Origin of the sequence: Rhodococcus sp. RCBS9 (genome assembly GCF_029457415.1) — a bacterium.
Lineage (GTDB): Bacteria > Actinomycetota > Actinomycetes > Mycobacteriales > Mycobacteriaceae > Rhodococcus_F > Rhodococcus_F qingshengii.
The window spans coordinates 3,202,672-3,260,342 of record NZ_CP120422.1 but is presented as its reverse complement, the minus strand read 5'-3'; the positions used below and the strand labels follow the sequence as shown (position 1 = coordinate 3,260,342).

The window sequence follows — 57,671 nt, the reverse complement described above, 5'->3', positions numbered from 1 at the left end:
ACCATCACCACCCTCTGGTCGAAGGACGGCGCATAAGTACACGAAGAGACGACAACCGGCAGCCACACCCTCGACGCACTCTCCAACACCACAGCCGAATCGGCTGCACACAGCTCATACGAACACCGCCCCACCCCCAAGAACGCGAAAGCACCGAACGCCCCCACCACCAACACCAACCCCACACCAAACAACACCCACCGACACCACCGCGCCCATCCCCCGAATGCCATCACCCGCGCACCATAAGCCGAGCAGCCACGCGATACGGCTCTGGACTCGCCGGCGAAATTCAGGTGTCGCTATTCAGCACGATTTGTGTGCGCCCACCGTCTCTGTTTGGGCGACGAATACCGATTCGAGTATGTTGCACCCGAGCCGACCCACACACGGTCTACCGATGAATTTTGTCGAGTTGACACTATCGAAGGATGACCCTTGGTTTTCGAATCCGGCCACCCGATGATGATTGCCCTCGACATTGACGGCACCCTGCACGTCGCGGAGGACACGAATCCACTCGCGCACGAAACGATCAGCATCGCAGTGAGATCGGCTGTGCGGGCCGCTGTTCGATCCGGAGCCCACGTCGTGCTGTGCACCGGCAGACTCGCCCCCGCGACGCGACCGTTCCTACTCGAGCTCGACATCATGACGGGGTTCGCGATCTGTTCCAACGGGGCCGTGCTGATCGATGCCGCAACCGGGAAAATCGCGGAGCAAGTGGTCTTCGATTTACGCACTCCCATCGCGGCACTACGCGAACAACTACCCGGCGCGATCTTCGTAGCCGAGAACCCGGGCATCGGGGTCAGAGCAACCGGCCCTGTCGACGACGCGGATATGCACCACGGCGAGGTCGAGCTGGTCGATATCGACGAACTTGCGACCACGCCGACCACCCGACTAGCGATCCACTGGCCTGGACGCAGTGGGCAGGAGCTGACCGAAATCTTGTCTACTCTCGACCTCCCCGGCATTCGAAGCCTGTGCTACGAAGACGAACCACTGGCCGACTTGACCGCAGCCGGCGTAAGCAAGGCTGCGATGCTGGAAAGGCTGCGCATCGAGCTGGGCGTCGCCGCAACACGGACCCTAGCCGTCGGTGACGGCATCAACGATCTGGAAATGCTGGACTGGGCAGCTCACGGCGTGGCCATGGGTCACGCACCCGCTTCCGTGCTTGCCGCAGCCGACCAGATCTGCCCACCAGGCACCGAGGACGGTCTTGCCACCGCATTGTCGACATGGTTCCGATAGAACATCTGGGCTGTGCGCGGCGCGTCGTGGACGCCTTGGATCTCGGTCATCAGATCGTCGAAACGGAACATCGGCGCTGGGCGGTCGTCCCAGACCCGCTTGAGTGCGCCGGGTTTCATCTGCTCGAAGCCGACAGCCAATGCGCATTCGACGGTGCCGCTGACGACGGCTTGGCGTGCGAGGAAAAGGGCCGAAGATCCTGTGGCGCCCTGACATCCAGCGGTGGAACATGCCTTGGACGTAATGGGTGAAGCACTCATTCTCGTACCCGTCGCGTTCTTCAGTGCGGGATATCACGAAAATGCGTGTGGGAGAGCCTGTTTCGGGCATGGTGACGCTTTCCCTCGAATCGGTAGAGTCGCCCCCCTGTCGCCATGTCGAGTACATCTGTCAACTTCGCAATGCCAAACAACCGTCCCGGGCTCAGCACCATATCGGGCGTGCTCGACTACAGTTCCCTTCATGGGACGGACCTGCGGAGTCGGACATGTGGCGGCATCGTGAGTAGAAGCGATGAGTGAGGTTTCTCCGGCCGTCAATCGTTCATCATTTCGCCGCTTCCTCACGGCCGCGGTGATCAGTTCGGCCGGCTCGTCGGTGACAGCGGTGGCGATGCCCATTTTGGTAGTGCAGCTTCTAGACGCGACGCCCTTCGAAGTCGGTATGGTGAACGCGGCTCAGTTGATTCCTTATGCGGTGCTCGGGTTGTTCGCGGGGGTTTACGTCGATCGGTGGCGGCGCAAGCCAATCCTAGTGTGGGCCAGCGTCGGTCGAGCGGTAGCACTCGGCACTGTTCCGCTTCTGTGGCTCGCCGGCCTTCTGCACATCTGGGTCCTGGTCATCGCGTTGCTGTTGTTCGGCTCCTTCTCGGTGTTCGGCTTCGCTGCGATGCAGTCCTTGTTACCCCGGCTGGTTCCACGCAGCCAACTGGTGAAAGCAAACGCTCGACTCGACCAAGCCGACGCAGCAGCAACGACATTGGGGCCAACGGTCGGGGGCGCACTCGTAGGCCTGCTCGGCGCTCCCGTGGTGATTGCCGTCGACGCAATCAGCTATCTCGCTGATGCCGCACTCAATTACGGTCTCGACGTAGACGAGCCGCGACCCGCTTCTCGCTCCCGCAACCTGATGAACGAAGTGCGTGAGGGTCTGAGATTCACCTACCGCCACCGCACTCTCAACCCGCTCGCAATATCGACACACGTGTGGTTCCTCGCCAACGGAGCCGCGTTGACTGTGCTGTCTGTCTTCGCCCTCCGCTCACTCGGGTTCAGCGCCTACACATACGGCCTGCTTCTGACGACGTTCGGTGTCGCAAGCCTCCTCGGAGCGTCCAGTGCACATGCGATCGGCACGCGAATCGGACCAGGACGAACGGTCATCCTCGCCCGCTCGCTGTATCCCCTCACCTGGCTTCTCGTTACCTTCGCGACCGACACACTTGTTGGCCATCTCCTTCTCTTCGCAGCTCTTGGCCTGCAGGGCTTGGCAGCAGGCGCGGAGAACGCGAACGAGATGGGCTATTGGCAAGCGCTCACTCCGGATGAGCTTCTCGGGCGCGTGAATGCCGCCCGGCGTTCCGTCAACCGCACCATGGCCGCCCTCGGTGCCGTGACAGCAGGCCTGTTGGTCGGCGCGATCGGCGAACGCCCCACCCTGATCGGCGTCACCATCGTGTTCGCCATCGCAGCAGGCACACTGGCGTTCTCGCCGCTGCGACACTCGGCGCGGGATCTCTGACCTCGGCGTTCAGCGCAGGTCTACCTCCGCGGCGGCCAAGTTCTCTGACAGCGTGTAATTCCTAGGAGCGTCCGTTCCAGGTGCAGGTCATGTTGACACTCGCAGACAGCATCCACGCATGCACGTCGACATCGAGGGTGCCACCCGGATCGCCCGCCTCGCCGCAGAATTCGACTGGACCTGGGCCGGCGACGACCTGGAACCATTCTGCGCACAGGCTGGATGGGACTCGTCGAACTCAGGCATGCTGGCGGCTCGATTCGGACGAACTTTCATGTCAGCCGGCCGACGGCGAACATGTTCGGGCGGCAACACAGAATGGATTCGATCTCGATCTTAGTCACGGACGTGGCAGATGATGCTACGCCCATGACCGTGGTGCGTCCGTTGCTGGTCGAAGGATTCACGAACCTCGATGTGGCACTAACTGCACTCCTGGGGACAGCCACGAGCGCCGAACCTGAGGCAACTATCCGGTGGGATCTGCCGAAAGCGGTCATCACACTGAACCTGGGTGTCAGTGCGATCCACCTGCATCTGAAGAGTCCGGGATATCAGGCATGGGCGGATGAGCCCGAACCGGAGTACGAGGACGAGGACTAGCGATCGAGGTCATCTCCTGACCAGCTTCAGTCGAATTTTGTTGCCAGGAAGAATATTTCAGCAGAACGGCCAAAGTCGGTTCGCCTGGTCGCATCGCACTGTGGCCCCAAGCGATCCGTAACGTCGAAGTCGATCGCCTGGACGCTGTACGTGTCTAGATCCGCGGCCCCCAGGACATGCGATGTTGAGGTCTATGGTTATTGACGCGCCTCGCTCCCGATGTTCGGTGAGGGTCCAACCTGCGGCGGGGACAAGAGCCTCGACGCCATAGCTGCAACGCTCGGCTTCGGCAGATCCTCGGTCAGCCGCGCACTCCTGACGGTGCTGAGAAGATGAAAACTGGGTCGGACAGGCTCTCACGAAACGCATGATTCACCTACGGCTGGAAGAGATTCCGGACGAAGGAGAGGCTTTCGGGGAGCGCTGCCCGCATCGTCTCGATATGACCGTTCGGATATGTGCGGAATGTAACTGGCTGGCGGTTGGCGGCGAGTTCGGCCGCGAGTTTCAAAGCCAGCGGTGCCGGCACCATCTCGTCCGTCAGCCCCTGTCCGAGGAACACTGGCCGGTCGTACCCGGTCGTCGGGATCTCCAGCATGCCGCGAGCAGCAGCCAGCACCGCGGGATCGTCGAGGGGCCGGTTCACCAGATCGCCGATCGTGACGTCGCCGAGGCCCGATGCCATGTCCTGGTAGCAGTCGGTTTCGGCTCGGGCCAGGGCATCCGTGCCGCGTGGTGTCAGGTAGCGATCGATGTCGAGATCGGGTCGCGCCGCCCGGAGTCCGGCCAAGAGGTACGAGACGAACACGGTGCTGCCGGTCAGTGGCAAGCGGGGAAAGTCCGGCCCCACGAGTGGTGCAAGGTTCTCCAGATTGGACGGCGCCCCGGTCGCGACCGCGCCCCGATAGTCCAATTCGGGTGCGTACCGTGTGGCGATCGCTGCCGTGACCATAGCGGCCTGCCCGCCCTGAGACTGTCCGAGTGCCAACCACCGCGGTGAGAGCAACGGTTCGACCGCACGCGCGGCACGCACCATGTCGATCACGCTGTGCGCCGCCGACGGTCCGTCCAGGTACGCGTGGATTCCCGGCGTGCCGAGCCCCACGTAGTCGGTCGCGACGATCGCGTAGCCCTGCGAGAGCCAGTTCGTGAGGTATGGACTGCCGACGGTCCCGGTCACGGTGGGAGCGCACTGGTCGGAAATACCTACAGTGCCGTGAGCCCACGAGATGACCGGCCAACCGCCTTCGGGTGGATCGCCGGGGGGCAGGAAGAGCGCGCCCGTACTCAAAGCGGGCCGGTTCAGCGGTCCCGTGGACCAGTACGTGAGCTTTGATGCGTTGGCGGCGCCGGGAATCCAGAAGGAGTGCGGCAGGGAAGTTGCCGCGGTCACTGTGCCCGGCGTCGTGATTGGCGCCGGTTCCTGCGCCTGGACGGGCGCGGTCGAGACGGCCGCGAAGGCGAGCGCGATCACCATCAATACTTGGCCGAGCCGTCGTCGGATCATTGCACCGCTCCCCGGATTCATCCGCGTGTACGCCGACTACCATTCTGCGCGAACCGGGGGTGCCGGTACACCGGTTCGACCATCTTCGGGTGCCGCTCCTGCAGTCGAGGGGCCAGCGGACTGTGCGCGACGAAGAACTTCAAGCCGAGGTCAGCCCTGTGCATACCGAGAATTATTCGGTCTACGGTGCACACAAGGTGTGGCTGGAAATGCGTAGTGAGGGCATTGATGTGGCACGGTGCACGATTGATGGGTGTCTTCGGGCTCGAATGCGCACGAAGAGGCATGACCAACCAAGCGCACCGCCATCGCCGATCCACAAGGACATCGCGCGGACGATCTGGTGCAGTGAGGTTCAACCCTGTGACGCCAAAATGTTGTGGGTCGCCGATCTACTTACGTTTCGGCGTGGTCGGGTTGGGTTTATGTCGCGTTCGTGATGGATGTGCACTCACGGCAGATTCCGGGCTGGAGGACGGCTAGGACGATGATGACATCGTTGGTGGCTGATGCGATTGAACATGCGATCTGGACCCAACGGCGAGAAGGGATTACGTACTGTCTGGACGCACTCATGTCTGTGGCGTCACCACCCCAGGCGCGCAATAGATTTGACGCCCGATTCGTGAAAGCCCCATCTCGATCGACGAGAGTGTTGTCGAGATCGAGCAGAAGGGCCATGGCCGAGAGGTCTATAGCCGAGCAACCTCTGCGACGATGTGGTGATGACCGACAAGGTTGACCCAGTACAGCCCACTGAGCTTCTGTGGTTCCGAGGTGATTGCCACATCCACTCGATCTACTCCGATGGGGAGCAAACTCCACCGGAATTGGCGGAGACCGCTCGTCTACTGGGATTGCACTTCGTGGCCACTACCGATCACAACACAACCGCGGCTCACCACGCGTGGCAACAAGAAAACATCGCTCAGGAGTTCGCAGTAATCCTCGGAGAAGAAGTCACCACCCCTCACGGACATTGGCTCGCTCTCGGACTCCCACCCGGACATCTCGTTGACTGGCAGTACGCCGACGTCGTCGGTCTCCACGCCCAGCGTGACCTCGTCCACGACGCCGGAGGAATATGCGTCGTGGCACACCCATACGCGCCCTACCCGTCAGGTACCTTCGCTTACTCGCACGTCGGGTTCGATGCCGTCGAAGTCTGGAACGGTACTTGGGAGTCCGATCTACCGTGGCAAGCAGACAACGAACGAGCCCTTGCGCATTGGGCACGTCAGTTAGTTGTCGACGTTCCAGCCGGGCGCTGGACCCCCGCGATCGGCAACAGCGATACGCATCTGAGAAGCCAGATGGGCTTACCCCACAATGTCGTTGCAGCCGAACGATTGAACACAGACGATCTCCTGACATCCATCAAAGCTGGCCGGACTTGGATCTCAGCCGCAACCACCGTCGACCTGTCGTTCATGGCAACTTTTGACGATCAGTGCGCACAGATCGGCGACGAGCTCGATACACATGGCAAATCGGCCACGGTTCAGGCCACCGTCCACGGCGTGCCGTTCGGCACCGTCACCATTCACACCGATGCAGGACCAATTCACTCAGAATCGTTGCCCGGCAGCGGAACCTGCGAACTGTCGCGTCCTGTCCCTCCAACTTCGACGTTCGTCCGCGCAGAGGTGCGTTCACGAACCGGTCACATGGCCGCACTCAGCAACCCAGTCATCTTGAGGGACAGGAGAACACCTTCACAGGAGAACCTCTGACGAAGACGGTTCAAGCGATAGCCGACGCGCAATGAAACGCGGCCCGCGACCGCTCCGACTACGGCCCCGGGAGGTTGACTGGCGGATGTACAGCATTCGAAACGTACAGTATTCCTTCACAGCAATTGCGGTAACTCGAATTCGATCGTTGTCGGAGCCAGGCCGAACTCGGGATATGCCACGGTGATCCGCAAGGGCCCCTGAGGGGGCGGGCTGAGAAAGTATTCGCCGCCGGTGGTGATGCCGAACAGGTTCTCGGCGATACCACGCCACGAACGGCCACTGTACAACCACGGCTCATTCGGGTCGTCGGGGTAGTCGCCGGGGTGGGTCGAGTTCGCGAGAATCGGCCCGGTGATGGTGTCGACAATGAGTCGAATTCTGTGCGGTTCAACGGGTTTGATCCGGGATCCGAAATTCATCTGTTCGTTGCTCGGCTGGGCGAGGGAGGGCATCTCCTCGGGCGTGGGTTCGTGCGCTACGACATGGAATGCGAGCCCAGTACGAAATAGCTGCAGGTTGGTCAACCGGAGATCGAGGCTGGGGTCGGCGGGGAACGGTAGGGATATGTCGTATGAAGCGCGAAGGTTGGAATCGGCTTGCGGGAGTCGCCGCCAGTCGGGGAGATCTCGGCTACGAATCAGTTGTTCGGTACGAGATCGTTCAGGACGGTTCAGGGCATCGAGCTTCTCCCTCAGTACCGGGTCCGGAATTTGTTCGCCAGCCAGCCGCAAGACCTGACCACTGCGCAGTACGTGCGCATCCCACTGCGGAGTGGACCGTACGTAGGCGAAATTGATACGTTCCGACATCTTGTGATCCTCTCGCCGCCGGGTGTTACAAGATCGTATTCCGCCGCCGACCGGCTGCAGACTCAGCCAGACCAAATCTGTTCCACAATCATTCTTTACGTTGGAGGACCATGGAAGGATGCTGAGATGCGTACGTTGATCGCAGCGGGGGCTGCAACCTTCTTGATTGGTGGTCTTATCTGCGTTGGCTTCGTGCTTTGGTGGCTCGGACAACCGACCCATTGCTCTTCGTACGCACCTCTGACATCGCAGATCACGGATCCGACCAACTTACCTACGATCTCCCTCTGCCCTGGCAGTGATGAGAGCCCGACGCTGTATCTCATCGTCGGGCCACTGGCCAGCGCTGCGGTCGGAGCGCTCACTGGGTTCGTTGTCTGGCGCAGCGGAGTTCAGTTGTCGCGCACCCGGTAATTTTTACCCTTCTCACTACCGACCTCGCGGCCTTGCACTGAAGCGGCACGTGCTTCGCAACGGCGCGAACCCAATTCACCACGCATGGAAGCGACACCGCAGGTTGTCGACTCGATGCGCTCGGCGACGACCTCGACGAACTGCTCTCCTATCTAGACGCCTGGTCCAAGGCGATCGTCGATGCCAACTCCTATCCCAAACGGATTTCCGGGATCTACTACCTCGGCGGTGGCCCGCACTTCGGTTCCGGGTTGACCATCAATACCGCAGCTGATCTGTACGAGGGCAGGGCGTGAATAATGGCCATGACCCGTTTTCAGCTAGGCCAAACCTGCTGCACGATCATCCACAGCCACTCACGGACAGGCTGAGGAAACGGGCTCCAGTACAACCACCAATTGTCCACAACGAACCTTCCTCAATTGTGCTGTTGCACTGAATCAGTGACGATCCGGCGGGTTGACTTCGTCAGCGGACTTGTCGAGCGCAAACCATTGAATGCTGGGTGTCTGAGTCCGCCGTCGGTGCACTCCCGGTATTCCACTTCGCACACCTAAAGCGGTCCAAATCCGCGTTACCAGACCAGCGCGGCTCACGGATGGACGGACGTAGCACGATAACGGTAGCCATCCTGGTGCGCGTCGGAACCGTACTGCGCAACAAGGTCCTCGTATTCAAGGTCCACTAGCTGGCCTGGAGTCAGGACGCGGTACCCAGTCGCCACAATCTCGGAGTAGAACACCCAACAACCGCCGGGAATTTCGGCTGCGTCGAGTACACCCCAGCCTTCCTCGGCGTGGAACTCACGGACGACTGCGCTTGCCCGGAGCGGCGGCGGGTCCTCGAACGTGGTTTCGGCAACGAGGTCCGAATCCGTAATCTCAGTGATGGTGCCGTCGGGATCGATGTTCCAGGCTGTGGCCCCGGTGAATGTCGGCTCTCGCCCCGGAAAGCTCTGTGGGCCGAAGACCGAGATACCGGACGCGATGACCGCCAATGCCGTCAGCGCATATCCCCATCGCCGGGAATTTCGAGAGCCCATGGCATGGACGCTACAGGCACTACTACGCCTAGTAGGAGCTGCTCGAATCGTGGGTCGTCGAGCACGGCGTCTATGCGGCAGTCGGCAACAATCTGCGCGATTGCCGCTCGTCCGCAGCGATGGTGGCGAAATGTGGATGATCGTCGTTTGTTCCCTGGAGCAGTGGGTGGCCGCAATCTCGTCTTCCACGCATCCTCGAGTGCGGCTCGTAGAACCGGTCCCGGTGATGGCCGAAGGAATGTACGAATGCGCCAGGCGGTGATGCCGAGGGCAATGGCGATCGCGAGAGCGAGCGCCTTGGCTGGATATAGGCCCGCCGGCGACAGTCATGATCGGGTTTTTCCTTCTAGAGATTCCCGGTCTGGAGCCTCGCCGGTTGTCGCCGGTGGGGCTCCTGCGTTGTGTGGGTCAGCTCGTTACGCCGCGTTAAGAACCTGAAAACTCGGGGAGCAAACCTTCCTTTCCCAGGTGAAGCAGTGAATTATCGATATGGTCGCGCATCTGGTTACCGCGCGGCATGTCGAGCGCGCCTGAAAGCACAACGGGCCGGGAGGTCACATGCTGCTACATCAATCGATCGGGTTGGAGCGCTTCAACGAACTACCGCGGCAGAAGGCGGTTCACGCATTGTTCGAGTGCTGCTGCTCGCTGACGTGGGCCGGGTGGGTCAGCGACGGACGTCCGTTCGCCGACCACGCGGAGATCCTCTCGCGCGCCGAGGACGCGATTCTCAACCTCTCGGACGAGGACGTCGAACGCGCCCTGCAATGCCATCCACCCGTAGGCGTGCGCAAGAACAGCGTGCCGTCCCACCTCGAGCAATGCTCGATCTGGGTTCCGGACGACGCCGTCATGGCAACCATCTATCGCGCCGGCGAGGAGTACGAGCGGAACTTCGGCTTCCGGTATCTGTGGTGTTCGCACGGCCACGACGCCGACGACCTGCTCGAGAACATCGGCCAGCGCATGTCCAACGAACGGTCCGTCGAGCGCAAGGTCTGCGTCGACGAGCTCGCCAAGATCACGCGGACGAGGATCGAGCGCATGCTGGGACCCGAGGACGGTTATCCCGAGTACTGAAAAGAAGAGCGGGTGCAGCGCTTTCGCGCCGCACCCGCTTTCATGCTCTGAATCGATCAGAGATCGAACTCGGCCGGAGAGATTCCGACTGCAAAACACATGTCGCGTACGACGCCGCGCTCGTGCTCGTCGAAGTTGCCGTCCGCGCCGCCGATGATGATGCCGATCTGGATGACTGCGCGGGCCTGATCCTGCTTCGACTTGAGCTTGGCGATGGTCGCGGTTGCCTCGACCTTGCCGAACTCGTAGTCCGAGGACAGCTTGCTGCAGTACCAGTCGAACTGCTCACGAAGCTCGTCCGGCGGGAAGACCGCGAGCGACTCGTTGCTCATGATCAGCGCGGCGGTCTTCTGACGCTCCGACGGATCGATCGAACCGTCTGCGGCGGCGATCAACGCGCACATTGCCATGCTCGCGTTCTTGAATTCCTTGTTCTGGAACTGGCTGGTCTTTGTCTTGAGCTGGCCGTTCATCTCCTGAGCCTTAGCCTTCAACTGATCCCAGAATGCCATGAGTCTCCTCGAGTATTGCCGCCACACACCGCGCGTGGTCGTACCACCACTCTGCCTGTGCGCTCGGCAATCCGCCATCGGCCGCTAGGTGCGGTCGAACACTGCCAGAATTCGCGACTCGGAGATCGGGTCGAGCACGTCCGGGGTGAAGTGCCATTGCGTGCGGGTCCACGGATCGTGAACCTCCGTCTGCCCTGCTGCCGAAAGATGTTGGCACCCCTCGGACAGCGCGGCGACGGATTCTTCCGCGAAGTTCGACTCATCCTCTCCGACAATCAGTATCGACAAACCGATTGCCGGTCCGCGTTCGGCGAGGAACATGATGGTCTGTGCGTCTTCGGCGGAATATCCGTGCGGGAAATCGCTGAGGATCAACAGGCGCAGGGAACTCGGGCCATCTGCGACACCACTCATTCGCGCGAGTTCGCCCATGTCGACGGCTTCGGCGAGTGCCCGCAGACGCGCTGAGATCTCGGTGTGAGTGGTGATGACCGGCCCCGCGAGCATCGGTGCCAGTCGGTCGGTCAGTGGCGTGAGCGAGCCGGTCAGGTCGACGACGTCGAGTAGCGGCATCGGGCCGGCGGCCATGACACGCACGGTGACGGCACTGATCAGACCGAGCGCTGCTTTGCTCGACGTACTGTCCACCCAGATCGGCCGGCGCAATGGCAACGGGACGCAGTACGGAACGGTGAGTGTGCCGCGGTCCGGAGCCGACAGCTCGCCAAGACGCATTCCGTCGCTGACGGCTGTGATCTGGGCCGGATCGGTTGTACCCGCCCAGGATACCGACTTCCACGACGCCATCGACCGTGGGAGCACGCCGTCGATCACACCGAGTTCGTGCGCAAGCTGAGCGCTGTCGCGGGCGTGATTGTCCCGCGCGAGTGAGACGAGGTCGTCGTGACGCTTCTGTGCGGCATCGCGCGCCGCCACTCCCGCTGCCGAGTTCCGCAACGACGGATCTGCGACGGCTGCGGTCAGATCCTCGTCCAAACGGGCAAGCGCGTACTCGCTGCTGGAGACGAAGGAAGCGGCAGAACGCGAGGCGTCCTCGAAGATCATCCACGCACGCTCGAGGCCGCGGCCCACCTCCAACGGCTCCACGGCGGAGTCCCACTCGGGCGCAGCTGTCGGGCCTGGTTGTGCCGGCTCGTCGTCCACCTCGACGCCGTGCACCGAGATCAGTTCCGCCAGACCACCCGCATAGCCCTGCCCTACGGCCCGGATCTTCCAGGCACTGGACTTTCGGTACAGCTCCCAGCAGATGACCGCTGTCTCGGTACCTGCGGTGGGGATCGCGAATTCGGCCAGGACCGAACCGGATTGATCGCTCAGGGTGGCGGAGAGCCCGGCCGTGCGAAAGGCGCCCGCGGCCGTCGCTGCCGGATCCACGCTGACGATGCACAACACGGCCGCGGCATCGGGGTGAAGTCGATCGAGTTCCACCCGGATGCCGCTCTGGTCGAGTTGCACTCCAGCGGTGGATGGTTGGTTGTAGAACACGAAGTCCGCGGACGTCAATGCCCGCAGGTTCGCGTCCGCTACCAGCGCCGACACGTCGAACGGCGTCTGGCTCTCGGCTCGAAACGTCACCACGGGCGCCTGCAGCGGCGCGTTCTGTCCGGGAACAAAAGTCATACCCACAGCAGCGAACTATGCCATGACCGGGCTCTCTCGGTCAGCCTTGCACGTCCGCCACCACTAGATCGGCCACCGCGGTCATCCCAGCGTCCGTGAAGTGCAAGCGCTGCGCCGTCGACTCCGAGAACAGGCCTTCGAACCAACGCTGATCTGCACTCGCACATGCGTCGTGCCCGCCGGCGATGCTCGCCGCCGCAATGTCGACAGTGCGCACACCGTGGGCGTGGGCCACCTCGTCGAACTTCGTGTTGTAGCGAGCGAAGTAGTCCATGAACCAGGATGCGTCGGCGTCTGAGAACGGAATGTTCGGCCAGCATCCGCGAGAGGAGATCATGCCGCCCTCTCCGATCAGGTAGATGCGAGCGTTAGGCGCGCGCTGCGTGACCGCAGTCAGGATGCGATCCAATTCTCCGGCAGCCCGGTCGATTCCGGATTGGGCGACGGAATTCGCGAGCGGGTCGTACCGGCATCCACGATCGGTTCCTGGCCCCGGAGCGACGCACAGGGGGCCGAGGAAGATGCTGTTGGAGTCGTTGCCGCCGATCGAGATGGTGATCAGGTCGGTGTCCGGGTGAACGGCATCGAGTTGGACAGGCCAGTAGTTCGGAATCAGCTGTGGAGTGTCGATGATGTTCTCGGCGCGTGCCGCGCTGCAAGAGACGTCGGTGAACTCCGCGACCTCGAGTGCCCGAGAGATCTTGCCCGCGAAGTTCTCGTACGAACGCGAACAGGCGTCGGGGTACATCGGTTCCAGCCTTGGACCGGAGGCACGGGAGTCACCGAGGGCGACGTACTTGATCCCGGTGCCGGATACTCCTGACCGAGTTTCCGACTGGGGCACCGAAGCCTGCGCGATTCCGGTGCTCACGAGCGCCAGCACAACGCCTGCGACGGCCGCCGCCCGACCGAGAAGTTTCCCTCGAATGATCATCTACTGTGCCAAGTCCTCTCGCGCACGGCCGCTCGACTGACGGCTCGACATGCCGCATGAGGTTAACGCACAGAGGGGGAAACGATGTCCGGTTCGACGGACGGCGATCGAAATCACCTACCGCCGAACCGGATTCATCTCGAGTATGCAGTCTCGACTCAAGCAGTGAGGAAACGGCCCAGCTGCGGCGCAGCTTCTCCTGCGTGCTTGGCCTGGATACCTTCACCGATGGCCTGCAGCTTCCATTCACCGTTCACGCGGTACACCTTTGCCATCACCATTCCGGTGAAAGCCATGCCGCCCTGGAGCGTGTATCGAGCGAGCTCGGAGTTGGTGGTGCTGTCCACGAGACGGCAGAAAGCGTTGGAGACCTGCTCGAACGTGTGTCCGCGGTACGAGGTCACGGTGAAGATCACGGTGGTCACGTGAGCCGGGACCCGCTGAAGATCGACGAGCATGACCTCGTCGTCGCCGTCTCCGTCGCCGGTCAGGTTGTCACCCATGTGACGGACCGAGCCGTCCTTGGACGTCAACTGACCGTAGTAGCAGACGTCGACGAGGTTGCCGTCGGCGTACAGGAGTGCCGAAGCGTCGAGGTCGACATCGGCGGTACGGCTTCCGAACAGGCCGCTCTTCTTGATCGGATCCCAACCCAGACCCATCTGGATCATGGTGAGCGCGACGCCGCCCTCCTTGCGGAGTGTGACCTTCTGTCCCTTGGTCAGGCTGACGGGGCGTCCCTTGACCAGGCTCACCTCGGGCTGCTGGGCCGGCGGCTGGTTCTGCACGGGAGGCGCCGGGGGCGCCTGGTTGTACGTCGGCTGCTGGTTGTACGCAGGCTGTTGGTTGTAGGCAGGCTGCTGCGCCGGCGGGTAGGCCGGCGGCGTCGGTCCCTGGTTGTAGGCCGGCGGCTGGTTGTACGCGGGCGGGGCCGGCGGAACCGGCGGCGCGTTGTACGAAGGCTGCTGCTGCGGCGGCTGGTTGTACGCCGGCGGTGTAGGAGCGACGGACGAGGGCGGGGTGATCGGCGCCGGAGCCGCGACCGGAGTGGGAGGCGGCGGTGGTGCATCGTCGACGGACACACCATGATCGGTGACCAGCGCGGCAAATCCACCCGCGTACCCCTGGCCGACGGCGCGCACCTTCCATGCACCCTGGCGTCGGTACACCTCGAGCGCGATGACGATGGACTCGGTGGTGAGGCCGTCGATCACGTACTCGTACAACACGTTCCCGGCCGCATCGGAGACCCGAGCGGTCGGTGCAGCAGTGCGCCCGAAGTTCGACGAAGCGTCGTCGAGCGTGATGACGGCGCGAACCTGCTCGATATCGGCGGGTACGCCGGCGAGTGAGACTCGGAGTGAGGCAATGCCACCCGGGTTGGGTACCAATTGCACGCCGGGTCCGGTCGGCTGGTTGAAGAAGACGAAGTCGGCGTCGGAACGAACTTTTCCGTTGCTCGTCACGAGGAGTGCAGACAGGTCAGCGGCCGCAGCCAGCTGAACCGAGACAACTACATCCGAGACGTCCAGCGGGCCGTTCTGCCCTTTGGCAAGCGATACAGACAACTAAATCCCCTTCATAGAGAGCGTGTATTACCCGAGCGCGGAAGAGAACCACCGCAAGATCTCCGCGCTCGCTGCGATACCGGACCTTTCTGTCACAGTAACGGTCGGCCGTTGCCAATTCAGTTCTTCCAGCTCACCGTGCCTGGGCCTGATCGCGAAATCGGAGTATTCGAGCATGTCCGCATCCAATGCGCCGTCACCAGCCGAGATCACGACGGCGGACTGATCCAGATCACCCGACTCGACCAGTCTGCGGCGCACCTCTGCCAGCGCGCGTGACTTCGAGACAGCGTCGGGCATCGTGTAGATCTTCCGGCCTTGACGAGAGACGTTCCAGCCCCGCGCCACACACCAGTGATTCCATTCGGTCTCGAATTCACTCGGCATCACGGCCAGATCGACGACCAGGTACGGAAACAGATCGTCGGCAACACGAATGGAGCTGACCCAACTCGAGTCGATGCGCGATTCCAGTTCCGCCTGAACCTGCGGCAACTCGGCGCCGGCCTTGCGGGTCGAACGGTCGATCTCGTTTCGCCACTCGCGATCGGCTTCGCCGTCCACCAGGATGTTTCCGCCGTTGCTCGTGATCGCGTACTTCCACGGTCCGCCGGGGAGATCGATCCGCTGAAACTGTGCGATGGTCCGGGTCGTTGTCGGAATCACCGGAACCCGCGAGCTGAGCGCAGTCAGCAGTTCGATCGATTCGACGCTCATGTGCGAGAGCGGACCGCCGTTGTAGTACTCGACGCACAGCGGGCTCGGTGCCGAATCCAGGTCGGAGCCACTGGGATCGCCGCCGATCGCGGCCTGCGAATAGATCATCGTGCGGTCCAGATCCGTGGCGATCAGGACCTGGGACGCAGCGGTGTCCACACGGCTCACGTGATGTCCTTGATCAGGCCGACACACGAGTAGGCGAGATCCGGGACGACCTCGACCGGGACCCCACGGGCCTGTGCCAACAACCGGATGTGTGCGTGCTCCGGGGCTTCGAGTTCGCGCACCAGAACCTTCCAGGGAAGCCGGCGCAGCAGCACCCTGGTTGTTTCTCCGACACCGGGTTTGACGAAGTTGACCGTCGAGATCCCGTACTCGGCCTGCACCTTCTCCACCGACTCCCAACCGGCCCAGGTCGGCGTCCGATCGGAATCGAGCACTGCAGCAAGAGAATCCGCTGCGTCGCCGCGAACCGAATCGAACTCGGCCGAGACCACGTCGAGCAACCTGTTGGAAACGTCGACGTCGGCGAGGTCGGCGTAGAACTTGGCGCCGTGGAAATCGCCGGGCCCGATGAGGGTGTCGTTGAGGACAGTTCGTGAGACCAAGCCGGACACCGTCGAATTGAGGCACGCCGACGCGATCAGGAAGTCGTCACGGGTCCCGTACGTTCGCACGCAGTGTCCGGGGTCGGCGAGAACAGCCAGATCGGAGTCGAACTTCGCTCCGCCTGCCTCGTGGTACTCCGTCAACGCTGCGTCGAGTTCGCGGGCGATGGCGCCCTTGCCCGTCCAGCCGTCGACGAAGACGACGTTCTCCGAGTCGTGATGGTGCGCAAGATAATCGAGTGCGACGGAATCGATTCCTTTGCCACGGACGATGGACACCGCATAGTGCGGCAACGTCAACCCGCGGGTCTGCTGGGCCCAGCGCCGCATCAGAATCCCGATCGGTGTTCCGGCCCGGGCGAGTGAGACCAGCGTGATGTCACTCCCCCGCTCGGCCAAGACCAGGTCCATCACGGTCCCGACAGCGCGCGCCAACCGTGGAGCGCTCTCGGCGAGCACCGTCTCGAAAAGATCCCGGTATGCCTGATCGGGTTGGTACTCGATGGGGAGAGACTCGGCATAGTGCGCCTCACCCGACTGAATACGCTTCTCGCGCACGGATACATCCGCTTCGAGATCCACGTGCGAGAGATCCTTGAGCAGCCACTTCACTTCGCCCGGCGCGTACGAACCGAATTCGGGCCCGACCAATGGTTCGTTCATGACGAGCTCCCTGCTCTGGAATCTCGCAGCGCCGACGGATCGGCCCCGCGAACGGTGGCGACCAGGACGTCGGTGCCGGAGTTCCGCAACACCTCGACCACTCCGTCCATCGCCGTCAACCGATCGGTGTCGGCGGGCTCGTCGATGACCAGCAACGCAAGGGCGTCGACCGCCGCATCAGGCCACTGCGCGTTGTAGACGTATCGAGGGTCGTTCTCACCCAGTTCGGGCGCCGGAAAGGTGAACCCGCGACGCAGCGGGTATCCCGGCACGTCGACGACGTACGCGGGTGAGCGAGTTGTGGTCTGGTAACGAACTGCTCGCCCAGAGCTTTCCAAGCCCGCAGCGATGCGCAGTGGCAGGTACATCAACTCCTCGTGACCGATCACGATCACAGCACGCGACGCGTCGATCGACGATTTGAGAATGGACACCGCTGCCTCGACGGCTGACTCGAATGCCGCGGTGTCGCCATCGAGAAAGCCGTGCCTGCCACCGTCGGGGACATGTGCCGGCCACGGCAGATCGATCCGTGCCAGCGTGCCACGGCGGTCACCGATCGGATTGAGATCCGGAGCATCCAGCGCCGTGACGCGCTCGGTCAGGCCGTCGGGCAGGACCGTCGAACCCGAAGCGAGAGAGACGTAGTCGATTCGTACATTCAACTCTGCCGCCGCGGCTTCGCCGGCGACTCGGTGTTCCTCGGTTCTCATGTCCACCAGCGAGGCCACGACGTAGCGGCTTCGCGGGCATTGCCCGTGCAGCGCCCGGATGGCATCGATCGCGGTGGCGCCGGTGGAGATCTCGTCGTCGACGAGGACCAGAGGCAGGTCGTTCTCGAACAGTTCGGCGGACGTCGGCTGCATCAGATGGCTCGTGGCGTGCGAGTGCCCCTCCTCGAATCCGGCGAGCGTCGTAGCCCCTGGTACGTCTCGGCGCGTGGAGTGCAGGTAGCAGTGAGCGTGGAGGCGAGCTGCGACGCAGTGGCCCAAACCTGTTGCGGTTTCGGCAAATCCGAGAACGACGACGTCGACACCCTCACCGAGGGTTGTCCGCACCAGATCGCCGAGGTCGTCGGCAGCGCCGATGACCACGGACGGCTCGGTGGGCACGTGCTTTCCCAGCACGGTGGACACCAGCAGATGAGCGCGACGCGGATTCCGCCGAAGTCCCGGGATCACCAGATCGGGCACCGAATGCCCGAGTGACGAATCACCGTGAACGAGGTCCAAGCCGAATTCTGCTGTAGCCCAGGGAACGTCCTTGGACTGGACAAGCTCTGTCATCGATCGACCAACGCCGTCAGCAACTCGACGAACGTGATTCCCTTGTTGGTCACACCGAACACGTGAGCTCGGAGCGCAGTCTGATGGGCCCAATTGCGGTGCGGCTTCATCTCGTTCATCTTGTTCCGGTAGCCGGACGCCTGAACTCCCCCGGCGTCGGCACCGAGAATGTCGAGGGCATCGTGATATTCCTCGTGCGTGACGGCGGACAATGCATTGACCGCTGCGACGTGCGACGGGTGGATGACCGTCTTGCCCTGGATTCCGTTGGCTCGGTCCAGCGCGATCTCACGGAGCAGACCGTCGAGGTCGCGGCTGACGAGATGCTGACGGAACCGGACGGCGTCGTGTTCCTCGAACGGAGTGGCGCGCAGCATCGGCCGGAACATGCGTTCGTGATCGGCGAAGTACTCCCACACGGGCCCGGTGATGACAAAACCCGAACCGTCCGCGCGCCCGAGATAGTTGACGATGTCGGCGATGACGTCGACCACCACGCGCACGTCGTAGATGGTCAGATCGCGGTCGCGGCGGATACCGAAGGTGCTGCACATGTCGGTGGCGCCGATGCGGACGGCAAGGATTCGATCGCGGTGTTGCGCGAGAATCCCACTGATGGTGCGCAATTCGAGATCGCGAGTATCGCGGTGCACAAGCGCGGGTGATTCGAGTACCGGCATCGCGTAGAGATGCTTGCCCAGCAACTCGGATGCGTCCGCGACGGCGTCGAGGAACACAGGGCCGGACTCGCTGCCGAACTTCGGGATGACGAACCCGGTGAGCGCGGCGCGCCCCTCGGTCAACGACGCGGCGACCTTGTGGATGTCCGCGACTTCACGAACCCGCACGAACAGCAGCATGCCGACGGCGTCGGTGGACGCGATCTTGTCGAGAGCGTCAACCGCGTTCGCTCGCGCTGACTCCACCTCGTGATCCGCGACGGCGTCCTCGAGATCGAGCACCATCGAGCTGACGCCCTCGGACGCACGCTTGACCACGATGTCGGCCAACCCGGCCCGGGTGGCAGGAACGTAGAGAGTTGCACCCAGAGCAATCGCGAGCAGATCCCTCTCGTCGGAATCCGCGAACGATCGAGGCGCATGCAGGAACAGTTGCTCCCGCACGTCATCCTCGAGATGTTGAAAGTGCTGCATTTCTCTTCTCTCTGTAACCGCAATCAAGTCCATGAAACGACCCCCTGTGACAACGCGTCGGGCAACTCCGATCCCCCGATCGGCCCGACCATTCAGTTTTTGCCGGCTCGCGCCCGCATCTTCTCGACAACTTCGGTGATGAACGTCGATACCGAGTCCAGCTGTAATACATACGACCAGTAGTCCGGATGAGTTCCCGACAGTGACGCACTCGCTCGCTCGATCCTTGCTAGTTGAGCATCGAGTACGGAGCCCCACTCCGCCACCAACCCTTGGTTAACAGCGAACATCTGGGCGTCTTTCAGCCGGAAACGAACCTCACGTTCCTTTTGGCTCGGATCTGCCCGGACTGCACGCAGAGTAGCGAGACGGTCCGTCACGGCGTCGGCACACGCTTCGGCGTCGGCGAGGTGCACGCGGGCTTCGGCCATCAAAGCCAGTGCATGTTCGGGGTTTCCCGCAGCCAGCGACTGCTTCGCTTCCTTGAGATCGATGTCGGCCTGATCGATATGCGCTCGGCTGCGACTGCTGTTGTCGACGAGGTCAGCGGAACTCGCGGCGTTGAACTCGCGCAGCAATGCGGAGTACGCCGGATCCAGGCGGTCCACTCGAGTGCGCACTGCCGACAACCTGGTCGAGACCGAGGAAATCGTCATCTCGGCACGGTGCTGGGTCGACGGGGCTTCTGCCAATGCTTCCTCGAGCGCCGATACCGCTTCGCGGACACTCTCGGCCCGCGTGCGGACTGCGTCGGCGCGACCGGATGAGCGCGCATTGTCGAGCGCTGCAACCGCGTCGTCGAGGTGTTCGGAGGCCGTCACCACCGACGGGTACTCGCGATAGCGCTGATCGGTGGCAGCCAGTTTTTCCCGGACGGCGTTCGCCAGGGTTCGGGCCTGCTGGCCGAGGACGGGAATGGCGGACATCGTGACCGTCGCCTGCTCGAGGTGCGCACGATGCCCGTTGTAGAAGGCGTCGACGCCCTTCGCCGCCTCGACGAGTTCGGCTACCGACTTTTCGAACGCCGCCCGAGCACCGTTCGGGTTCTGGTGAAGTACCTGATCGTTGCCATAGCGCTCGGATGTGTCGAGGTAGTCCGACGCAGCCTGGAAGCACCGATCCCGAACGGGTTCCCACGCAGCGCGCAGCCCTCGCTCGGGGTACAGCTCGGCGGAAGCGTCGACTGCTGCCGACGCGATGGTCTGCCGCTTGTCCATGTCGAGGAACGCCGAAACCATGGCCGTCTGCGCCTCCCGCGCACGACTGACCGACTCCCCCACTCTTGCCCCCCGATTGAAGCGCTCCGACCATCTTCCCACCACGATTGAATCCTACGGGTCCAGCACTTCGCTTCTCGGTTCGTAATTCTGCTGTTACGGCGAACACACCGGAACTGCGGTTAGGGTGGTGGAGGTAAACACACTCCCAAGACGACTTCGCGTCGTAGTGGGCCTTGTCTCTCCTCTTGAAAGGACCCCTGAATGGGCGTCAGCTTGACCAAAGGCGGCAATGTCTCTCTCACGAAGGAGGCCCCGAACCTGACTGCAGTGGTCGTCGGCCTGGGCTGGGACGCACGTTCCACCACCGGAGCTGCTTTCGACCTCGACGCCAGCGCAATCGGCGCAGGCTCGAACAAGAAGGTCCTCTCCGACCAGCACTTCATCTTCTTCAACAACCTCCGTTCGCCCGACGGCTCGATCGAGCACAAGGGTGACAACACGGACGGCGAAGGCGAAGGCGACGACGAGCAGATCGACGTGAACCTCGCAGCGGTTCCCGCCGAGGTCGAGAGCGTTGTCTTCCCCGTCTCGATCTACGACGCAGAAGCTCGCTCGCAGTCCTTCGGCCAGGTCCGCAACGCGTACATCCGCGTCGTCGACAAGTCGAACGGCAACGAGCTCGCTCGTTACGACCTCTCCGAGGACGCTTCCACCGAGACCGCCATGGTCTTCGGTGAGCTGTACCGCAACGGTGCAGAGTGGAAGTTCCGCGCAATCGGCCAGGGCTACGCGTCCGGCCTCGCGGGCATCGCGCGCGATTACGGCGTCAACGTCTGATCTTCGCTCTCGACGAGCTGACTCGGGGAAGGTTCCGCAGTAGTCTGTGGAACCCTCCCCGTTTTCACGTTCGGATGCGGTGAGAGACCGCTTGCAGTAACCACTCTGCATTGACCAACTAGAAAGGGCCACGCTCCGTGGTACTGCGAATATTCGGTTTATCCATCGCAATTTCGATCCTCGCGATGATCGTTGCGTTCATCTACGGCGGACCCGAGGCACTGTTCCTCGTCATCATCCTGTCGATTCTGGAAATCTCGCTTTCCTTCGACAACGCCGTCATCAACGCCACTGTTCTGCAAAGAATGAGTGAATTCTGGCAGAAGATCTTCCTCACCATCGGCGTCATCATCGCCGTCTTCGGTATGCGTCTGGTGTTCCCGCTCGTGATCGTCTGGGCTGCATCCGGTCTCGGACCCGTAGCTGCACTCGACCTCGCACTGAACCCGCCTGCGGACGACGCCGCGTACTTCGCCAACGGCGAGCCGAGCTACGAAACCATCCTCACCGACGCTCACCCGCAGATCGCTGCCTTCGGTGGCATGTTCCTGCTGATGCTCTTCCTCGGATTCATCTTCGAAGAGCGTGAGATCACCTGGCTGTCCTGGCTGGAGAAGCCGCTCGCTCGCATCGGCAAGCTCGATCAGCTCTCCGTCGTCGTGGCCGGCATCGTCCTGGTACTGAGTGGTTCGTTCCTCGCCGCTGACGACAAGGTCTCCACCGTCATGATCTCGGGCGTTCTGGGCATGATCACCTACATCGCGGTCAACGGCTTGGGTGAACTGTTCAATCTGCCGGAAGAAGGCGAAGAGGAAGAAACCGCCAAGTCCGGCGGCCCCACGCAGCTCGCGAAAGCGACCGGTAAGGCCGGCTTCTTCCTGTTCCTCTACCTCGAGGTCCTCGACGCGTCCTTCTCCTTCGACGGCGTCATCGGCGCATTCGCCATCACTGCAGACCCGATCATCATCGCCCTCGGCCTCGGCTTCGTCGGCGCGATGTTCGTCCGTTCCATCACGGTCTTCCTGGTCCGCAAGGGCACGCTCTCCGATTACGTCTACCTCGAGCACGGTGCGCACTGGGCCATCGGCGCTCTGGCCGTCATCTTGATGGTGTCCATCGGCGTTCACATCAACGAGATCATCACCGGCCTGGTCGGTGTCTTCTTGATCGGCGCTGCTTTCATCAGCAGCCTCATTCGCAACAAGCGAATCGCGAACGAAGATCCGAAGTTGGACGAGAACACTCCGGCAACTGTCTGACGTTCTTTTCACGAAACGCCCGCGACCAATTGGTTGCGGGCGTTTTGTTTGTTATGCCTGAATTGAAACTCTCTGCATTCCCAGCCGCGCGCCAATTGTTCAGCCGCGCGCCAAATTCAGCCTGCGGCTGAACAATTGCCCTGCGGGTGCGAAAAACCTATTCGTAAGGGAAACCATGAACGAGATAGTCATAGAGCGCGCAACGGACGAGGACGCCGCGGAAATCCTTGTTCTACAACGCTGTTGCTGGGTCTCGGAAGCAATCTCCAACAACAGCATGGACATACCCCCGCTCCACGAGGACCTACCCACGGTCCGAGCCTGGGTTCAGGAGTCGACTGTCTGGACCGCACGACGCGGCGGCCGACTCGTCGGGGCCGTGCGAGGAACCGCGGACGGAACCGCATGGCAGATCGGTCGCCTCATGGTGGCGCCGGACTTGGCGGGCAACGGCCTCGGCCGACGCCTCTTGCAGCACGTGGAACAGAACGCTCCGGAGCGCATCACCCGTTTCGAGCTGTTCACCGGAAGCAGGAGCCTGCGGAACATTCGCCTGTACACCCGAGCGGGCTACTCCCAATTGCCGCCGGACCCCAGCCAAATCCCCGGAGTCGTCTACCTGTCCAAGCCGAACGCCATCAACTCCGACTGAACGGCGATACTGACTTCTGTGGTGAACATTCGCGTCGCAGCGCAGACAGACTTGCCGTTCTTACGTGAGCACGACTCGCACGTCGCTGCCGAGGAACTCGCGTCAGTGGTCCAACGCGGCCGGATACTCATCGCCGAGGACAACGGTAATCCAATCGGATGGCTGCGCTGGGGCTTGTTCTGGGACGAGATTCCGTTCATGAACATGCTGACCGTCCTGTCTTCGAACCGCGGCCAAGGCATCGGGCGCGCTTTGGTCACAGATTGGGAAAAACGCATGAGCCGCGCGGGACACTCGCAGGTCCTCACCTCCACACTCGCCGACGAATCAGCCCAGAACTTCTATCGCGCAATGGGATACACCGACGCGGGAGTTCTGTTACTCCCAGGCGAGTCCTCCGAAATCTTCCTACGTCGAGACCTCGATACGACGACCGATCTGACCGATCCCCACATTACCCACGAGTAATATATGGTGGTCGTCACACCACGATCTCAGGGTGGGGCGTGGCACACCAATGTGGAGGACGAGTATGTCGTCAAGGGTCTTATCTCGCGCAGTTGTCGGAGTACTCGCGCTTGCACTGACAGGCGTCGGCGCACCGGTAGCGCTCGCGCAGCCAGTCCTTGCCAAGTCCCCCGATGACGGTTTCTACAGCTACGACGGCGCGGCACCCCTCTCGTCGTACGCTCCGGGTGCGGTCCTCGAGACTCGCACCGTGCCGTACACCGTGCTCAACATCCCGACCCCGATACAGGCAGTGCAGGTTCTCTACCGATCAACCGACGCCCTGGGACAGCCGTCCGCCAACGTCACCTCGATCCTGCGCCCGGCCAACGCCCAACCGAACAAAGTTGTTTCGTACCAGTCCTTTTACGATTCGCTGAACCCCGACGACAGCCCGTCGCGAGCCATCGCGGGTAACACCCCGATCGGCGACTGGACTCCCAGCGGACGCAACTTCAACATCGGCGGTACCTTCACGAGCATCGAAGCCGCGCTGTTCGGGCCGCTCTTCGCATTGGGCTACACGATCGTCGTCCCGGACACCGAAGGCCCGGCCGCCAACTTCGCTGCCGGACCCGAATACGGGATGATGACGCTCGACGCTCTGCGTGCCGCCCGCGATGTCCCGGAAACCGGAATCACCGACAACGCAGAGATCGCGCTCATGGGATACTCCGGCGGAGCCATCGCCACCAACTGGGCTTCGATCCTCGCTCCCGCGTATGCACCGGAGATCAACGACAACTTGATCGGCGCCGCGCAGGGCGGCGTGCTGGTCAATCCGGCCAACAACCTTCGCTACGCGAGCGGAAGCATCGGGTGGGGTGGCGTTGTCGGCATGGCAGTCGTCGGCGTTGCGCGTTCGTACGACATCGATTTCGGGAAGTATCTCAGCGACCGTGGACGCGACGTCATGGCTCGACTCGAAGACGCGTCCATCGGCAATGTGCTGGCACAGTATCCCGGACTGACCTGGCAGGATCTGGTCAAACCCGAGTACGCCGATCCCAATACTGTTCCCGAGTACGTCGATGTCGTGAACAAGATCAACATGGGCACCGCGGCGACACCGACCATTCCGATGTTCATCGCGCAGGCGGCCAACGGCACCATCGAGGGCACCCAACCCGGCGGCCCCGGTGTCGGAGCGGGAGACGGCGTGATGATCACGGGCGACGTCCGCACCCTCGCACGCAAGTACTGCGACGCCGGCCTGGCGATTCAGTACGACCAGTACGACACCATCAGCCACTTCCTCGGCGCCATGCTCTGGCTCCCCGGTGCGCTCGCCTGGGTCGACGACCGCTTGAACGGCAAGCCTGCACCGTCCAACTGCGCGAACATTGCACCGGGGAACTCACTTGCGCCGCAAGAACACGCGCGCTGACTGACAGCGAGCCTGAATCTACTTCGACGGTTCCACCTCCCACCGAACGTGAGTCACCAACGGTTCAAGGCTAAGTCGGCTGACGGCGGATTCCAGGAGTCCGTCGTCTCGCTCCGCGGCAGCCAGTTCGGCCACCACCCGCACGCGGTCGCTGTCCGGGATGTCGAAGGACTGCACTGACCGGAGCTGAAACTCGGGCCTCGAAATGGACTGCACGGTAAGACCTCTGATGTGAGCTTCGGCGTCACCGTGGCAGGTCACCTCGAAGGTGTAGTCCGCGGGTGGTTCTTCGCGTCCGGTTCGGGCAGGCTGGTGATCCATCATCCGACCCAACGGCCTCAACAGCGTGTTCGCCAACATGATTGCGCCGGCACCGAACACCGCGACCCAGTACATTCCGCCGCCTGCCAGTGCGCCGACGGCGGCAGTGGCCCACAGAGTGGCGGCAGTGTTCAGGCCGGTGACCGACGCACCCTGCTTCATGATCACTCCAGCACCGAGGAAACCGATCCCCGAGACGATCTGCGCTGCGACGCGCGTCGGATCAGCGTCCGGGCCCTGAAACCCGTACGCGCCCATGATGACGAAGAGCGTCGCACCCAAGCTCACCAACGCGTTGGTTCGCAGACCCGCCATCCTTGCGCGCCATTGCCTTTCGATCCCGACGGCAGCGCCGAGGACGAGCCCGAGCGCTATCCGCACAAGGATGACGTGGATTTCCACGGTGAACTCCTAGAGCCAGGTCGCGAATCGACGGATGAACATTCCTTTGGCCACCTGCGTGACGACGCAGTATGCCCCGAGGGTGAGGACCAGCCACGGGAAGTAGTTCCACGGCAGTGAAACCAACCCGAGGGAATGACCCCAGGACGTGAACGGGAACACCAGCGCGAAGACGCAGGCAGCGCCCGTGCTGAGCAGTACCGGCAGCGATGCACGCGACTGGATGAACGGGATCTTGCGGGTGCGGATCATGTGAACGATCAGCGTCTGCGAGATCAATGACTCGATGAACCAACCCGATTGGAACAGCGCTGCATGCTCGGGAGAGTTGGCGGCGAACACGAACCACATCAGCGCGAACGTCGAGATGTCGAAGATCGAACTGATCGGGCCGATGAACACCATGAACCGGCGAAGGCTCTTGGTCTCCCACTTGCGGGGCTTCGCGAGGAAGTCGTCGTCGACACGGTCCCACGGGATCGTGAGCATCGAGAGATCGTAGATCAGGTTCTGCAACAACAGAACTACGGGAATCATGGGGATGAACGGCAGCAGGGCGCTGGCGACGAGCACCGAGAAGACGTTCCCGAAGTTCGACGACGCAGTCATCTTGATGTACTTCTGGATGTTTCCGAAGGTACGACGCCCTTCGATGACTCCTTGTTCGAGTACGCCGAGGTCCTTCTCCAGCAAGATGATGTCCGCGGATTCGCGGGCGATGTCCGCCGCTGTGTCGACGGAGATGCCGACGTCCGCCGCCCGAAGTGCGGGTGCGTCGTTGACACCGTCACCGAGGAAACCAACCGTGTGGCCGACCCGGCGCAGCGATTCGACAATGCGTGCCTTCTGCATCGGATCCGTCTTCGCGAAGACGGTTGTCCGCTGCACCAACTCGTCGAGGGCGTCGTCGTTCAACGCTTCGATCTCGGCGCCGGAGACCACGGTCCCGACATCGATACCGACTTTGCCGCAGACGGTTTCGGCGACCAGTTCGTTGTCACCCGTCACTACCTTGACCACGACTCCGTGGCTCGCGAGGGCTTCGATCGCCCCGGCCGCAGATTCCTTCGGCGGGTCGAGGAAGGCCAGCAGTCCAACCAGGGTCATGCCCTCTTCGTCGGCCGTCGAGTACTCGCGGCGCTGCTCTTCGACGACTGTCTTGGTTGCCACCGCAAGCACTCGCTTACCTTGACCGTTCAGCTCCGCGACCAGACGGTCGACTCGGGCCAGCCATCCCGGTGTCAATTGGTGGGTCACCCCGTCCAGTTCCACCGATTCACAGACCGAAAGGAGCTCTTCCACTGCACCTTTGGTTACGATCAGATCGGCGTCTCCGTGGTCGACCACCACGGAGAGTCGACGGCGCTTGAAGTCGAAGGGAATCTCGTCCACCAACCCGTGGCGACGCGAGATCTCCTCGACCACTTCGGGACCGGCGGCCTCGATCACCGCGTCGTCGAGAAGACTGCGCAATCCGGTCTGATTCACGGAATTGACCGCCGCTAGCCGCAATACGTCCTCGGACTTACGTCCGGCAGTATCGAGATGCTCACCGAGAACGATGCGGTCCTCGGTGAGAGTTCCGGTCTTGTCCGTGCACAGAACGTCCATGGCACCGAAGTTCTGAATCGCGTTGATCTGCTTGACGATCACCTTCTTGCGCGACATGTGGAGCGCACCCTTGGCCAGGTTCGCCGTCACGATGAGCGGCAACATTTCCGGAGTCAACCCCACCGCGGTGGCGACGCCGAAGAGTAGTGCTTGGCTCCAGTCCTTGGTCAGTCCGTTGATAATGAACACCGCGGGAACCATGATCAGCATGAACTTGATCAGCAGGTAGCTGACACTGCGCACCCCGACGTCGAAGCTGGTTTCGGGCCGCTTGGACGCCAATTGTGCTGTCATGGCACCGAAGTAGGTCCGCTTGCCGGTGTGTACCGCGACGGCGGTGCCACTGCCCGACACGACGGAAGTACCCATGAACCCGATGTTCTCGGCTTCGAGCAGCCGATCGACGTCGATCCCCGACGACGGGTCCGCCGACTTCTCGGCCGGCATCGATTCACCGCTGAGCATGGACTGATTGACCTGTAGATCCTTGGCCCGGATGATGCGGACATCGGCCGGGATCATGTCGCCGGCGGCAAGCTGGACTACATCCCCCGGCAGTAACTGCTCGATCGGAATCTCAGCCGTGACCACGGTGTTGTTGATCTTGCGGGTGGCCGCGACGGTCGTCGTAACCATCGCCTTGAGCGCCTCGGCGGCGCGACTCGAACGGTATTCCTGCCAGAACCTCAGTGAGACACTGACAAAGATCATCAACCCGAGAGTGATGATGCCCTCGTAGGAAGGACCGTCCTCGGGGTCCGCCCAGACCACGTCGGTCCCGACCATGATCAGGGCGAGGAATACCAGGATCAGGATGAACGGGTTCTTGAAGGCTCCCGCGAACTGCACGATTGCCGGCGCCGGGCGGTCGTGGCGGACATCGTTGCGCCCGTATTGCCGACGAAGATCGTCGATCTGATCGTCACGAAGGCCGTTGGCCGTCGCGGTCAGATCCGCGAGAACGGTGCGCGTGTCCGAGGCCGAGAAGTCGACCAATTCCTGTGCGCTTTCCTTTGCCAGGACTGTTGAATGTGTTTGTTGTGCAATGTTTCTCGTGGGCCGTGGCCGCAATGCGAGAACGGAAAATGACATGACGAATCTCCTCGGCTGCCTGAACACGCCGGACCATGCCAGTGCATGAGGGCAGCAGAATGCGCTGAGCGACAATGGAAGTCGTCAGCGGTCGCGGCAACGCCGCGCAGATGAAGCCGAGGATGCAAAGAGTCAGTGACTGACGAGCAAAAGACCGGGGTGAGCATCGTCGGCAAGAACAGAAGGATGGGTCGAATATCGACTCGGCGGGTCGTCCACGATGGTCACCTCCTGAAAGTTCGGGGCGTCCGATGACGCCACACAAGTACATGCGCACAGCACACGCCAGGAGAACCGAATATCGACGTACTCTCGCCTTCGCCGGAAGAAACCGGCATCAAGCTGCGAAAACACCTCCACGTCCGAGTTTTGGCACTGCACGACGTGTCCCGATCAAGAACGGGAAGCCACTTTGGATCACCCCTTAAGCCGGGGAGATCTGTCCTAACCTTGGGCGTCTCTCGACGTCGTGAGATCAGTGGCCTGTGTTCGTGCAGAAGCCTCACCTAACGAGGTACTGCACCCAGAGGGTAGTTCTCAAATCTGTTGCCTGTCAACCGAGCAACTCAGACGGCGGACAATCCTGCCCGTGCGACGGCGCCGGCGAAGAGTGCCGTCACGGCGGCACCCATCACGCTCTGATCAACTTCTTCCGGATCCACCGAGTGCTCAAGAACGAGCCCGGATATCAAGGCCATCAACGAGATTGCAGTGGTCCGCACATCGAAGGATTCGTCCACTCCCCATTCGCGGGCACGTTCACCGATCAACTCCACGAGTTGACTGCGCAAGTGGCGACGCTCACGTAAGTACGCCTGAGCGATCTGCGGATCACGTCCGGCGAGCACTCCGAATTCGAGGACGAGCAGTGACCACCCCGGGTCGTCGACCATCCACGTGGCAATGGCCTCGCCACCTTTGCCCGCCGCGTCGGCCGGGTTCATCCCGGCGATCTCGGCAAGCACACGGCCGGCCAGTTCGAGAGACCGTTGCGCGAACAGTTCGGCGAACAGATCTTGTTTCGACTCGAAGTTGGAGTAGACAGCCCCCTTGGTGAAGCCCGCTCGGCGAGCAACTTCAGTGAGACGTGCAGCACTGAATCCGCGCTCCGCAAACTCTTCCGCCGCAGCGTCGAGCAGTCTTTGCCGCACCACGTCACGTCCGGGGCGGGTTACCGGCGTCCAGTCCGGTTGACGAGATTCAGTCACGATACCTAGAGTATTCAATACCTCGGGTATTGACAAGCTCTTTACTTTCGACAAGATCAGGACTCTTTCGTGACCACTACGCATCCGGCACACGCCGCACCAGACAACAGCTCCACCCACGACGAACACCACCACGACAATCTGCTGGTGAAATACGGCGCACCCAAGGTGATGGCCGCGCTGTTCGTCGGCGTGCTCCTGCTGCAGATGGGCTTCATCCTCAGCTACGTCGCCGCCTTCCATCAGCCGACTCCGCGAGACATCGAAATCGCGGTCATCGCCGATCAGGGCACACCCGACGGCATGGATCAGCAGATCGCCGACAAACTCAACGCCATCGACGGCAGCCCGCTCGACGCTCAGGTGGTCGACAGCACGGCGACCGCTCGCCGCATGATCAACGACCGAGAGATCCAGGGCGCGTTTGTCGTCAACCCGGCCGGGCCGGACACCCTGATCACCGCGAGCGCGGGCGGCAGCTCCATCGCGACGTCACTCGAAGCGGTGTTCACGAAGGTCGAGGCGACACAGGACCGACAGTTCGTCGTCCGCGACGAGATCCCCGTCGGAGCCCACGACAACCGCGGCCTCTCCGGCTTCTACCTCTCGGTCGGCTGGGTCGTCGGCGGCTATCTCCTTGCGGCAGCCATCGGACTGTTCATCGGTGCGCCGAAGACCCTCCGCCAGGCAAGCGCACACACGGGCGTGATCGCCATCTACTCGATCATCTCGGGAGCCCTCGGCGCCCTCATCACCTCACACGTGCTCGGAACTTTCGCGGGCCACTGGTTCCCGCTGTGGATCCTGGGAACAGCCGTGGTGTTCGGCACCGCCATGTTCACACTCGGATTGCGCGCTGCCATCGGCGTTCTGGCAGTCCCGCTGGCTATCGCCGTCTTCGTGATTCTCGGCAATCCCAGTGCGGGAGGCGCATTCGGCTCCAACGTGATTCCCTCGTTCTATGCCGCCATCGGCCGATGGATCACACCTGGCGCCGGCACCGAAGGCGTGCGGAGCATCGTCTACTTCAACAACGTCGGCGTCGGCCAGCCTGCTCTGACGCTTTTCCTGTACGCACTGATCGGTGCGGTCATGCTGTTCGGCTTTACGATCCGTCGCAACCGAAAGTCCACCGACACGACGCCGACTCCAGCTGTGGCGAACGCCGACTAGTCCTAGTCTGAACTCATGACGAGCCTCCTCCACCCCAACGCCTCGCACGTCGCCGAAACACTGATCTCACGGGGTCACCACGGCGTCATCGTCACGCAGCCCGAAGCCACGCACACCGCGGCCGAGGCAGCGGCGGCCGTCGGGGTGGAGGTAGGCGCGATCACCAAGTCACTGGTGTTCCTTCTCGACGACGATCCGGTCCTGCTGCTGGTCTCCGGCGCGCATCAGGTGAATCTGAAGGCCACCGGCGAACGCCTCGAAGGCAAGCTCACGCGGGCGCCGCTGGAGATGGCGAAGTCCGCGACGGGCCAGCCGATCGGTGGGGTCGCTCCGCTCGGGCATCCCACCAACCTGCCCACCTACATCGATACCGCCCTCGAGCAGTACCCCGAGTTGTGGGCAGCCGCCGGGCACCCCAATACGGTCTTTCGCACGACGTACTCCGAACTCCTCCGAATCACCGCCGGCCTCGCCGTCGACATGGACTGACGCACTTCAGCCAACCCGGCCCGAACCCACTCAGACGTGCGTCCACCTATAGTTGGACGCACCATGTGCACTGCAACCAGGACCCCGGCCGGCAACCACTGGCGTCGACGGCACGTAGATCTGTGCCGCACCGACGCCTGTCTGTGTATGCCGAGCGCAGTCACCTCGACCACACCGCACACCTCGAGTTCCAGCCGGAGAGTTCCCGTTGTCTGACAAGCCGAATGCCGTTTCCAGCCACACCACCCCCGACGTCCCCGAAGTAGCAGCGACGCCCGAGTTGTCCACCGGCATCTGCGCCGGTGACTACCGCGCTGCGCTTCGCCGCCACCCCGCCGGTGTCACCGTCGTGACCCTCGATTCGGGTACCGGCCCGGTGGGTTTCACCGCCACCTCGTTCTCGTCCGTCTCCCTCGAGCCGCCGCTCGTCTCGTTCAACATCGCGGAGACGTCGTCGAGCATCAATGCACTCAAGGCAGCCGAGTCCTTGGTGATCCACCTTCTCGGCGAACATCAGCAGCATCTGGCCCAGCGCTTTGCGCGTAGTGCCGATCAGCGTTTTGCAGACGAGTCACTGTGGGCAGTGCTCGACACCGGGGAACCGGTGCTGCACGGCACCCCCAGTTGGATGCGCGTCAAGGTCGACCAGTTGATCCCTGTCGGCGACCACACGCTGGTCATCGGACTCGTCACGCGGGTTCACGCCGAAGAAGACGACGAATCCGCTGCCGCACCGCTGCTCTACCACGAGGGCAAGTACTACCGCCCGACTCCGTTGGGTCAATAGACAACTGTGCGCCTTTATTAACCGCCCGCGGTTAATAAAGGCGCACAGCAAGTTAGAGCGCTACGTACTTTGTATCGAGATACTCGTCGATACCCTCGGTTCCGCCTTCACGGCCGAAGCCCGATTCCTTCACCCCACCGAACGGCGCGGCAGCATCGGAGATCGCGCCGCGGTTGACGCCCACCATGCCGGTGTCCAGCTTGGCCGAGACGCGCATCGCACGGTCGATGTCGCGGGTGTAGAAGTACGCCACGAGGCCGTATTCGGTGTTGTTCGCAGCCGCGATCGCTTCGTCTTCGGTGTCGAAACCGACCACTGCCGCAACGGGTCCGAAGATCTCTTCCTTCAGCAGGCGCGCGTCGGCGGGCACCTGATCCAGAACGGTCGGGGTGAAGAAGAAGCCGGGGCCTTCGGGTGCCGATCCACCGGTGCGAACGCGAGCGCCCTTGGACACCGCGTCGTCGACGAGTCCGGTGACGGTTGCGAGCTGCTTGGTGTTGATCAGCGGTCCGATGTTGGTGCCCTCGGCGTCACCGGCGCCCACCTTCAAGGCCGCAACCTTGGCGGTGAACTTGTCGGTGAACTCTTCGCGCACCGAGTTGGCGACGTAGATGCGGTTGGCCGCGGTGCAGGCCTCGCCGCCGTTACGCATCTTCGCGAGCATTGCGCCGTCGACAGCTGCGTCGATGTCGGCGTCGTCGAAGACGATGAACGGCGCATTGCCACCGAGTTCCATCGACGTGCGGAGCAGCTTGTCAGCAGCATTGCGCACCAACAACTTTCCGACGCCAGTGGAGCCGGTGAAGGTGACCTTGCGCAGACGCGCATCTTCCATCAGCGGTCCACTGATGGAGGCCGCGTCGGACGTCGGGAGGATCGAGAGCACACCGTCGGGCAGACCGGCATCGGCGAACACCTGACCGAGGAGCTGCATGGTCAGCGGCGTGTCCTCGGCGGGCTTGACGATGATGGTGCAACCGGCAGCCAGCGCCGGTCCGATCTTGCGTGTGCCCATGGCGAGCGGGAAGTTCCACGGGGTGATCGCGAGGACCGGTCCGACGGCTTCCTTGGTGACCAGGATGCGACCGTTGCCGGCCGGAGCCTGCGTGAAACGTCCACCGATGCGTACTGCTTCCTCGCTGAACCAGCGCAGGAATTCGCCGCCGTAGTTGACCTCACCGCGGCTCTCTGCCAACGACTTACCCATTTCCAGGGTCATCATCAGCGCGAAGTCCTCGGCGCGGGCGTGCAGCAATTCGAAGGCGGTGCGCAGAATCTCGCCGCGTACACGTGCCGGAGTGGCCGCCCAGTCTTCCTGCGCCGCAGCGGCGAGGTCGAGCGCACGGATACCGTCGGCAGCGGTGGCGTCGGCTACCTGGGCGAGTTCCTCACCCGTTGCCGGGTTGTAGACCGCAAAGGTCTTCTCGGCCGGGACGAGCTTGCCGCCGAGCCAGAGACCCTTGGGTACCGAGTCGAGAAGATCCGAGACGTTGGACATGTCAGTTCCCCTGTGCTGCAGTGCGAATAGCGGTCTCGAGGACGGTCAACGCGTCGTCGAGCAGCTCTTCGGAGATGACCAGCGGCGGGAGCAGACGGATGACGTTGCCGTAGGTACCGCAGGTGAGGATCACGACGCCGGCAGCGAGGCATTCGGCGGCGATCTTCTTGGTGATGTCGGCGTCCGGCTCCTGCCCACCGGGCTTGACCAGCTCGATGGCGAGCATCGCGCCGCGACCGCGAACGTCACCGATGACGTCGAGTTCCTTTGCCAGTGCGTTCATTCGGCCGACGACGGTCGACTCGATGGTGCGTGCGCGGCCACAGAGGTCGAGCTCACGCATCTGGTCGATGGACGCCAATGCAGCGGCGCAGGCGACGGGGTTACCGCCGTAGGTGCCACCGAGGCCGCCGGGGTGGACGGCGTCGATGAGCTCGGCGCGGCCCGTGACAGCGGCGAGCGGCATGCCGCCTGCGATGCCCTTGGCGAGCGTGACCAGGTCGGGCACGATGCCCTCGTGATCGCTGGCGAACCAGGCGCCGGTACGAGCGAAGCCTGCCTGAACCTCGTCGGCGATGAAGACGACGCCGTTCTCCTTGGCCCACGCGACGAGCGTCGGGAGGAATCCTTCTGCGGGAACGATGAATCCACCCTCACCCTGAATGGGCTCGATGAGGATGGCGGCCGTGTTGGCAGCGCCGACCTGCTTCTCGATCATCGTGATGGCGCGCTGTGCGGCCTGCTCACCGGTGATCTTGGAGCCGTCGACATTGAGGCCCTCGCGGTACGGGTAGGACATCGGGACGCGGTAGACCTCGGGGGCGAACGGACCGAAGCCGCTCTTGTACGGCATGGACTTCGACGTCAGTGCCATCGTGAGGTTGGTGCGGCCGTGGTACGCGTGGTCGAAGACGACGACTGCGTCGCGACCGGTCGCGTGACGGGCGATCTTGACTGCGTTCTCGACAGCTTCTGCGCCGGAGTTGAACAGCACGGAACGCTTCTCGTGGTCACCGGGGGTGAGTTCGGCGAGACGCTCGGCGACCTCGACGTAGCCCTCGTACGGAGCGACCATGAAACAGGTGTGGGTGAAGTGCGCGACCTGATCCTGAACTGCGGACACGACGGCCGGGTTGGAGGCGCCGACGCTGGTCACCGCGATACCGGCACCGAGGTCGATCAGCGAGTTGCCGTCGACGTCGACGATGACTCCGCCGTCTGCGTCGGCGACGTAGACCGGGAGGGTGGATGCGACGCCGGCGCCGACGACCTTCTTACGGCGTTCGGCGAGCGCAGCCGAGCGCGGGCCCGGGAACTCCGTGACGATGCGACGCTCCTGCGGAAGCCGGTATTCGATTGCACTCATGTGACCACCCTCTCGGTTGTGTATTGCATTCGAGTATGCGACGCGCGAAGCATCGCAAGCACTGCCGAAATGGATACCCGGAGCTCCAGGGCTACTCCATATCGGCAACGACAGCTAGCCTTGATCAGGTGACGGTTCCGATCTCGTGGCTCTTGCGACAGAAACACCTCTCGCTGGCTCTGCTCACCGACCGAGCAGCTGCCACCCACCCCGTCACGTTTGCGCAGGCCACAGAGCTGACGGACCCCACCCCGTGGCTTTCCGGCGGCGAATTGGTGCTCACCACCGGGCTGGCACTGGTGGGCGCGGACGCCACCGACTACAGCGAGTACATCGACCGTCTGGCCGCCGCAGAAGTATCGGCTCTGGGTTTCGGGACCGGCCTTTCCCACGAGAGTGTGCCCACAGACCTGATTGCCGCCGCCCGCAGCCGCGGACTCCCCCTGCTGGAAGTGCCGTTCACGACCCCGTTCGCGGCAGTCACGCGCGCGGTGATGACCCGTCTGAGCCAGCAGGAATACGAATCGGTACTCCGCGCGGCAGAAGTACAGACGCGCATCACCCGCGTTGCACTGCGCGGTGGCGTGTCGGCGATCGTGCGTGAACTAGCCACGGCCACAAAAACTTCGGTGGCGTTTGTCGGTGATCGGATCACCGCGGTGCATCCGGCAAACCAGAAGTCGTTGATCACCGAGGTTCGCGCGGTCGCGGCCACCACCCGCGATCCCAACGCTCCGGCGTCGATCTCGCAGAGCACACCCGAACGGACGCTGACACTGTCCCCCGTCGGCGTCACCGACAGTTGGCACGGCTACCTCGCCATGGCGGGCGCCGGGCCCCTGAGCAATATCGACAGAGTGTTGCTCGGGCATGCGGTCTCGCTGCTCACTCTCGAACTCGAGAAACCGGTTCGACTACGGGCCGAGCGAACTCGACTCAACGCCATGGCTTTCGGGCTCTTACTCGACGGCCGAATCCCCGAGGACGGTGTGCCGTCGTACTTGGACGAGGCAAGCGACACGCACGGCAACATTCGTGTCGTCCACGTTCGCGGATCCGGACTCGGCCCAGTTCTTCGCGAACTCGACAACGCTCTCGCGCGAGCAGGCCGGCCGTTGTTCGCGCAATCCGAGGACGGTTCGCTGACCGTCCTCCTCCGCGGAACCGACACAATCGACACCGCCAAAACACTACTGGCGCAGCTCTCCCCCACCGAAGCGAAAGCCGTGCGTGCCGGAATCAGCACCCCTCACCGTCTTCTGGACGCACCGCGCGCACTCGTCCAGGCCCGCGCCGCGGCCAATCTCACGACGGCCACTGCCCGCATTCTCGAGTTCGACGCTCTGAGTGGTTCGACGATTCTGGCATCCGAGCCTGCCCGTGAGGCACTGATCGCAATGGCTGCGGACACCATCCCGGTGCTGACCGAACACGACCAGGCACACGGAACCGCACTGGCCGCGTCTTTGCGCGCCTATCTCGAGGCAAACGGCCAATGGGAATCGGCCGCAGCCGAACTCGGTGTTCATCGGCACACCCTCCGAGGTCGCATCGCACGCATCGAGGAACTGCTGCAATGCGACCTCGGACAGGCCAGGGTCAGAGCCGAACTGCTGCTATCGCTACTCGCCTGGGAGGGCCGCTGAACCCTCCGCGGCGTGTACCGAAGCGAAACTGGACGCACCGCGGACGAGTAGTTCGAGTTCGGCGTCGACCGTGCAGAGACGGGCGGTGTCCAGCGCTCCGCTGCGGCTCACGCTCGACATCAAAGCCGTGAACCGGCGCACCGCTTGCGGATTGGCGGCGGTCCACAACTCGACGACCTCCGGAATACCTTCACCGAGCGCACCGGACACGAGGTCCGCGAAACGCGCCGTCAACCTGGCATGGACGGCAGCGCTGCCCATGACCTCCCAATGCGAGGCACCGACGGCGACGTCGACGCCGCCGAGAACATCGCCCAGATCGAGAGCGTCGGAGAGTTCCCGATAGATCGCGGCTGCGGCCGCGGCCGTCGTATTCTCCTGCAGTGCAATGTCTGCCAGGGCGAGTGCTCCGAAAGACGCCTCGATGCGCTCGCTGGCCGGCAAACCGTCGGTGAGTTCCCGCACCGGGGCTGCCCACCGATCGATGTCGGCGCGCGGGTTCACGGTGAACCGGCCGGCTGCTCCCGGACGACGCAACACCCAGCTCATCTCGGATTCCAACAACTGCTGCAAGCGATCGAGAGCCTGCAACTGCTCGGTGGCGCGCAGCTCCGAGTTCAAGATCTCGCGCCGAAGTTCCTCGGTGCCGAGCACTTCGCTGACTACTGCGTAGGCCAGAGCCGCTTCCGGACTGTGGACTCCGAGGTGTTCCTCGAGCCGGAACAGCACGCCGGGGCCGACGCGGTTGACCAGTTCGTCGACAACCGAGGTGATGATGATGTCGCGGCCCAACCGATGTGCGCGGACCGCGTCCGGTGCTGCCTCGACGACGGAGAGCGGGAAGTACTGCGGGAGACGATCGGCGAAGATCTGATTGTCCGGGACGGTCGACGCCCCCAATTCCGCCGTCAGTACGTTCTTCGACTGCGCCACCAGCACAGCAAGTTCCGGCCGCAGGAGACCCTGCCCGGCACGCGCCCTGACCGCCAGCGCCTTGGAGTCGGGCAGAGATTCTTCCAGTCGCTTCATGGCGCCCGCCGAGACGAGGTTCTCGATCAACCGCTCGTGCTGATCGAGCAGGGCCGGTGCGCGGTGCTCGGCCAGGCTGATCGCGAGGGTCTGATCTTCACTGGCCTCGAGCACCGATGCGGCCACCTCGTCCTGGGCCGCCGCGAGTAGTTCATTGCGCGAGGTCGCTTCCAACTCTGCGAGTGCGATCTTGATGTTGACCTCACGGTCCGAGGTAGCCACGCCGGCCGCGTTGTCGATGAAGTCGGCGTTGATTCGTCCTCCGCCAGCGGCATATTCGATGCGGGCACGCTGGGTGAAACCCAGGTTGCCGCCCTCACCCACCACGGTTGCACGCAACTCGTCAGCGCTGACGCGAACTGCGTCGTTGGACGGATCGGCCGCGTCGACGTTGCTTTCGGTCGACGCTTTCACGTAGGTACCGACGCCGCCGTTCCACAACAGGTCCACCGGAGCACACAGGATCGCTCGGATCAGTTCCTGCGGGGTCAAGTTCTCCTCGGTGATTCCGAGGGCCGCACGCGCCTCGAGCGGAAGGCGGATCGACTTCGCGCTCCGCGGCCAGACGCCACCGCCCGGCGACATCACGGTGCGATCGAAGTCGTCCCAGGACGAGCGCGGCACGGTGAAGAGGCGAGCGCGTTCGGCAAAGCTCGTCTCGGTGTCGGGGTTCGGGTCGATGAAGATGTGGCGGTGATCGAATGCCGCGACCAGACGGATCTTGTGCGAGAGCAACATTCCGTTGCCGAACACGTCGCCGGACATGTCCCCGATACCCGCGACGGTGAACGGATCGGTGTCGACATCGAGGTCGCGCTCGGCGAAGTGCCGTCGAACCGCTACCCAGGCGCCGCGAGCGGTGATGCCCATCGCCTTGTGGTCGTAGCCGGCCGAACCGCCGGAAGCAAAAGCGTCGCCGAGCCAGAAACCACGCTCGACGGCGATGCCGTTCGCGACGTCCGAGAACCGTGCGGTCCCCTTGTCTGCTGCCACGACGAGATAGGAGTCTTCACCGTCGTACTCGATTACTTCTGCCGGGTGTACCGCAGCGCCGTCGACGATGTTGTCCACCACGTCCAGCAAGCCGCGAATGAAGGTGCTGTACGACTCCTGCACCTGCGCCGGAGTCGGTGACGACGTGCCCCGAACCACGAACGCGCCCTTGGCACCCGAAGGAACGATCGGGGAATTCTTCACGCTCTGGGTCTTCATGAGGCTCAGGGCCTCGGTGCGGTAGTCCTCGTATCGATCCGACCAACGCAGGCCGCCACGGGCGACGGAGGAACTACGCAGGTGAACGCCTTCGACATTGGGTGCGCTGACGTAGATCTCGCGGAAGGGAACGGTCTTCTGTGGGGTGGAGAGCAACTGCGAGTCGATCTTGAACGACGCGTACGGCAGCGGGTCGCCGGACTCACCACGCAGGTACCAGTTGGTGCGCAGAGTCGCCTGCAGGAACGAACGAACGCCGCGCAAGACGCGATCCTCGTCGAGAGTGTCTGCACCGTCGACTGATTCGTCGATGGCCGCCGCCGCGGTGGCCACTGCTGTCTCCCGCAATCCTGCTACGGCGGGATCGAAACGCGCAGTGAAGAGTTCGATTGCCTGCCGTACGAAGAGTGGCTTCGCTGCCAACACTCCGACGATGTAGCTCTCGGACAGCCCGATACGAGCCTGAGCGAGGAAACGGCACGCAGCGCGCAGCAACTCTGCGTCGCGCCACGTGATGTCTGCTCGTCCGATCAGACTGGAGAATGCGTCCATCCGGGTCTGTCCGGCGATGACGGCTTCGAAGGCGTCCGCCATCTTCTCCAGCGCACTGCCGTCGAAGGTGCTCGGCTCGAAGGTGAAGTAATGCGCCGAACCCAGAACGGTTGGAAGGGGGCGGTGCGTCGAAACTCGGAGTCCGAGGGACTCGAAGTTCTCGCACAGATCGGAGAGGGAGGGCTCTCCGGACGGCCACAGCACCACACAGGTCAGATCGTCACTGCTCAGGGCATCGCTGTTCAAGTCGTCGCCCTGACGGAAGACGAGTCGCTGGCCCGCTGCTGCCAATTCGGCGACCAGTTCGAGCGCCGGGTCACCGGATCGATCACCGCCTGCCGGTCTCGATTCTGCAGCTGCGGTCTTGGTCGCCGATGATGTGCTCGCCATTGAACACCCTCCTGGAAATTATTGGATCCGAACACTTTCCAGTGTTGCGTGGATCACCGGAAAGAGGTCGTGCCCGATAGGAGTACCAACCCCCATCGGGCACGACATTTCGGCAGTTGCGGTGAGCTCAGTCGCCCAACCTGATCGGAGCAAGCTCCTCGAACACGTCGCCGGGTCCGGGATTCTCGGCAGGCGCAGCGCCGCCGAGATGGTTGACGACGCCCCATACCGCGTTGATCGCGGTCTGGATCGCGCCCTCAGCCCAGCCGGCGGTCCACGACACGTCGTCACCGGCGAGGAAGATTCCCCGATGACGCGGTTCGAGATCATTCTGCACGAAGTGGGAGAACAGGCGCTCCTGGTAGCGGTAGTGCCCCGGAAGGTTCGCCTTGAATGCGCCCATGAAGTCGCGCTCGGTTTCCCACGACAGCGTCACCGGGCTCGAGATGATGTGGCTGCGGAAGTCAACGCCGGGGTAGATCTCTTCGAGAGAGCGCAGCATGATGTTCATGCGCTCGGTGGCGTCGAGCGCCAGCAGCTTCAGCGAATCGTCCGACCAGGTGTACGACAAGCAGATCAGGCCTGGCTTGCCCTCGCCTTGATCGAGCAGGTAGGTGCCGCGACTCATACGGTCGGTCAGTGTCATCGACACCGAATCACGGCCGGTCACGGGGTCCTTGTCCTTCCAGAACGGGCGGTCGACGAGAACGAACACCTTGGTCGAACCCATGTAGTGAGTTCGCTCGATCGCAGTCCAGTGGTCGATCGGGAACAGATCGTCGTCACACCTGATGTTGTTCAGCAGCATCCAACTCTGCACTGTCACAACGGCACTCGCATACGTGCGAATGAAACCTTCGGAGTCCGTCACCGTGATGTTGCCGGGCTCGGTACGCCGGAGTTCGGTGACGCGGGGACGCGTCTCACCGTCGTTGAGCGAAGCGACCGTAGTACCGGCAGGCCAATGCGCCATGTGCGCCGGGGCGCGGTTCCACAACCGCATCGGCAGCTGCTGCGATCCACCGACGATGCCGCGGTGGTCGTCGTCGGCGGCCGTGATGACCACACGAAGGATTTCGAGGATCGAGTTGGGGTAGTCGGTATCCCAACCGCCCGTACCGAATCCGACCTGTCCGAACACTTCCCGCATGTGGAAGGACTTGAAGTGCTTCGACGCGGCGAGGAATCCGTAGAACGTCTGGTCGTCGTAGCGCACCACGAGGTCGTTCCAGATCCGCTTGATTTCTGCGGTGTCGCGGTCACGAATGGCCTGCTGCAACGGAATCAGATCGGCATGCTCTTCGAGAGTGCGCTGCCAGGCCTGCGCCACCTCGGTGTAGATCGGCGGCAGATCCTCGAGAGTGTGCGCGTAGTGGCTCTCACCCTTGAGATCGATGACCGTGCTCGGCGTGACCTCGGCAAGGGGATTGGGGAACTCTTCGGTCTGCAGACCCAGTTCGTTCAGGTAATGGAACAACGTCGTCGACGACGGTGGGAAACGCATTGCGCCCATCTCGGCAACAACCCCGGGGTGCCCGTCGAACTCGACCGACCGCATCCGGCCACCGATCTGATCGGCTTCGTAGACAATCGGTTTGAGACCGATCTTGAGCAACTCGTAGGCCGCGATCATGCCGGAGAGTCCGCCACCGATCACGGCAACCTCGGTACCCAGTGCCAGGTCGGGCACCGAGCCGAGTCCCGCCGGACTGGAAACGTAGTCGTCGTACGGGAACGGAAAATCCGGCCCGAACATCGTGAGGGGCGGCTGCTTGCCGGGTTCCGAGGAACTGTCCGGAGCTACTGGGATGGTCATCTACGGTTCTCCTTGGAGACAGTCGTGACAGGAAGATCTGGATACAGATCGAGGCGTCGATCGTCGAGATGTGTATTGAGAGTGCGCGATTGCGCGACGGTGGCGGCGGCGATGTCCGCGAAGAGCAATTCCTGGTCGCCGCCGGCCCTCGCCAACTCGGCACCGTCTGGTGCGATGGCGCACGAGAGACCGCAGTAGGTCAGCTCGGTTTCGGCACCGCAGCGATTGACGTAGGTGACAAACATCTGACTCTCGTAGGCGCGGGCCGGAACCACTTGCTGCGCAATGTGTTCGTAAGGAGTCATCAAGCCTGTCGGCACGATGAGCCATTCGGTACCGGCGTCGGCATGGGCCCGAACCGCTTCCGGAAATTCCACGTCGTAGCAGATCAACAACCCGCAGCGGATGCCCTCGAAATCGAACCCGACCACTAGGGTCTCACCTGGCCGGAAATGTTCGCGGTCGAGCGTGCCGAACAGGTGCGTCTTGCGGTAGTGCGCAAGCGAAGTGCCGTCGCGGTCCACCACCTGCACACTGTTGTAGACATCTCCCCCGTCGAGTTCGGGGTAGCCGTAGACGACTGCGATGCCTGCACTTCGAGCAATCTCGGCGACGGAATCGAAGATAGGGCCGTCGGCCGGCTCCGCGCGTAGCGACACCAGTTCGCCGATGTCGTAGCCGGTTGCGGACATCTCCGGCGTCAGCAGGATCTTCGCACCGGATGCCGCAGCCTCGCGGGCAGCGGTGTCGATTGCAGCGAGGTTGAACTCCACCGACGCAAAGGTGTCCGGGGTGGTGAGCGGACCTTGGAACAGGCCAACTCGAACTGAATCGACATGCATGGTGCGCTCCTTCAGGAGTTCCGTGACGCCAATTTTCGACGGTGTGTGTGACGGGGACAACTACCAGCGTGACGGGTGCCGCCAATCATGTCAACTCTTGTTTCCTAAGAATCAACATTCGCGGATTCGATTCTCACAAAGACGACGCGCGGGGCCCTTCCGGCAATGCCGGATTCAAGACCCACAGAACCTTCGCCGGAACCGAGCCTTCGGCCTGAAAACTATGGTTGTGCGTCGGCGTGAACGTGAAGGAATCGCCCGCCGCGAGCACGACGTCCTCGGCATCGACGGCCTCACCGTTCGGATCCGTCCGACCACCCTCGAACGAAACCCGCAAACCGCCCTCGAGCACGTGTACGAAGTTCACGTCGATCGGCAGACTGTAGAACTCCCGACCACTTCCGCCGCCTGGTTCCAGCTCGCCGAGCAGCACCTGGATTCGACGCTCGTTGGTAGGCGTGAGCAGGTACTCCGTCATCTTTTCGCCACCGAAGCTGATTTGCGGCATGGCGTCGGCGCGGACCACTTCACCGGCGGACGCATTCTCGAACAGGGATCCGACGGGGATCTCGAGCACCGCGCACACCTTGATCAGGGTCGCCACCGACGCGTTGACGTGATCGCGCTCGAGTTTCGAGAGATACCCCTTGGTCACACCACAGGCCTCGGCCAGGTCGTCGAGGGTCAACCGCTTCGATTGACGTGCCGCCTTGAGCCTCGCCCCGATGCGCGGTCCGATCGGCTCGACCGCTTCCTTCGCCTTGGCCACTGAACCCACTCCTTCACGACCGCCGTGTCCCTTTCAGGAAACAGGGGTTGACAACCGAGCCTCTTGAAGAAACCATACTTGCTCAGAGAGCTACATCACTGAAGGGCGCCCGGTGTGCGCCGAATCGAGAGCAGGGACCTCTGCACATGGCTACCAACAACCCCGGATCGTTCATCGGACCCGTCGACGCCACGCGCGTCCCCCGCTACGCCGAGCCGACCACCTTTGCGCGTCTCCCGCGCCTGGACGAGGTCTCGCGCGCCGACGTGACAATCCTCGGCATCCCCTTCGATTCGGGTGTCAGCTACCGCCCCGGTGCCCGGTTCGGTCCGGGGCACATCCGCGCTGCGTCGAAGCTGCTGCGTCCGTACAACCCAGCGCTGAAGGTCTCGCCCTTCGCCAACCAGCAGGTAGCCGATTTCGGCGACATCGGCGTCAACCCCTTCGACATCCAGGAAGCTCTCACGACGGTTCAGTCCGCCGTCACCGACCTGCGCGCCGACGGTTCCTCCGTGCTCACGCTCGGCGGCGATCACACCATCGCACTGCCGATCCTGCGTTCACTGGCCCGCGATCACGGCCCGATCGCCGTCCTGCACTTCGACGCTCATCTCGACACCTGGGACACCTACTTCGGTCAGCCTTTCACCCACGGCACCCCCTTCCGCCGCGCCAGCGAAGAGGGCCTGATCGACATGGAGCGTTCGCAGCACATCGGCATCCGTGGACCGCTCTACAGCGAGAAGGACCTCGAAGACGACCGCGTCCTCGGCTTCCAGGTGATCCGCAGTGACGACTACGAGGTCGACGGTGTCGCCAGCATCGTCGAGCGCATGCGTAAGCGCCTCGACGGTGGCCCGGTGTACGTCTCCGTCGACATCGACGTACTCGATCCCGCCCACGCTCCGGGCACCGGAACACCCGAAGCGGGCGGCATGACCTCGCGCGAATTGTTGAACACACTGCGTGGGTTGGTGGGACTCAACGTGGTCGGCGCCGACATCGTCGAGGTAGCGCCGGCGTACGACCACGCCGAGATCACCGGTATCGCAGCGGCCCACGTCGCTTACGAGTTGCTGTCGGTGCTCGCACTCAATCGCTGAAGCAGCACAACGGTATCCGTCGTGTGATGCATCTCGGGGTTCGCGGGAAGATCACGTTCCCGCGACTCCGAGACCAACACCTTCCAACCATCGGTGAACAGCGACTCCACGTATTCGGGTGTATGGAGCATGGCCCGATGGTGCTCGGTCGGCGACTCGTGAGGTGAGTGGCCCACGATCAGCAAATGCCCGCCGGGCGCGACCAGATCTCCGAGAGCACGGAACAATTCCCCGCGCGCGGGTTCGAGCATATGGAAGAACTGCGCGGACACCAGATCGAACGAGCGCCCCTGCGGATCCCACTTCGTCAGGTCGGCTTCCAGCCATTCGATGTCGACGCCCTCGCCCTCGACGTGAGCCTGGGCGCGGCCGAGCGCAACCGACGAGATGTCGGTGCCGGTGACCTTCCACCCGCGACGCGCCAACCACAAAGCGTCGGCACCTTCGCCGCAACCGACGTCGAGTGCCGTGCCCGGTTCCAGGTCGGAGGCTTCGGCAATCAACTGTGGGTTGGGATTTCCGCTCCAGCGCGCGGGGCGTTCCTCGTACAGCGAGTTCCAGAACTGTGCGTCCGCCTTGGCGTACGGATTCTCAGTGGTATCGGAGTTTTCGTGGTGATTGTGGTGTTCGTTGCTCATGCACCCAGGATGAACGACCTTCCACAACTCACGCAACCATCTTTGCTGAAACAGCAACTTCTCCATTTCGACGCCCTGCTAACGTCACGTCGTGGCCGGTGGATTTCCCGTGTTTCGTCTCTACTGCAACTCAGCAGGCCCATACGTTTTGTGTTGTGCGCATTTCCCCGAGTTCACCGGTTCGAACTCGGACGAAGAGTTCAGCGTCCAGCAGAGCTTCGACCGCGCAGTCGAGAAGATTCTGCGCGATGCATCCTTCGAACCGACTACCTTGACTTTGGTCGGCGAGCAGCAGGGCTATCCCGTCGGAGACCGACTGTTCGATACGACAATTCCGCGTACCGGAACCGTCTCGTACGCGTTCCAAGAAGCCGGACCGCCGTGGATCGTTCTCGGCCTTGATGTTTCGGCGGACGAATTCTGGTCCGAAATCGACGACGACGCAGACCTCCACGGTCTCGGCCCCACCTCCCCGTTGAGGTCAGTTCCAGCAACCGTGCTCACGGAGACCGGGTGGCCACGACGAAGTGACCTCGACTCCCCGTGAACTGAACCAGAACTCCAACCTTCGTGAAATCGAACAAAAATCCGCCCGATTTTCGTGAGGATCGACCGAGATGCCCGTCACGTCCTACGCCAAGATTTAGCGGTCACACTCGACTGCGCCCTCACGATTCACTCCCGGGCCCCGGCTCCTTCACGGAGGCACAATGAAACACCGCTCCTATTCGACGCTTGCCGCGACCGCGGGGCTCGCGCTCGTATTGTCGGCTTGCAGCTCGGGAGGCACGTCCTCGGGCTCCGGCGGCGGTGAGCCTCTGACTGACGGAACCTTCCGGTACGCGTTGCAAGGCGATCCGGGTGCACTCAACCCGATCATGTCCGGCTCTGCGGCAACCGCGGAAATTTCGAAGCTGGCGTACGACTCCCTGGTCTACCAGGATCCTGAAACCAGTGAATTCAAACCATGGTTGGCCGAGAAGTGGGAAGAAACGCCGACCTCCGCGTCCTTCACCATTCGTGAAGGCGTGACCTGTACCGACGGGTCGACGCTGACTGCGCAGACCGTCGCGAACAACATCAACTTCGTGGCCGATCCAGCCAAGGGTTCACAACAACGCGGCACCACAGTTCCCGTCGGCGCTTCGGCCACTGCCGATCTCGCCACCCGCACCATCACGGTAACCACTCCGGCGCCGACCCCGTTCCTCCTCCTCACCATCAGTCGCCTCCCGATCATGTGCGATGCCGGACTCGAAGATCCGACCGCCTCGAACAACAAGTCGCTGGGCTCCGGCATGTTCGAAGTCACCGAAGTCTCGGCCAATGACCACTACACGTTCGAGCGTCGTGACGGTTACAGCTGGGGGCCCGACGACACCACCTCCGACACACCGGGTGTCCCCAAGACAGTCATTGCTGTCATGGCACCCAATGTCAGCACCGCAGCAAACCAGCTGCTCTCAGGCGAACTGAGCGCATCTCCGATCGCCGGTCCGGACAAGGATCGCATCGATGCCGCCAATTTCGACTCGGTCCAGCGCCCACTTCCCGCCGGTCAGATGTACTTCAATCAGATTGCGGACAATCCGACCAGTGATCCCGCCGTTCGAAAAGCTCTCGTCCAGGCTGTCAATCTCGACGATCTCGCTGAAGTCATCACCGGCGGCCAGGGCACCCGTGCAACAAGTCTTGTCTCCGTCGAGCCCCGAGCCTGTGTGTACGACTCTGTCGCAGGCAACATTCCGGACTTCGACCTCAGCGCAGCAAAGGCAACACTGGACGCTGCAGGTTGGACCGCCGGCTCCGACGGCAAACGAAGCAAGGACGGAAAGCCGCTGACCCTCCGCCTCTTCTACGCTGCCGGCGAAGATGCGCGCAGCGCGGCAGCCGAGCTCACCCAGTCGGCATGGTCCGACCTCGGTGCGACCGTCGAGGTGACAGGAGCCGACCAGACCAAGGTTGTCGACGTCATGCTCAGTGGCAAGGACAACAACCAGTGGGACATCGCGTGGATCCAGATCAACAATTCGGTTCCCAGCGGGTTCGTCCCGTTCTTCTCCGGTCCTGCTCCGGCAGCAGGTAAGAACTTCTCTTCGATCAACAACCCCGCCTACGAAGCAGCCGTTGCCAAGGCATCCGGCTTGACCGGCGAAGCAGCGTGCGCGGAGTGGGCAGACGCCGAGTCACAGATCACCAAAACGGTGTCCGCAGTCCCGTTTGCAGATACGGTCTTGAGCTTCTACTTCAACAAGGCCGGACTCGCATTCGGTAAGACCTTCATCGGTTCTGCGTTGCGCCTCTACCAGTAGGCCGGTCGACCGAACGCGGTGCGTCAACGAGATACGTCAGATCAATGTGATCTGACGTATCTTGTTGCCACACCGATCGTCTCGTTGTCGAGTTCGACGTAGGTCAGCTGAGGAATGCTGGACGCAAGTTCACTGAAAGCCCACTTCGCGACATTCTCGAATGACGGACGGAAATCGAAAATCTCCGGCCAGGCACCGCTCGCCAATTGCTCGGCACATCGATCGACGGACTCGTCCAGAGCGTCCGTGTCGACAAACCATCCACGTTCTCCGAGTTGGTCGTCCTCGAACGAGAACGCCACTCGCATCGTCACGCGAAATCCGTCGGCAGGCATCAGCGGCGGCAAGTTCTTCGCGTCCCGCACCGGTGCCGGAAGCCCCTGCCTCACAGCGAAGGTACGACGGATCTCGATACTGAACATGCGCACCAAGGTATCAATGTTCATCACAATTCTATGAGCGGACCAATCGCGCAATCGCGTCATTTGCTTCTTTGATCTTCGCGTCCGCCTCGGGCCCACCGGCAACAGCGGCTTTGACGACGCAGTGGCCGATGTGGTCCTCGAGCAGGCCCATGGCCACCGCCTGGAGGCCCTTGGTCATCGCCGACACCTGCGTCAGGATGTCGATACAGTACTTGTCCTCGTCGACCATGCGCTGCAGGCCGCGAGCTTGACCTTCAATGCGACGCAGACGCGCCAGGTAGTCGCCCTTGGCGGTGATGTAGCCGTGCGAATCTCCCGTGCAGCACACATCGCCGGTCGTATCATTGCCTTGGACACTGTTTGGGGCACTGCTTGGAGCGTTGCCCACTTCTGTCGCTTCCGACATTCGATGTTCTCCTGTTCGTCAACGCGAGACTTCGCAACAATTCTCGTTACCGGGGCGATGTGCGGAGACTCTTCGACTTCCGTTGTCTTGCAGAGCAATCACTGCGCACATCGCCACGCATTTCGCTACTGCACGAACAGATGGATGCATGGCGATTGCCCATGCCCGTTTTCCCGTTGCTGCGAAACTCATTCGGTCTCAGTGCCCGTGGTGCGAGTGGCTCGAGTGTTCGACCCCAGGCGTGGTCGCATTGTCGGCCGTCAGCGTGAATTCCGCCGTACGCACCACTCCGCCGTGCTTGAAGTCCAAAAACAACCGGTAATCCTCGGCGCTCGGCATGTTGGCGTAGAAGGTGATTGCCGGTCCGGCCGGCGTGAGACCGTCACCGGGGTAGCCGTCCGGATGGACATGGAGATAGGCGAGGTCGGAGGCACGCAACGCGACCAGATGCCCGTATGCGGCAAGGTAGGGCTGCAAGTCTGTGACCGGGATTCCGTCACGACTGACCGAGAGTGTGAGCTTCGATGTCTGCCCTGCGTGGGCCGCGCCTTCGAGAGAGACTGCGTAGCCGTCGACCGTCGTGGCGGCAGTAGCGGCGGGCAACGGCCGAGGATCATAGGATCCGGCGACGCGCACATCCGCACTGAGCGTGATTCCGTCACCGCCGTCCGGAGTGAAATCAGCGAATACTCGATAGTCTCCCGCATGATCGAAATCGACTGACACATGCCAGTTTCCGTTCTCGTCCAATTCGGGATGCACGTGCTGGAATCCGGTCAGGTCCAGACCGACCACGATCAGATGCAACTGCTTGTCGTGGGTGTCCGTGTACCGGGTCAACGGAGTTCCAACCGGATCCAGGATCCGGAACTGCAAGGGGACATGGTTGCCGACGGCCGCCTCCGACGTTGCCAATTCCAGTGTGTAGCCGTTGTCGCTGAACATCTTGCCCTCCAAAGTTTGGGTCGGCAGCACTTTCGTTGCCGTCTGCGTCAGGTTCTGCACTCCTTGACATCGAACCTGTTGCAATTTGTACCATACCCCCCTAGGGTATGCAACGAACTACTCGAACACCCTGAATTCACTCGAAGGAGATCCGATGCGCATCTACGCAGAGCGCCGGCCGAATGAGTTCCAAGAGCAGCATTTCCCCGTGCACCCCAACGAAGCGCTGCGCCGATGTCACCCAGGCCCGCTTACGACACCCCTTGACCACACAAGCATCACCTATACCCCGTACAGGTAAGGAACTCAGAATGTCCACACAACCGAAATCCACCCGTAAGTGGTGGGCGTTGGCGTTGATCGCCGCCGCTCAGTTCATGGTCATCATGGACACCTCCATCATCGGCGTCGCTCTCCCCCAGATGCAGAGCGATCTCGGCTTTTCCCAAGAAGGCCTGACCTGGGTCTTCAATGCGTACGTCATCGCGTTCGGCGGGCTACTCCTCCTCGGCGGCCGCCTGCCCGACCTGTTCGGCGCCCGCAGAGTGTTCTCCGCTGGTTGGCTGATCCTGCTGATCGGTTCCGTTGTCGCCGGTGCCGCCGGTAACGTCGCCGTCGAACTTGCGGGCCGTGCAGTCCAGGGCGCAGGCGCCGCACTCATCGCGCCCTCCGCGCTCACCTTGCTGATGATGCTGTTCGGCAGCACACAAAAGGAAATGACCAAGGCGCTGTCCATCTACGGCGCTGCCGCTCCGGCCGGCGGTACGGCCGGCGTGTTCCTCGGCGGCGTCATCACCGAATACACCAGCTGGCCTTGGGTGTTTTACCTCAACATTCCCATCGCTGTCATCGCGCTGATCGCTACTCCCCTCCTGATGCCGAACGCACCGGCACGTACCGGGTCGATCGACTTCCTCGGCGCACTCGCTGTCACCGCAGGTCTTGCTGTCGGAGTCTTCGGCATCGTCAGAGCACCTGATGTCGGATGGGGATCCGGGCAGACGTGGCTGGCGCTCACCGTTTCGGCCGCTCTGTTGGGTGCATTCGTGTTGATCCAGTCCAAGCGTCGGGAACCTCTGGTGCGTCTGGGAATCTTCAAGGCGCCCAACCTCGGTGCCGCGAACATCGCTCAGCTCGTCCTCGGCGCTGCCTGGATACCGATGTGGTTCTTCCTGAACCTGTACCTGCAGCAAGTGCTCGGATACAGCGCCTTCCCGGCCGGTGCGGCGCTGCTGCCGATGACGATCTTCGTCATGCTCGGCATGGTCGTCGTGGCACCACGGGCCATGGCACGCTTCGGTGCAAAAGCGATGATCGTGACCGGATTGCTTGTACTGGGAATCGGTTTGGGTTGGATGTCGTTGATCCGGCCCACCGGCAACTTCTGGGTCGACGTACTGCCGGCATCGCTCGTGGCTGCGGCAGGTATGACGCTGGCGTTCATTCCCTCACTCGGTACGGCGATTTCGGCTGCGCGCCCGGAAGAGGGCGGATTGGCTTCCGGCATCGTCAACGTCAGCTACCAGGTCGGCTCGGCTGTCGGCCTCGCGGTGATGACCGCGATCGCAGCAGTGTTCGGCGCTGATCAACTCGGTGACCTGACGGAGTTGACGAACGGTTTCTCCGCCGTGTTCCTCGGAGCAGCCGCCATCGCAGTGGTTGGCGCAGCAATCACCGCGATCGTGATGCGGTCGACCAAGGTCGACGATCCTCGACCCGTTCAATCCACCGTCAATTCTTGACCAACTCCGGTGGTGGGTTCGGCCGGCTGTCACCAGCCGAACCCACCACCGGCGGAACCACTTAGGACTCGTTATGTCGCGCCTTGCTTCTCTCACGCCCACCACCGCTGTCGGTGCATCGAAAGACCTTCTCGCCGAACTCGTCAACCGTCACGGACAGGTCGGTGACATGGTCGCGGCGATGGCTCATTCGCCCGCTGTGCTGGGCGGCTATCTGCAACTCAGCCGAGCAATGAAGCGAGCGAAACTGAGCCGCAAGATCACCGAGCGAATCTCTATCGCTGTGCAGGTCCAGCAAGGTTGCGCTGTTTGCCTCGAAGCCCACGTGGCCGCCGCGCACGCCAACGGCGTCGAGGCGGACGAGATCGAGCGTGCCCGCGCGGGCACCTCGGCCGATCCCGCCATCGCGGCAATGATCGACCTCGGGCTTCGCGTCTATCGGGAGCCTGCCTCGATTTCAGACGAACACATCACGGGCCTTCGAGCGCACGGCTACGGTGATCGCGAGATCGCCGACGTAGTCGGAATCGTCGCCCTCAATGTCCTGACCGGAGCTTTCAATCTTGTCGCGGGAGTGAAACCAAATGAACCGGATCGCTAACTCCGCACCGGAACGGAACAGCCTGCGTCTGTTCTTGATTCGCGACTATCGCCTGCTCTTCAGCGCCCAGATCATCGCGCTGTTCGGCACCGGGTTGGCGACGGTTGCGCTGGGTCTACTCGCCTACGAACTCGCCGGACCGAGCGCCGGAGCCGTGCTGGCCACCGCGCTGACGATCAAGATGTCCCTGTACGTCGTGATCGCTCCACTCGCGGCGGCGTACGTAGACCGGTTGCCGAGACGGGCTTTCCTCGTTGTCCTCGACGCCATTCGCGCAGCGGTCGTGATCGCATTGCCCTTCGTCAGCGAGATCTGGCACATCTACGTGCTGGTGGGCGTTCTCCAAGCTGCGTCGGCAGCGTTCACTCCCACGTTCCAAGCGGTCATCCCTGACATCGTGACCGACGAGGCCGATTTCACCCGCGCGCTGTCGGCATCGCAGGTCGCTTACACGATGGAAAGTCTGCTCAGCCCTGTTCTTGCCGCAGTCGCTCTGTCCTTCATGACATTCAACCTGTTGTTCGTCGCCACCTCCGTGGGCTTTGCCGTCTCGGCACTGCTCGTGCTGGCCACCCGAATCCCCAACGCTCGCCGAAGTACTCACCGCAAGGCGTGGGATCGGATCGCGTCGGGGGTGCGAATCTTCGTGACCACGCCGCGACTGCGCGGCATCATGGCACTCAATCTCGTGGCGGCAGCAGCCGGATCGATCGTGGTGGTCAACACCGTCAACTACGTCCGCGACGAGCTCGGTGGAACCCAATCCGACGTGGCGTGGATGCTTGCCGCGTCAGGCACCGGCACGTTGGTGACCGCGCTGCTTCTTCCACGCGTTCTCGACAGAACCGCTGAACGCACTGTGATGACAGCAGGTTCCGTTGTCTTGGTCGTCAGTGCCAGCGCGGCAGCAGCCCTCGCCGTGGCCGGTGCATTCACGTGGATGCTCACTGCCGCAGTGTGGGCACTCGTCGGCGCCGGGATGGCCATGCTCGTCACGCCGACCGGAAAAGTACTTCGGCGCTCCGTCGACCCCGCAAGTATTCCGGAGGTGTTCGCAGCCCAGTTCTCCCTGTCGCACCTTGCCTGGCTTGTCACCTATCCGATCGCCGGATGGGTTGGTTCGAGCGCGGGATTTGCGGTCACCTGGAGCATCCTTGCAGCGCTTGCCGCGGTGGGAGCCGTTGCAGGATTTGCACTTTGGCCTCGGGAGACGGTTGCTGAATTGCCCGTACAGGCGACGTACGAAACCACCCGAGGCGAATGCACCTTGGCGGCTGCCCAGTGCGCGTGCGCTCGCGCCGTCTGATGTCGACGGTCCGACTGCCCCCGACAGGGCTACAACGAAAGTGGTGGTGCAGCCATCGCCTGCACCACCACTTTTCGCTCAGCTCACGTCGGCATACTTCCTGGGATTTGCGTCGAACCGAGGACCACATCCCTTGCAGCAGAACCAGTACCGATTTCCTTCGAAGTCACGAAACAGGCCTTCCGCTTCGGCATGCACCTTCTCGATCACGCTGCCCGGCATGACCCGACATTCGACGAGTTCACTACTGCCAGCGGTGAGTAGGTCTTTCCCACCGGTCGGCATCGCCGTACCGACAGTGCCGACATCGCCTTTGGCGTCAGACTTCGGGGTGTTGCCACAGCCACAACTGCTCATTGGGATTCCTGTTCTTTTGCTGGACGGATGTGGCCCGGAAAGCGAGCCCGACACAATCAATATACCCCCTATAGGTATATTGGAGATAACTTGAAGGTCTGCGCGTACAGCATCTCGGCACATAAACCATTGCAGGAGAACGAATAATGCGTCCCCAGTCTCGGGTCACCTACAGCATCATGACACACTCAACCTTATACCTACCGGGGGTATAAGGTAGGTCTGGCATCGACCATCCATGTCCGCGTGGTCGTCGACGAAGAGGAGCAATGAAGAACTGGAAAGCAATCGGCAGCAGCCGATTCGCCGTAGTTGGAGCTTTGCTGTTGGTCGGCATGCTTTGGGGAAGCTCGTTCCCTCTGGTTGCTGTGGCAGCACCAACTCTCGGCGCCGTCGGCACGACGCACGGCCGCTTCATTGTTGCAGCGTTGGTTCTCGCGCTGATAACTGCTTCCAGCAGATCGACCTGGCGCGCGGTCCGTCATCGGTTTCCTGCATTCCTACTGCTGGCTGCCCTCAATGTCGCTGGGCCCCTGACACTTGTCGCAACTGCGATCGTCGGCCTCAACTCGTCGACGGCGTCGATCCTGAATGCCACGACTCCGATGTTCACAGTATTCGTCGCCGCTTTCTGGCTTCGACAAAAGATCACCTGGCGAAAACTCTCGGGGGTCGCGATCGGCATCGTCGGCGTCTCGGTGCTTGTCGGCGGAATTCCGTCAGCGATCGACAGTCGCGCAATGCTGGCCATTGGCGCATCTTTGACCGCGGCGCTGCTGTACGCAGTCGGAGGTGTCTACGCACGAAAGTCGTTCCAGGACACTCCACCCCTGACGCTGGCCCTCGGCCAACAACTTGCCGCGGTCGCCCTCTTGGTGCCGGTGTCCGCCGTCGCTCCCCCTCCGGGGCCCATAACCGTCGGCCCACTCATCGCCGTGGTAGCCCTGGGGCTGGGGGCTACCGCCGGTGGCTACCTGGTCTACTTCTGGATAATTCGTCAGGCGGGTCCAGTCGCGGCATCGGCCGTCACTCTTCTCGTTCCGATTTCGGCATCAGCCATCGGAGTGCTGTGGTTGAACGAGCCTGTTACCTTCGCGCTCGTTGGCGGTCTTGTCATCATTCTTGCCGGAGTCGGCTTGCTCCTGGATCTTCCGCCGACGCGAGATCCATTGCGCAGGGTTGCCCCGGACCGGGCGGCTAGCGCGGACAAACGGCCGGTCAGCGGCTGATCGGAGCCGTCCAAAGTCCGACCAGCGCGTCGACGAGGTCGGTCGTGAAGTCCTCCCATGACGTGACCGCGTCCGGCCCCTCTTCGGCAAGCGTGCGCTCGCGTTCGGCGAACATGTGCACGATCGCATTACGCCCGATGTCCGCGCGGGCGCGTCGAACACTCATCGGCATGTCAGTCAGACAGGCTGAAAGTCCGCGAAGCGTCTCCTGCAGAGTAGGCGAGGCCAGCACCTCGTCGTAAACGATTTTCCGCAGGACCGGGTCGGTGAGAATCTGCGCGCTGAACCGCGCATACCAGGTCGGGCCACCCATTTCGGCGTAGTGATCGGTCGACGCCCGAACCAGACACGAAATCCAGTCACGAACATTTGTGGACCCTTCGATCTCACGCAGCAGTTCGCCACGGTTCTTCTCGACCTGCTGGGAATGCTTGTTCACGATCGCGCGGACCAGATCGATCTTGGTTCCGAAGTGATATCCGACGGCAGCATTGTTGCCCTGACCTGCCGCGTCGCTCACCTGACGGTTCGAAACCGCGAAGACTCCATGTTCTGCGAACAACTGCTCGGCGACGGCGAGAATGCGGTCTCGGGTTGCAGCAGAGCGCGCGGAATTTGCGGCGCCGCCGACATCGGCCGACGCGTCCTCAGTCCTCGTAGTCATGGACACCATCATCCTCGACCATCCGAAGCTGCTCGGCACCGGAGATATTCGTCACGATCGGAGACACAGCCTTCCGTTAAGTCAGTCACTTGATTTAACTTTAGTTCAAGCAACTGACTTAAACTATTATTCGTTCTTCCTCCGATGGAGTTACCGCAATGTCGTCAACCACTTCACCACCACCGACAACGCCGCCACAGACAACGAAGTCGCCAGCCACCACCGCAGTGGTGGCTGTTCTGGCGTTTTCCGGCATCGTCGTCTCGCTCATGCAGACGCTGGTGATCCCGATCATCCCGCATCTGCCCGAGTACCTGAACGCGCCGGCGTCCGATACCGCGTGGGCTGTGACCGCCACGCTGCTCGCAGCTGCCGTCGCCGTCCCGACCATGGGCCGCTTGGGCGACATGTTCGGCAAACGGCGTCTACTCCTGATCAGCATGGCGCTGTTGGTAACCGGTTCGGTGGTCGGAGCACTCAGTTCGAGCGTTATCCCCCTCGTTGCCGGCCGAATCCTGCAGGGCCTTGCTGCCGGCGTCATTCCGCTGGGCATCAGTGTGATGCGCGACGTGCTTCCGCCCAAGAAGCTCGCCGGCGCTGTTGCGATGATGAGCGCTTCACTGGGAGTCGGCGGCGCTCTAGGTCTTCCGATCGCGGCTTTGATCGCCGAGTACGCCGACTGGCACGTCCTGTTCTGGGCGTCAGCCGTGCTCGGCGCTCTTGCGGCCGTTCTTGTTGTCGTCCTGGTCCCCGAATCGACGGTTCGCACAGGTGGCACGTTCGACTTCGGCGGGGCAATCTCGCTCTCAGCCGCCCTCATCGCTCTACTACTGGCCATTTCCAAAGGTGGCGACTGGGGTTGGACGAGCACGCTCACGCTTTCCTTGTTCGGCGCCGCGATCCTGATATTCGGATTCTGGGCTTGGTGGGAACTACGCACCCCCAAGCCGCTGGTGGATCTACGCGTATCCATCCGCCGCCAGGTGCTCTTCACCAACCTCGCATCGATCGTGTTCGGATTCGCGATGTTCGCCGCCAGCATGGTCTTTCCCCAGGTAGTCCAGTTGCCTGAAGTCACTGGTTACGGCCTAGGCGGTTCGATGCTCACCGCAGGTCTGGTCATGGCTCCCTCCGGCATCATCATGATGCTGATCTCTCCGCTGTCCTCACGCATCACCAATTCGCACGGCCCCAAGGTGACGCTCATGCTCGGCGCCGTTGTCGTCGCAATCGGTTACGGCATCGGCATTTTCGCCATGCACTCGATTTGGGAACTGATCGTGATCGCCGTGATCATCGGCGCCGGTACCGGTATGGCTTACGGCGCGATGCCCGCTCTCATCATGGGGGCTGTTCCTCCGTCCGAGACCGGTGCAGCCAACAGCTTCAACACCCTGATGCGCTCCCTCGGTACATCATTCGCCAGCGCCATCGCGGGTGTCGTCATCGCCCAGATGACCATGTCCATCGGTGGGGCAACGCTGCCGTCGGAGAACGCTTTCCGCGTCGTCATGGCCCTCGCTGCGGGATCCGCCGTCGTCGCACTCGTCCTGGCCGGTTTCCTCCCTCGGTTCAACAGCTCCAACTCCCGCAAGGAGATTGGTAGCCAGCACACCGATACGTCCCCGACCACGTCGAAGGAATCCGTTCCGACACACTGAGCCAGCGCGCAATACACACTGCGCTGTACACACAGCCCGGCCCCGGCGGAGTCCAACTCCGTCGGGGCCGACGCGTTTCACACATTTTGCTGTTGATACACCTGCGGACGACAGTTTCGTGACATGCTCCGTTGAGATGGGTGCTCGTTCGATACTCGGGGAAAGGATGCCGCGATCGCCGCTCCTCGTGCTGACGTAGCCCTTGCTGTCGCCGCCGCTGCCGTCCTGGGCATAGGCGTCGGTGTCCTTCTTGCCGATGTCGTCGCCGGCCTGGCTGCAGGTGCGGGTGCTGCAGTGGTATTTCGGTTTGCTCTTCGGATGATCAATACCCGAAAGTGAGCGGTTGTCGAGGGTCCTACTTCAGGACACGGATCGCCGAGCCCGGAAGGATTCCGCTCGATGGCGGGTAGATCGACGTTGCGCCGTTGAAGAACATGTGAGCGGGAGTCGTGGATACCGGCAGCAGGTCGATGTCGTTGAACAACGCGCGCTCACTTTCCTCCCAGACCTTGCAAGACTCGTCACCGGGAAGAAGCGAAGCCTCAGTGGACAATTCGATGTACTTCTTGTTGTCGAGGGAAGCGAAGTTCACTCCTTCAGGTTTGGGCGGGCCGGTGAAGTACTTGGCAAAGATGCTCGGCGTATCACTCCCCAGCGTCAAACCGATGGAAACGTCCCACGACGACAGGTCGGTGGTGCTGAATGTGTTGGCGATGACAAAACTGTAGTCGCCGCCGGTCAGTTTCACATTCGCGCCCAGTCCTTCCCACTGTGTTGCCACGTATTCCGCGGCGGCAGAGTTCGTATCGCGTGAGTTGTTGAAAATCACGTTGAGGGCAAGCGGTCGACCGTCCTTCGTCAGGATGCCGTCGGGACCCGCCTTCCAACCTGCGTCGGACAGCGTTTTCTTTGCTGCATCGACGTCGAAATCGGGGATCGT

At 62.5% G+C, this 57,671-nt stretch carries 50 protein-coding genes, 1 pseudogene and 1 riboswitch (1 of these 52 running past the window's edge); of the genes and pseudogenes, 22 read left to right on the top strand and 29 right to left on the bottom strand.

The window, feature by feature from the left end; translation table 11 throughout:
* Window positions 1-438 precede the first annotated feature (438 nt).
* Window positions 439-1,260: an HAD-IIB family hydrolase gene (locus tag P0M12_RS15350; protein ID WP_141751457.1), complete on the top strand. Its 822-nt coding sequence runs from the start codon at window positions 439-441 to the stop codon at window positions 1,258-1,260.
* Here P0M12_RS15350 and P0M12_RS15345 read toward each other — a convergent pair.
* A pseudogene (locus P0M12_RS15345) lies at window positions 1,260-1,466 on the bottom strand (lipid-transfer protein); the annotation flags it as partial. The gene P0M12_RS15350 and the pseudogene P0M12_RS15345 sit on opposite strands and share 1 nt — an antisense overlap.
* 307 nt (window positions 1,467-1,773) lie before the next feature.
* Between P0M12_RS15345 and P0M12_RS15340 the strand changes: the two are divergent.
* On the top strand, window positions 1,774-3,000 hold the full coding sequence (locus P0M12_RS15340) for an MFS transporter (protein WP_277376526.1): 1,227 nt from the start codon (window positions 1,774-1,776) through the stop codon (window positions 2,998-3,000).
* Window positions 3,001-3,222: 222 nt separating this feature from the next.
* Window positions 3,223-3,603, top strand: a complete 381-nt coding sequence (locus P0M12_RS15335; RefSeq protein WP_277377900.1) for a DUF6301 family protein — start codon at window positions 3,223-3,225, stop codon at window positions 3,601-3,603.
* 376 nt (window positions 3,604-3,979) lie between these two features.
* Here P0M12_RS15335 and P0M12_RS15330 read toward each other — a convergent pair whose 3' ends face one another.
* Complete coding sequence (locus P0M12_RS15330) at window positions 3,980-5,110, bottom strand: lipase family protein (protein ID WP_277377899.1); 1,131 nt, start codon at window positions 5,108-5,110, stop codon at window positions 3,980-3,982.
* A 725-nt stretch (window positions 5,111-5,835) separates the two neighbouring features.
* Here P0M12_RS15330 and P0M12_RS15325 point away from each other — a divergent pair.
* Complete coding sequence (locus P0M12_RS15325) at window positions 5,836-6,843, top strand: CehA/McbA family metallohydrolase (RefSeq protein ID WP_167349900.1); 1,008 nt, start codon at window positions 5,836-5,838, stop codon at window positions 6,841-6,843.
* Window positions 6,844-6,959: 116 nt separating this feature from the next.
* On the opposite strand, the gene P0M12_RS15320 is transcribed toward P0M12_RS15325, so the two are convergent.
* Both P0M12_RS15320 and P0M12_RS15315 read right to left on the bottom strand, forming a co-directional pair.
* Window positions 6,960-7,655, bottom strand: a complete 696-nt coding sequence (locus P0M12_RS15320) for a hypothetical protein (RefSeq protein WP_277377898.1) — start codon at window positions 7,653-7,655, stop codon at window positions 6,960-6,962.
* 1,006 nt (window positions 7,656-8,661) lie between these two features.
* Window positions 8,662-9,111 carry a hypothetical protein gene (locus tag P0M12_RS15315; RefSeq protein ID WP_080961075.1) on the bottom strand — a complete coding sequence of 150 codons (450 nt, stop codon included), beginning with the start codon at window positions 9,109-9,111 and terminating at the stop codon, window positions 8,662-8,664.
* Between the two features lie 558 nt (window positions 9,112-9,669).
* Between P0M12_RS15315 and P0M12_RS15310 the strand changes: the two genes are divergently transcribed.
* Window positions 9,670-10,191, top strand: a complete 522-nt coding sequence (locus tag P0M12_RS15310) for a 2-oxo-4-hydroxy-4-carboxy-5-ureidoimidazoline decarboxylase (RefSeq protein ID WP_007727034.1) — start codon at window positions 9,670-9,672, stop codon at window positions 10,189-10,191.
* Between the two features lie 56 nt (window positions 10,192-10,247).
* Here P0M12_RS15310 and P0M12_RS15305 read toward each other — a convergent pair whose 3' ends face one another.
* The 9 genes from P0M12_RS15305 to P0M12_RS15265 form a co-directional block, all read right to left on the bottom strand.
* Entirely contained in the window at window positions 10,248-10,703 is a 456-nt protein-coding gene (locus P0M12_RS15305; protein ID WP_003941110.1) for a TerB family tellurite resistance protein, read from the bottom strand.
* 84 nt (window positions 10,704-10,787) lie between these two features.
* A complete protein-coding gene (locus P0M12_RS15300) occupies window positions 10,788-12,344 on the bottom strand; it encodes a TerD family protein (protein WP_277377897.1) in 1,557 nt (518 codons plus the stop codon).
* A 40-nt stretch (window positions 12,345-12,384) separates the two neighbouring features.
* A complete protein-coding gene (locus P0M12_RS15295; protein WP_042922710.1) occupies window positions 12,385-13,278 on the bottom strand; it encodes an SGNH/GDSL hydrolase family protein in 894 nt (297 codons plus the stop codon).
* Between the two features lie 158 nt (window positions 13,279-13,436).
* Window positions 13,437-14,846 carry a TerD family protein gene (locus P0M12_RS15290; protein WP_054187881.1) on the bottom strand — a complete coding sequence of 470 codons (1,410 nt, stop codon included), beginning with the start codon at window positions 14,844-14,846 and terminating at the stop codon, window positions 13,437-13,439.
* A gap of 27 nt (window positions 14,847-14,873) precedes the next feature.
* The gene (locus tag P0M12_RS15285) at window positions 14,874-15,731 is read right to left on the bottom strand and encodes an HAD family hydrolase (protein WP_082661496.1); all 858 of its coding nucleotides are present in this window, start codon (window positions 15,729-15,731) and stop codon (window positions 14,874-14,876) included.
* Complete coding sequence (locus tag P0M12_RS15280; protein WP_003941082.1) at window positions 15,728-16,837, bottom strand: cysteine protease StiP family protein; 1,110 nt, start codon at window positions 16,835-16,837, stop codon at window positions 15,728-15,730. The genes P0M12_RS15285 and P0M12_RS15280 overlap by 4 nt, the downstream gene beginning before the upstream one ends.
* On the bottom strand, window positions 16,834-18,123 hold the full coding sequence (locus P0M12_RS15275) for a phosphoribosyltransferase domain-containing protein (RefSeq protein ID WP_007727042.1): 1,290 nt from the start codon (window positions 18,121-18,123) through the stop codon (window positions 16,834-16,836). The genes P0M12_RS15280 and P0M12_RS15275 overlap by 4 nt, the downstream gene beginning before the upstream one ends.
* Window positions 18,120-19,277 carry an HpcH/HpaI aldolase/citrate lyase family protein gene (locus tag P0M12_RS15270; RefSeq protein ID WP_042950575.1) on the bottom strand — a complete coding sequence of 386 codons (1,158 nt, stop codon included), beginning with the start codon at window positions 19,275-19,277 and terminating at the stop codon, window positions 18,120-18,122. Before P0M12_RS15270 ends, P0M12_RS15275 begins: the two co-directional genes overlap by 4 nt.
* A 92-nt stretch (window positions 19,278-19,369) precedes the next feature.
* A complete protein-coding gene (locus P0M12_RS15265) occupies window positions 19,370-20,515 on the bottom strand; it encodes a hypothetical protein (protein ID WP_007727045.1) in 1,146 nt (381 codons plus the stop codon).
* A 243-nt stretch (window positions 20,516-20,758) separates the two neighbouring features.
* Here P0M12_RS15265 and P0M12_RS15260 point away from each other — a divergent pair, with 243 nt between their 5' ends.
* The 5 genes from P0M12_RS15260 (at window position 20,759) to P0M12_RS15240 (ending at window position 25,139) form a co-directional block, all read left to right on the top strand.
* Window positions 20,759-21,334: a TerD family protein gene (locus tag P0M12_RS15260; RefSeq protein ID WP_003941199.1), complete on the top strand. Its 576-nt coding sequence runs from the start codon at window positions 20,759-20,761 to the stop codon at window positions 21,332-21,334.
* 137 nt (window positions 21,335-21,471) lie between these two features.
* The gene (locus P0M12_RS15255) at window positions 21,472-22,593 is read left to right on the top strand and encodes a DUF475 domain-containing protein (protein WP_046377871.1); all 1,122 of its coding nucleotides are present in this window, start codon (window positions 21,472-21,474) and stop codon (window positions 22,591-22,593) included.
* 175 nt (window positions 22,594-22,768) lie between these two features.
* Window positions 22,769-23,245 carry a GNAT family N-acetyltransferase gene (locus tag P0M12_RS15250; protein ID WP_007727048.1) on the top strand — a complete coding sequence of 159 codons (477 nt, stop codon included), beginning with the start codon at window positions 22,769-22,771 and terminating at the stop codon, window positions 23,243-23,245.
* 18 nt (window positions 23,246-23,263) lie between these two features.
* A complete protein-coding gene (locus P0M12_RS15245; RefSeq protein ID WP_007727049.1) occupies window positions 23,264-23,713 on the top strand; it encodes a GNAT family N-acetyltransferase in 450 nt (149 codons plus the stop codon).
* A gap of 64 nt (window positions 23,714-23,777) precedes the next feature.
* Window positions 23,778-25,139, top strand: coding sequence for a lipase family protein (locus P0M12_RS15240; protein WP_007727050.1), 1,362 nt, complete (start codon window positions 23,778-23,780; stop codon window positions 25,137-25,139).
* An 18-nt stretch (window positions 25,140-25,157) separates the two neighbouring features.
* On the opposite strand, the gene P0M12_RS15235 is transcribed toward P0M12_RS15240, so the two are convergent.
* From P0M12_RS15235 to P0M12_RS15225, 3 genes are all read right to left on the bottom strand, one after another.
* Complete coding sequence (locus P0M12_RS15235; protein ID WP_003941187.1) at window positions 25,158-25,862, bottom strand: MgtC/SapB family protein; 705 nt, start codon at window positions 25,860-25,862, stop codon at window positions 25,158-25,160.
* Between the two features lie 9 nt (window positions 25,863-25,871).
* Entirely contained in the window at window positions 25,872-28,565 is a 2,694-nt protein-coding gene (gene mgtA, locus P0M12_RS15230; protein ID WP_277377896.1) for a magnesium-translocating P-type ATPase, read from the bottom strand.
* A 347-nt stretch (window positions 28,566-28,912) separates the two neighbouring features.
* Window positions 28,913-29,086, bottom strand: a riboswitch (M-box (ykoK) riboswitch).
* A 45-nt stretch (window positions 29,087-29,131) separates the two neighbouring features.
* Window positions 29,132-29,716 (bottom strand): TetR/AcrR family transcriptional regulator, encoded by a 585-nt coding sequence (locus P0M12_RS15225; protein WP_277377921.1) that lies wholly within the window; start codon window positions 29,714-29,716, stop codon window positions 29,132-29,134.
* A gap of 126 nt (window positions 29,717-29,842) precedes the next feature.
* Between P0M12_RS15225 and P0M12_RS15220 the strand changes: the two genes are divergently transcribed.
* The 3 genes from P0M12_RS15220 (at window position 29,843) to dszD (ending at window position 32,222) form a co-directional block, all read left to right on the top strand.
* A complete protein-coding gene (locus P0M12_RS15220; RefSeq protein WP_050655993.1) occupies window positions 29,843-30,946 on the top strand; it encodes a hypothetical protein in 1,104 nt (367 codons plus the stop codon).
* A 15-nt stretch (window positions 30,947-30,961) separates the two neighbouring features.
* The gene (locus tag P0M12_RS15215) at window positions 30,962-31,435 is read left to right on the top strand and encodes a YbaK/EbsC family protein (RefSeq protein ID WP_019746727.1); all 474 of its coding nucleotides are present in this window, start codon (window positions 30,962-30,964) and stop codon (window positions 31,433-31,435) included.
* Between the two features lie 208 nt (window positions 31,436-31,643).
* The gene (gene dszD, locus P0M12_RS15210) at window positions 31,644-32,222 is read left to right on the top strand and encodes an NADH:FMN oxidoreductase DszD (RefSeq protein WP_003941189.1); all 579 of its coding nucleotides are present in this window, start codon (window positions 31,644-31,646) and stop codon (window positions 32,220-32,222) included.
* Window positions 32,223-32,274: 52 nt separating this feature from the next.
* Here dszD and P0M12_RS15205 read toward each other — a convergent pair whose 3' ends face one another.
* Both P0M12_RS15205 and gabT read right to left on the bottom strand, forming a co-directional pair.
* On the bottom strand, window positions 32,275-33,720 hold the full coding sequence (locus P0M12_RS15205; protein ID WP_042922728.1) for an NAD-dependent succinate-semialdehyde dehydrogenase: 1,446 nt from the start codon (window positions 33,718-33,720) through the stop codon (window positions 32,275-32,277).
* A 1-nt stretch (window position 33,721) separates the two neighbouring features.
* The gene (gene gabT / locus P0M12_RS15200) at window positions 33,722-35,086 is read right to left on the bottom strand and encodes a 4-aminobutyrate--2-oxoglutarate transaminase (RefSeq protein ID WP_007727077.1); all 1,365 of its coding nucleotides are present in this window, start codon (window positions 35,084-35,086) and stop codon (window positions 33,722-33,724) included.
* Window positions 35,087-35,214: 128 nt separating this feature from the next.
* On the opposite strand from gabT, the gene P0M12_RS15195 reads away from it, so the two are divergent.
* Complete coding sequence (locus P0M12_RS15195) at window positions 35,215-36,732, top strand: PucR family transcriptional regulator (RefSeq protein ID WP_065351873.1); 1,518 nt, start codon at window positions 35,215-35,217, stop codon at window positions 36,730-36,732.
* On the opposite strand, the gene P0M12_RS15190 is transcribed toward P0M12_RS15195, so the two are convergent.
* The 4 genes from P0M12_RS15190 to P0M12_RS15175 all read right to left on the bottom strand — a co-directional run bounded on the left by P0M12_RS15190 (window position 36,709) and on the right by P0M12_RS15175 (window position 43,342).
* Entirely contained in the window at window positions 36,709-39,915 is a 3,207-nt protein-coding gene (locus tag P0M12_RS15190; RefSeq protein ID WP_276116419.1) for an NAD-glutamate dehydrogenase domain-containing protein, read from the bottom strand. The genes P0M12_RS15195 and P0M12_RS15190 overlap by 24 nt on opposite strands.
* A 127-nt stretch (window positions 39,916-40,042) precedes the next feature.
* A complete protein-coding gene (locus tag P0M12_RS15185) occupies window positions 40,043-41,731 on the bottom strand; it encodes an NAD(P)/FAD-dependent oxidoreductase (RefSeq protein ID WP_007727084.1) in 1,689 nt (562 codons plus the stop codon).
* Window positions 41,728-42,573 carry a carbon-nitrogen hydrolase family protein gene (locus tag P0M12_RS15180; protein WP_054827723.1) on the bottom strand — a complete coding sequence of 282 codons (846 nt, stop codon included), beginning with the start codon at window positions 42,571-42,573 and terminating at the stop codon, window positions 41,728-41,730. Before P0M12_RS15180 ends, P0M12_RS15185 begins: the two co-directional genes overlap by 4 nt.
* 133 nt (window positions 42,574-42,706) lie before the next feature.
* Window positions 42,707-43,342 (bottom strand): XRE family transcriptional regulator, encoded by a 636-nt coding sequence (locus P0M12_RS15175; protein ID WP_081377462.1) that lies wholly within the window; start codon window positions 43,340-43,342, stop codon window positions 42,707-42,709.
* Window positions 43,343-43,488: 146 nt separating this feature from the next.
* On the opposite strand from P0M12_RS15175, the gene speB reads away from it, so the two are divergent.
* Complete coding sequence (gene speB / locus P0M12_RS15170; protein ID WP_003941134.1) at window positions 43,489-44,445, top strand: agmatinase; 957 nt, start codon at window positions 43,489-43,491, stop codon at window positions 44,443-44,445.
* On the opposite strand, the gene P0M12_RS15165 is transcribed toward speB, so the two are convergent.
* A complete protein-coding gene (locus P0M12_RS15165) occupies window positions 44,409-45,083 on the bottom strand; it encodes a class I SAM-dependent methyltransferase (RefSeq protein ID WP_037129351.1) in 675 nt (224 codons plus the stop codon). The two genes, speB and P0M12_RS15165, sit on opposite strands and share 37 nt — an antisense overlap.
* Before the next feature lie 91 nt (window positions 45,084-45,174).
* Between P0M12_RS15165 and P0M12_RS15160 the strand changes: the two genes are divergently transcribed.
* The gene (locus tag P0M12_RS15160) at window positions 45,175-45,630 is read left to right on the top strand and encodes a hypothetical protein (RefSeq protein WP_228401782.1); all 456 of its coding nucleotides are present in this window, start codon (window positions 45,175-45,177) and stop codon (window positions 45,628-45,630) included.
* A 163-nt stretch (window positions 45,631-45,793) separates the two neighbouring features.
* The gene (locus P0M12_RS15155) at window positions 45,794-47,395 is read left to right on the top strand and encodes an ABC transporter substrate-binding protein (RefSeq protein WP_208689914.1); all 1,602 of its coding nucleotides are present in this window, start codon (window positions 45,794-45,796) and stop codon (window positions 47,393-47,395) included.
* A 41-nt stretch (window positions 47,396-47,436) separates the two neighbouring features.
* Here P0M12_RS15155 and P0M12_RS15150 read toward each other — a convergent pair whose 3' ends face one another.
* From P0M12_RS15150 to P0M12_RS15140, 3 genes are all read right to left on the bottom strand, one after another.
* Window positions 47,437-47,841 carry a 6-carboxytetrahydropterin synthase gene (locus P0M12_RS15150; protein ID WP_007727099.1) on the bottom strand — a complete coding sequence of 135 codons (405 nt, stop codon included), beginning with the start codon at window positions 47,839-47,841 and terminating at the stop codon, window positions 47,437-47,439.
* 7 nt (window positions 47,842-47,848) lie between these two features.
* The gene (locus P0M12_RS15145) at window positions 47,849-48,226 is read right to left on the bottom strand and encodes a metal-sensitive transcriptional regulator (RefSeq protein WP_029537469.1); all 378 of its coding nucleotides are present in this window, start codon (window positions 48,224-48,226) and stop codon (window positions 47,849-47,851) included.
* A gap of 198 nt (window positions 48,227-48,424) precedes the next feature.
* Entirely contained in the window at window positions 48,425-49,231 is an 807-nt protein-coding gene (locus P0M12_RS15140; RefSeq protein ID WP_277377895.1) for a hypothetical protein, read from the bottom strand.
* A gap of 251 nt (window positions 49,232-49,482) precedes the next feature.
* Between P0M12_RS15140 and P0M12_RS15135 the strand changes: the two genes are divergently transcribed.
* The 3 genes from P0M12_RS15135 to P0M12_RS15125 all read left to right on the top strand — a co-directional run bounded on the left by P0M12_RS15135 (window position 49,483) and on the right by P0M12_RS15125 (window position 52,820).
* Window positions 49,483-50,913: an MFS transporter gene (locus tag P0M12_RS15135; RefSeq protein ID WP_277377894.1), complete on the top strand. Its 1,431-nt coding sequence runs from the start codon at window positions 49,483-49,485 to the stop codon at window positions 50,911-50,913.
* Window positions 50,914-50,986: 73 nt separating this feature from the next.
* The gene (locus P0M12_RS15130; RefSeq protein ID WP_020906029.1) at window positions 50,987-51,514 is read left to right on the top strand and encodes a carboxymuconolactone decarboxylase family protein; all 528 of its coding nucleotides are present in this window, start codon (window positions 50,987-50,989) and stop codon (window positions 51,512-51,514) included.
* Window positions 51,498-52,820, top strand: a complete 1,323-nt coding sequence (locus tag P0M12_RS15125; RefSeq protein WP_277377893.1) for an MFS transporter — start codon at window positions 51,498-51,500, stop codon at window positions 52,818-52,820. Before P0M12_RS15130 ends, P0M12_RS15125 begins: the two co-directional genes overlap by 17 nt.
* A gap of 78 nt (window positions 52,821-52,898) precedes the next feature.
* On the opposite strand, the gene P0M12_RS15120 is transcribed toward P0M12_RS15125, so the two are convergent.
* Window positions 52,899-53,177: a YHS domain-containing protein gene (locus P0M12_RS15120; RefSeq protein ID WP_073512084.1), complete on the bottom strand. Its 279-nt coding sequence runs from the start codon at window positions 53,175-53,177 to the stop codon at window positions 52,899-52,901.
* Window positions 53,178-53,446: 269 nt separating this feature from the next.
* Between P0M12_RS15120 and P0M12_RS15115 the strand changes: the two genes are divergently transcribed.
* Complete coding sequence (locus P0M12_RS15115; RefSeq protein ID WP_208689917.1) at window positions 53,447-54,406, top strand: DMT family transporter; 960 nt, start codon at window positions 53,447-53,449, stop codon at window positions 54,404-54,406.
* Here the strand turns inward: P0M12_RS15115 and P0M12_RS15110 are convergent.
* Entirely contained in the window at window positions 54,396-55,070 is a 675-nt protein-coding gene (locus P0M12_RS15110) for a TetR/AcrR family transcriptional regulator (RefSeq protein WP_277377892.1), read from the bottom strand. The genes P0M12_RS15115 and P0M12_RS15110 overlap by 11 nt on opposite strands.
* 158 nt (window positions 55,071-55,228) lie before the next feature.
* Between P0M12_RS15110 and P0M12_RS15105 the strand changes: the two genes are divergently transcribed.
* Window positions 55,229-56,731, top strand: coding sequence for an MFS transporter (locus P0M12_RS15105; protein WP_020906025.1), 1,503 nt, complete (start codon window positions 55,229-55,231; stop codon window positions 56,729-56,731).
* 355 nt (window positions 56,732-57,086) lie between these two features.
* Here the strand turns inward: P0M12_RS15105 and P0M12_RS15100 are convergent, their stop codons facing one another.
* Window positions 57,087-57,671 carry the final stretch of an ABC transporter substrate-binding protein gene (locus P0M12_RS15100; RefSeq protein WP_218695577.1) on the bottom strand. The gene runs 1,023 nt beyond the window's last position, so the window shows 585 of its 1,608 coding nt (coding positions 1,024-1,608); its start codon lies beyond the right edge, outside the window; it ends in the stop codon at window positions 57,087-57,089.

What these genes read in the sequence shown, in the direction of transcription:
- P0M12_RS15340 (WP_277376526.1), top strand. Translation starts at nt 1,774, where the DNA reads ATGAGTGAGGTTTCTCCGGCCGTCAATCGTTCATCATTTCGCCGCTTC.
- P0M12_RS15335 (WP_277377900.1), top strand. Translation starts at nt 3,223, where the DNA reads ATGGGACTCGTCGAACTCAGGCATGCTGGCGGCTCGATTCGGACGAAC.
- P0M12_RS15330 (WP_277377899.1), bottom strand. Translation starts at nt 5,110, where the DNA reads ATGATCCGACGACGGCTCGGCCAAGTATTGATGGTGATCGCGCTCGCC.
- P0M12_RS15325 (WP_167349900.1), top strand. Translation starts at nt 5,836, where the DNA reads ATGACCGACAAGGTTGACCCAGTACAGCCCACTGAGCTTCTGTGGTTC.
- P0M12_RS15320 (WP_277377898.1), bottom strand. Translation starts at nt 7,655, where the DNA reads ATGTCGGAACGTATCAATTTCGCCTACGTACGGTCCACTCCGCAGTGG.
- P0M12_RS15315 (WP_080961075.1), bottom strand. Translation starts at nt 9,111, where the DNA reads ATGGGCTCTCGAAATTCCCGGCGATGGGGATATGCGCTGACGGCATTG.
- P0M12_RS15310 (WP_007727034.1), top strand. Translation starts at nt 9,670, where the DNA reads ATGCTGCTACATCAATCGATCGGGTTGGAGCGCTTCAACGAACTACCG.
- P0M12_RS15305 (WP_003941110.1), bottom strand. Translation starts at nt 10,703, where the DNA reads ATGGCATTCTGGGATCAGTTGAAGGCTAAGGCTCAGGAGATGAACGGC.
- P0M12_RS15300 (WP_277377897.1), bottom strand. Translation starts at nt 12,344, where the DNA reads ATGACTTTTGTTCCCGGACAGAACGCGCCGCTGCAGGCGCCCGTGGTG.
- P0M12_RS15295 (WP_042922710.1), bottom strand. Translation starts at nt 13,278, where the DNA reads ATGATCATTCGAGGGAAACTTCTCGGTCGGGCGGCGGCCGTCGCAGGC.
- P0M12_RS15280 (WP_003941082.1), bottom strand. Translation starts at nt 16,837, where the DNA reads ATGAACGAACCATTGGTCGGGCCCGAATTCGGTTCGTACGCGCCGGGC.
- P0M12_RS15275 (WP_007727042.1), bottom strand. Translation starts at nt 18,123, where the DNA reads ATGACAGAGCTTGTCCAGTCCAAGGACGTTCCCTGGGCTACAGCAGAA.
- P0M12_RS15270 (WP_042950575.1), bottom strand. Translation starts at nt 19,277, where the DNA reads ATGCAGCACTTTCAACATCTCGAGGATGACGTGCGGGAGCAACTGTTC.
- P0M12_RS15265 (WP_007727045.1), bottom strand. Translation starts at nt 20,515, where the DNA reads ATGGTTTCGGCGTTCCTCGACATGGACAAGCGGCAGACCATCGCGTCG.
- P0M12_RS15260 (WP_003941199.1), top strand. Translation starts at nt 20,759, where the DNA reads ATGGGCGTCAGCTTGACCAAAGGCGGCAATGTCTCTCTCACGAAGGAG.
- P0M12_RS15250 (WP_007727048.1), top strand. Translation starts at nt 22,769, where the DNA reads ATGAACGAGATAGTCATAGAGCGCGCAACGGACGAGGACGCCGCGGAA.
- P0M12_RS15240 (WP_007727050.1), top strand. Translation starts at nt 23,778, where the DNA reads ATGTCGTCAAGGGTCTTATCTCGCGCAGTTGTCGGAGTACTCGCGCTT.
- mgtA (WP_277377896.1), bottom strand. Translation starts at nt 28,565, where the DNA reads ATGTCATTTTCCGTTCTCGCATTGCGGCCACGGCCCACGAGAAACATT.
- P0M12_RS15215 (WP_019746727.1), top strand. Translation starts at nt 30,962, where the DNA reads ATGACGAGCCTCCTCCACCCCAACGCCTCGCACGTCGCCGAAACACTG.
- P0M12_RS15205 (WP_042922728.1), bottom strand. Translation starts at nt 33,720, where the DNA reads ATGTCCAACGTCTCGGATCTTCTCGACTCGGTACCCAAGGGTCTCTGG.
- gabT (WP_007727077.1), bottom strand. Translation starts at nt 35,086, where the DNA reads ATGAGTGCAATCGAATACCGGCTTCCGCAGGAGCGTCGCATCGTCACG.
- P0M12_RS15190 (WP_276116419.1), bottom strand. Translation starts at nt 39,915, where the DNA reads ATGGCGAGCACATCATCGGCGACCAAGACCGCAGCTGCAGAATCGAGA.
- P0M12_RS15185 (WP_007727084.1), bottom strand. Translation starts at nt 41,731, where the DNA reads ATGACCATCCCAGTAGCTCCGGACAGTTCCTCGGAACCCGGCAAGCAG.
- P0M12_RS15180 (WP_054827723.1), bottom strand. Translation starts at nt 42,573, where the DNA reads ATGCATGTCGATTCAGTTCGAGTTGGCCTGTTCCAAGGTCCGCTCACC.
- speB (WP_003941134.1), top strand. Translation starts at nt 43,489, where the DNA reads ATGGCTACCAACAACCCCGGATCGTTCATCGGACCCGTCGACGCCACG.
- P0M12_RS15165 (WP_037129351.1), bottom strand. Translation starts at nt 45,083, where the DNA reads ATGAGCAACGAACACCACAATCACCACGAAAACTCCGATACCACTGAG.
- P0M12_RS15155 (WP_208689914.1), top strand. Translation starts at nt 45,794, where the DNA reads ATGAAACACCGCTCCTATTCGACGCTTGCCGCGACCGCGGGGCTCGCG.
- P0M12_RS15150 (WP_007727099.1), bottom strand. Translation starts at nt 47,841, where the DNA reads ATGAACATTGATACCTTGGTGCGCATGTTCAGTATCGAGATCCGTCGT.
- P0M12_RS15145 (WP_029537469.1), bottom strand. Translation starts at nt 48,226, where the DNA reads ATGTCGGAAGCGACAGAAGTGGGCAACGCTCCAAGCAGTGCCCCAAAC.
- P0M12_RS15135 (WP_277377894.1), top strand. Translation starts at nt 49,483, where the DNA reads ATGTCCACACAACCGAAATCCACCCGTAAGTGGTGGGCGTTGGCGTTG.
- P0M12_RS15130 (WP_020906029.1), top strand. Translation starts at nt 50,987, where the DNA reads ATGTCGCGCCTTGCTTCTCTCACGCCCACCACCGCTGTCGGTGCATCG.
- P0M12_RS15125 (WP_277377893.1), top strand. Translation starts at nt 51,498, where the DNA reads ATGAACCGGATCGCTAACTCCGCACCGGAACGGAACAGCCTGCGTCTG.
- P0M12_RS15120 (WP_073512084.1), bottom strand. Translation starts at nt 53,177, where the DNA reads ATGAGCAGTTGTGGCTGTGGCAACACCCCGAAGTCTGACGCCAAAGGC.
- P0M12_RS15115 (WP_208689917.1), top strand. Translation starts at nt 53,447, where the DNA reads ATGAAGAACTGGAAAGCAATCGGCAGCAGCCGATTCGCCGTAGTTGGA.
- P0M12_RS15110 (WP_277377892.1), bottom strand. Translation starts at nt 55,070, where the DNA reads ATGACTACGAGGACTGAGGACGCGTCGGCCGATGTCGGCGGCGCCGCA.
- P0M12_RS15105 (WP_020906025.1), top strand. Translation starts at nt 55,229, where the DNA reads ATGTCGTCAACCACTTCACCACCACCGACAACGCCGCCACAGACAACG.